This window comes from Terrabacter sp. NPDC080008, from assembly GCF_040702505.1.
GTDB lineage: Bacteria > Actinomycetota > Actinomycetes > Actinomycetales > Dermatophilaceae > Terrabacter.
The window spans coordinates 1-57,671 of record NZ_JBFBLC010000004.1; the positions used below are offsets into that span (position 1 = coordinate 1).

The 57,671-nt window shown below is 71.4% G+C and carries 50 protein-coding genes and 2 tRNA genes (1 of these 52 running past the window's edge); 31 read left to right on the forward strand and 21 right to left on the reverse strand.

Going from position 1 to position 57,671, the window contains the following annotated elements:
* Positions 1–127: 127 nt before the first annotated feature.
* Both AB0316_RS12505 and AB0316_RS12510 read right to left on the reverse strand, forming a co-directional pair.
* Entirely contained in the window at positions 128–661 is a 534-nt protein-coding gene (locus AB0316_RS12505) for a DUF6328 family protein (RefSeq protein ID WP_366273349.1), read from the reverse strand.
* Between the two features lie 180 nt (positions 662–841).
* Positions 842–2,686 carry a phosphoenolpyruvate carboxykinase (GTP) gene (locus tag AB0316_RS12510; protein ID WP_366273350.1) on the reverse strand — a complete coding sequence of 615 codons (1,845 nt, stop codon included), beginning with the start codon at positions 2,684–2,686 and terminating at the stop codon, positions 842–844.
* A 407-nt stretch (positions 2,687–3,093) separates the two neighbouring features.
* Here AB0316_RS12510 and AB0316_RS12515 point away from each other — a divergent pair.
* The 12 genes from AB0316_RS12515 to pntB all read left to right on the forward strand — a co-directional run bounded on the left by AB0316_RS12515 (position 3,094) and on the right by pntB (position 18,227).
* Positions 3,094–3,166: transfer RNA gene (locus tag AB0316_RS12515), tRNA-Arg, on the forward strand.
* Between the two features lie 205 nt (positions 3,167–3,371).
* The gene (locus tag AB0316_RS12520; protein WP_366273351.1) at positions 3,372–4,721 is read left to right on the forward strand and encodes a diacylglycerol kinase family protein; all 1,350 of its coding nucleotides are present in this window, start codon (positions 3,372–3,374) and stop codon (positions 4,719–4,721) included.
* Positions 4,721–5,317, forward strand: a complete 597-nt coding sequence (locus AB0316_RS12525; protein ID WP_366273752.1) for a phosphatase PAP2 family protein — start codon at positions 4,721–4,723, stop codon at positions 5,315–5,317. Before AB0316_RS12520 ends, AB0316_RS12525 begins: the two co-directional genes overlap by 1 nt.
* A 34-nt stretch (positions 5,318–5,351) precedes the next feature.
* Positions 5,352–7,154 (forward strand): MFS transporter, encoded by a 1,803-nt coding sequence (locus tag AB0316_RS12530; protein ID WP_366273352.1) that lies wholly within the window; start codon positions 5,352–5,354, stop codon positions 7,152–7,154.
* Positions 7,155–7,157: 3 nt separating this feature from the next.
* Positions 7,158–8,810, forward strand: coding sequence for an AMP-binding protein (locus tag AB0316_RS12535; protein WP_366273353.1), 1,653 nt, complete (start codon positions 7,158–7,160; stop codon positions 8,808–8,810).
* A gap of 136 nt (positions 8,811–8,946) precedes the next feature.
* On the forward strand, positions 8,947–10,431 hold the full coding sequence (locus AB0316_RS12540; protein ID WP_366273354.1) for a hypothetical protein: 1,485 nt from the start codon (positions 8,947–8,949) through the stop codon (positions 10,429–10,431).
* Between the two features lie 73 nt (positions 10,432–10,504).
* Positions 10,505–12,265, forward strand: coding sequence for an arginine--tRNA ligase (gene argS, locus AB0316_RS12545; RefSeq protein WP_366273355.1), 1,761 nt, complete (start codon positions 10,505–10,507; stop codon positions 12,263–12,265).
* Positions 12,266–12,361: 96 nt separating this feature from the next.
* Positions 12,362–12,751, forward strand: a complete 390-nt coding sequence (locus AB0316_RS12550; RefSeq protein ID WP_366273356.1) for an SHOCT domain-containing protein — start codon at positions 12,362–12,364, stop codon at positions 12,749–12,751.
* A gap of 21 nt (positions 12,752–12,772) precedes the next feature.
* Entirely contained in the window at positions 12,773–14,218 is a 1,446-nt protein-coding gene (locus AB0316_RS12555; protein ID WP_366273357.1) for a DUF2252 domain-containing protein, read from the forward strand.
* Between the two features lie 108 nt (positions 14,219–14,326).
* On the forward strand, positions 14,327–15,130 hold the full coding sequence (locus AB0316_RS12560) for a DUF4328 domain-containing protein (RefSeq protein WP_366273358.1): 804 nt from the start codon (positions 14,327–14,329) through the stop codon (positions 15,128–15,130).
* A gap of 142 nt (positions 15,131–15,272) precedes the next feature.
* Positions 15,273–16,838: a Re/Si-specific NAD(P)(+) transhydrogenase subunit alpha gene (locus tag AB0316_RS12565; protein ID WP_366273359.1), complete on the forward strand. Its 1,566-nt coding sequence runs from the start codon at positions 15,273–15,275 to the stop codon at positions 16,836–16,838.
* A gap of 3 nt (positions 16,839–16,841) precedes the next feature.
* Positions 16,842–18,227, forward strand: a complete 1,386-nt coding sequence (pntB, locus tag AB0316_RS12570; RefSeq protein WP_366273360.1) for a Re/Si-specific NAD(P)(+) transhydrogenase subunit beta — start codon at positions 16,842–16,844, stop codon at positions 18,225–18,227.
* A gap of 160 nt (positions 18,228–18,387) precedes the next feature.
* Here pntB and AB0316_RS12575 read toward each other — a convergent pair whose 3' ends face one another.
* The 4 genes from AB0316_RS12575 to AB0316_RS12590 form a co-directional block, all read right to left on the reverse strand.
* Positions 18,388–19,308, reverse strand: coding sequence for a hypothetical protein (locus tag AB0316_RS12575; RefSeq protein WP_366273361.1), 921 nt, complete (start codon positions 19,306–19,308; stop codon positions 18,388–18,390).
* Positions 19,309–19,461: 153 nt separating this feature from the next.
* Entirely contained in the window at positions 19,462–20,961 is a 1,500-nt protein-coding gene (locus AB0316_RS12580) for an amino acid permease (protein ID WP_366273362.1), read from the reverse strand.
* A 79-nt stretch (positions 20,962–21,040) separates the two neighbouring features.
* Positions 21,041–21,808, reverse strand: coding sequence for a PH domain-containing protein (locus AB0316_RS12585; protein ID WP_366273363.1), 768 nt, complete (start codon positions 21,806–21,808; stop codon positions 21,041–21,043).
* A 19-nt stretch (positions 21,809–21,827) separates the two neighbouring features.
* Positions 21,828–21,998, reverse strand: coding sequence for a hypothetical protein (locus AB0316_RS12590; protein ID WP_366273364.1), 171 nt, complete (start codon positions 21,996–21,998; stop codon positions 21,828–21,830).
* Positions 21,999–22,155: 157 nt separating this feature from the next.
* On the opposite strand from AB0316_RS12590, the gene AB0316_RS12595 reads away from it, so the two are divergent.
* Entirely contained in the window at positions 22,156–23,145 is a 990-nt protein-coding gene (locus tag AB0316_RS12595; protein ID WP_366273365.1) for a small ribosomal subunit Rsm22 family protein, read from the forward strand.
* 21 nt (positions 23,146–23,166) lie between these two features.
* On the opposite strand, the gene upp is transcribed toward AB0316_RS12595, so the two are convergent.
* Positions 23,167–23,805 carry a uracil phosphoribosyltransferase gene (upp, locus tag AB0316_RS12600; protein ID WP_366273367.1) on the reverse strand — a complete coding sequence of 213 codons (639 nt, stop codon included), beginning with the start codon at positions 23,803–23,805 and terminating at the stop codon, positions 23,167–23,169.
* 17 nt (positions 23,806–23,822) lie between these two features.
* On the opposite strand from upp, the gene AB0316_RS12605 reads away from it, so the two are divergent.
* Together AB0316_RS12605 and AB0316_RS12610 are read left to right on the forward strand one after the other, a co-directional pair.
* A complete protein-coding gene (locus AB0316_RS12605) occupies positions 23,823–24,326 on the forward strand; it encodes a nucleoside deaminase (protein ID WP_366273368.1) in 504 nt (167 codons plus the stop codon).
* Between the two features lie 10 nt (positions 24,327–24,336).
* Positions 24,337–24,426 (forward strand) — tRNA-Ser (locus AB0316_RS12610).
* A 95-nt stretch (positions 24,427–24,521) separates the two neighbouring features.
* On the opposite strand, the gene AB0316_RS12615 is transcribed toward AB0316_RS12610, so the two are convergent.
* Complete coding sequence (locus tag AB0316_RS12615) at positions 24,522–25,739, reverse strand: ROK family transcriptional regulator (RefSeq protein ID WP_366273369.1); 1,218 nt, start codon at positions 25,737–25,739, stop codon at positions 24,522–24,524.
* 153 nt (positions 25,740–25,892) lie between these two features.
* Here AB0316_RS12615 and AB0316_RS12620 point away from each other — a divergent pair, with 153 nt between their 5' ends.
* The 8 genes from AB0316_RS12620 to xylB all read left to right on the forward strand — a co-directional run bounded on the left by AB0316_RS12620 (position 25,893) and on the right by xylB (position 36,051).
* The gene (locus AB0316_RS12620) at positions 25,893–27,374 is read left to right on the forward strand and encodes a sugar ABC transporter ATP-binding protein (protein WP_366273370.1); all 1,482 of its coding nucleotides are present in this window, start codon (positions 25,893–25,895) and stop codon (positions 27,372–27,374) included.
* A complete protein-coding gene (locus AB0316_RS12625) occupies positions 27,371–28,453 on the forward strand; it encodes an ABC transporter permease (protein ID WP_366273371.1) in 1,083 nt (360 codons plus the stop codon). The genes AB0316_RS12620 and AB0316_RS12625 overlap by 4 nt, the downstream gene beginning before the upstream one ends.
* Before the next feature lie 140 nt (positions 28,454–28,593).
* Positions 28,594–29,655, forward strand: coding sequence for a substrate-binding domain-containing protein (locus tag AB0316_RS12630; RefSeq protein WP_366273372.1), 1,062 nt, complete (start codon positions 28,594–28,596; stop codon positions 29,653–29,655).
* Positions 29,656–29,730: 75 nt separating this feature from the next.
* Entirely contained in the window at positions 29,731–30,963 is a 1,233-nt protein-coding gene (locus AB0316_RS12635) for a Gfo/Idh/MocA family oxidoreductase (protein ID WP_366273373.1), read from the forward strand.
* Positions 30,964–31,049: 86 nt separating this feature from the next.
* Positions 31,050–32,171, forward strand: coding sequence for a TIM barrel protein (locus tag AB0316_RS12640; RefSeq protein WP_366273374.1), 1,122 nt, complete (start codon positions 31,050–31,052; stop codon positions 32,169–32,171).
* A 152-nt stretch (positions 32,172–32,323) separates the two neighbouring features.
* A complete protein-coding gene (locus AB0316_RS12645; RefSeq protein ID WP_366273375.1) occupies positions 32,324–33,334 on the forward strand; it encodes a sugar phosphate isomerase/epimerase in 1,011 nt (336 codons plus the stop codon).
* A gap of 73 nt (positions 33,335–33,407) precedes the next feature.
* Positions 33,408–34,586: a xylose isomerase gene (gene xylA / locus AB0316_RS12650; protein WP_366273376.1), complete on the forward strand. Its 1,179-nt coding sequence runs from the start codon at positions 33,408–33,410 to the stop codon at positions 34,584–34,586.
* Between the two features lie 10 nt (positions 34,587–34,596).
* Positions 34,597–36,051: a xylulokinase gene (gene xylB / locus AB0316_RS12655; protein WP_366273377.1), complete on the forward strand. Its 1,455-nt coding sequence runs from the start codon at positions 34,597–34,599 to the stop codon at positions 36,049–36,051.
* A 39-nt stretch (positions 36,052–36,090) separates the two neighbouring features.
* Here the strand turns inward: xylB and AB0316_RS12660 are convergent, their stop codons facing one another.
* On the reverse strand, positions 36,091–37,365 hold the full coding sequence (locus AB0316_RS12660) for a trypsin-like peptidase domain-containing protein (RefSeq protein WP_366273378.1): 1,275 nt from the start codon (positions 37,363–37,365) through the stop codon (positions 36,091–36,093).
* 181 nt (positions 37,366–37,546) lie between these two features.
* Between AB0316_RS12660 and AB0316_RS12665 the strand changes: the two genes are divergently transcribed.
* Together AB0316_RS12665 and AB0316_RS12670 are read left to right on the forward strand one after the other, a co-directional pair.
* Entirely contained in the window at positions 37,547–38,164 is a 618-nt protein-coding gene (locus tag AB0316_RS12665; protein WP_366273379.1) for a hypothetical protein, read from the forward strand.
* A complete protein-coding gene (locus AB0316_RS12670; protein WP_366273380.1) occupies positions 38,140–39,717 on the forward strand; it encodes an FAD-dependent monooxygenase in 1,578 nt (525 codons plus the stop codon). Before AB0316_RS12665 ends, AB0316_RS12670 begins: the two co-directional genes overlap by 25 nt.
* A 19-nt stretch (positions 39,718–39,736) precedes the next feature.
* Here AB0316_RS12670 and AB0316_RS12675 read toward each other — a convergent pair whose 3' ends face one another.
* Positions 39,737–41,155, reverse strand: coding sequence for a PP2C family protein-serine/threonine phosphatase (locus AB0316_RS12675; RefSeq protein ID WP_366273381.1), 1,419 nt, complete (start codon positions 41,153–41,155; stop codon positions 39,737–39,739).
* A 110-nt stretch (positions 41,156–41,265) separates the two neighbouring features.
* Here AB0316_RS12675 and AB0316_RS12680 point away from each other — a divergent pair, with 110 nt between their 5' ends.
* Positions 41,266–41,772, forward strand: coding sequence for a dual specificity protein phosphatase (locus AB0316_RS12680; protein WP_366273382.1), 507 nt, complete (start codon positions 41,266–41,268; stop codon positions 41,770–41,772).
* A gap of 18 nt (positions 41,773–41,790) precedes the next feature.
* Here AB0316_RS12680 and AB0316_RS12685 read toward each other — a convergent pair whose 3' ends face one another.
* A complete protein-coding gene (locus AB0316_RS12685; protein ID WP_366273383.1) occupies positions 41,791–42,687 on the reverse strand; it encodes a phosphotransferase in 897 nt (298 codons plus the stop codon).
* Between the two features lie 148 nt (positions 42,688–42,835).
* Between AB0316_RS12685 and AB0316_RS12690 the strand changes: the two genes are divergently transcribed.
* Complete coding sequence (locus tag AB0316_RS12690; protein ID WP_366273384.1) at positions 42,836–43,666, forward strand: helix-turn-helix transcriptional regulator; 831 nt, start codon at positions 42,836–42,838, stop codon at positions 43,664–43,666.
* A gap of 86 nt (positions 43,667–43,752) precedes the next feature.
* Here AB0316_RS12690 and AB0316_RS12695 read toward each other — a convergent pair whose 3' ends face one another.
* The 3 genes from AB0316_RS12695 to AB0316_RS12705 form a co-directional block, all read right to left on the reverse strand.
* Entirely contained in the window at positions 43,753–44,451 is a 699-nt protein-coding gene (locus tag AB0316_RS12695; RefSeq protein WP_366273385.1) for a class F sortase, read from the reverse strand.
* Between the two features lie 8 nt (positions 44,452–44,459).
* Positions 44,460–45,272, reverse strand: coding sequence for a DUF4397 domain-containing protein (locus AB0316_RS12700; RefSeq protein ID WP_366273386.1), 813 nt, complete (start codon positions 45,270–45,272; stop codon positions 44,460–44,462).
* Between the two features lie 372 nt (positions 45,273–45,644).
* Positions 45,645–47,249 (reverse strand): helicase HerA-like domain-containing protein, encoded by a 1,605-nt coding sequence (locus AB0316_RS12705; RefSeq protein ID WP_366273387.1) that lies wholly within the window; start codon positions 47,247–47,249, stop codon positions 45,645–45,647.
* A 51-nt stretch (positions 47,250–47,300) separates the two neighbouring features.
* Here AB0316_RS12705 and AB0316_RS12710 point away from each other — a divergent pair, with 51 nt between their 5' ends.
* Positions 47,301–47,594: a type II toxin-antitoxin system VapB family antitoxin gene (locus AB0316_RS12710; protein ID WP_142182057.1), complete on the forward strand. Its 294-nt coding sequence runs from the start codon at positions 47,301–47,303 to the stop codon at positions 47,592–47,594.
* A gap of 57 nt (positions 47,595–47,651) precedes the next feature.
* A complete protein-coding gene (locus tag AB0316_RS12715; protein ID WP_366273388.1) occupies positions 47,652–48,188 on the forward strand; it encodes a LytR C-terminal domain-containing protein in 537 nt (178 codons plus the stop codon).
* Positions 48,189–48,277: 89 nt separating this feature from the next.
* Here AB0316_RS12715 and AB0316_RS12720 read toward each other — a convergent pair whose 3' ends face one another.
* The 3 genes from AB0316_RS12720 to AB0316_RS12730 all read right to left on the reverse strand — a co-directional run bounded on the left by AB0316_RS12720 (position 48,278) and on the right by AB0316_RS12730 (position 51,132).
* On the reverse strand, positions 48,278–49,345 hold the full coding sequence (locus tag AB0316_RS12720; RefSeq protein WP_366273389.1) for an ABC transporter substrate-binding protein: 1,068 nt from the start codon (positions 49,343–49,345) through the stop codon (positions 48,278–48,280).
* Positions 49,346–49,426: 81 nt separating this feature from the next.
* Positions 49,427–50,326 carry an ABC transporter permease gene (locus AB0316_RS12725; protein WP_366273390.1) on the reverse strand — a complete coding sequence of 300 codons (900 nt, stop codon included), beginning with the start codon at positions 50,324–50,326 and terminating at the stop codon, positions 49,427–49,429.
* Positions 50,323–51,132: an ABC transporter ATP-binding protein gene (locus AB0316_RS12730; protein ID WP_366273391.1), complete on the reverse strand. Its 810-nt coding sequence runs from the start codon at positions 51,130–51,132 to the stop codon at positions 50,323–50,325. The genes AB0316_RS12725 and AB0316_RS12730 overlap by 4 nt, the downstream gene beginning before the upstream one ends.
* Before the next feature lie 212 nt (positions 51,133–51,344).
* Between AB0316_RS12730 and AB0316_RS12735 the strand changes: the two genes are divergently transcribed.
* Positions 51,345–52,952, forward strand: coding sequence for a sensor histidine kinase (locus tag AB0316_RS12735; RefSeq protein ID WP_366273392.1), 1,608 nt, complete (start codon positions 51,345–51,347; stop codon positions 52,950–52,952).
* Entirely contained in the window at positions 52,949–53,626 is a 678-nt protein-coding gene (locus AB0316_RS12740) for a response regulator (RefSeq protein WP_366273393.1), read from the forward strand. The genes AB0316_RS12735 and AB0316_RS12740 overlap by 4 nt, the downstream gene beginning before the upstream one ends.
* Positions 53,627–53,778: 152 nt before the next feature.
* On the opposite strand, the gene AB0316_RS12745 is transcribed toward AB0316_RS12740, so the two are convergent.
* The 4 genes from AB0316_RS12745 to AB0316_RS12760 form a co-directional block, all read right to left on the reverse strand.
* On the reverse strand, positions 53,779–54,813 hold the full coding sequence (locus AB0316_RS12745) for a metallophosphoesterase (RefSeq protein ID WP_366273394.1): 1,035 nt from the start codon (positions 54,811–54,813) through the stop codon (positions 53,779–53,781).
* A 104-nt stretch (positions 54,814–54,917) separates the two neighbouring features.
* Entirely contained in the window at positions 54,918–56,000 is a 1,083-nt protein-coding gene (locus tag AB0316_RS12750) for a GNAT family N-acetyltransferase (RefSeq protein ID WP_366273395.1), read from the reverse strand.
* An 8-nt stretch (positions 56,001–56,008) separates the two neighbouring features.
* The gene (argF, locus tag AB0316_RS12755; RefSeq protein WP_366273396.1) at positions 56,009–57,016 is read right to left on the reverse strand and encodes an ornithine carbamoyltransferase; all 1,008 of its coding nucleotides are present in this window, start codon (positions 57,014–57,016) and stop codon (positions 56,009–56,011) included.
* Positions 57,017–57,059: 43 nt separating this feature from the next.
* On the reverse strand, positions 57,060–57,671 hold the 3' portion of the coding sequence (locus tag AB0316_RS12760) for an MBL fold metallo-hydrolase (RefSeq protein WP_366273397.1). 336 nt of this gene lie beyond the right edge of the window; the window shows 612 of its 948 coding nt (coding positions 337–948); its start codon lies beyond the right edge, outside the window; it ends in the stop codon at positions 57,060–57,062.

The following is a 57,671-nucleotide window of genomic DNA, read 5'->3' on the forward strand; positions in this document are numbered from 1 at the left end:
CTCAACGGCCGCCCCCGCGAAACCCTGAACTGGCAGACTCCCGCACAAGCCCTCAACAACCACCTCGTTGCAACAGCTCTCTGAAACCGCCCGGTGTAGCACCCGCCAACTTTGGCCTCTCGACGGTTCAGGCGGGGGAGGCGCCGCCCTCCTTCTCGCCCGCGGCCTCGACGGCGTCCTCGCGTCTGCCGCGGCGGCGCTGCGACAGGGGCAGCAGCACCCACAGGCAGATCCCCAGCACGGCGAGCACGCCACCGATCCAGAACGCGACCGAGCTGCGCAGCAGGACGTCGAGGACGAGCACGACCCCGCCGACGATCCCGGTGCCGAGGAAGAACAGGCCCGTGCCGATCAGCGTGTCGGTGTGCCGCACCACCCAGTCCTTGAGCCCCTCGCGGAAGAGCATGCGGTGCATGGCGACCGGTGTCATGAACAGCAGCGTGCTCATCGCCATCGCCAGCAGCGTGACGACGTAGATGCCGCGCTGCAGGTGCGTCAGGCTCGTGAACCGCTGCTGGAAGGGGATGGTGAGCAGGAAGGCGAAGAGGATCTGCACACCGGTCTGGACGATGCGCAGCTCCTGCAGCTGCTCGTTGAAGTTCCGGTCGAGCCGCTGCGCCTCGCTCTCGTCCCGGGTGTATCCCTGCTCCCCGTCGCTCATGCCTGTCCCCTACCCGTCCGCGCCGCGGATGAGTGCACGTATGCCGCGTGGCCGGCGACGCGGCATACGTGCTCGGGTGACCGGCGGGTCACATGACGGAGGGCCCGGCACCGAGGAGGTGCCGGGCCCTGCATCACGTCGTCCGCCGCCCGCCGGCAAGCAGGCGACCGGACCGACCTCTCAGCCGGCGCTGACGCGGGCCTTGAGGGCGTCGAACTCGGCCCACAGCTCGGCGGGGAGCTGCTCGCCGAACTTGTCGAACCACTCCTGGATGAGGGGCAGCTCCTTCTCCCAGTCGGCGGCGTCGACCTTGAGGGCCTTGGCCACCTGCTCGGGCGTCATGTCGAGCCCGTCGACGTCGAGCGAGTCCTCGGTCGGCACGAACCCGATCGGGGTCTCGACGGCGTCGGCCACGCCCTCGAGGCGCTCGACGACCCACTTGAGGACCCGGCTGTTCTCGCCGAAGCCCGGCCAGAGGAAGGAGCCGTCCTCCTCGTCGCGACGGAACCAGTTGACCCCGAAGATGCGGGGGAGCTTGGACGCGTCCGCGCTCTTGCCGATCTCGAGCCAGTGGTTCATGTAGTCGCCGGCGTGGTAGCCGATGAAGGGCAGCATCGCCATCGGGTCGCGCCGCACGACGCCGACGGCGCCGGTCGCCGCGGCAGTCGTCTCGGACGAGAGCGTGGCGCCGATGAAGGTGCCGTGCGTCCAGTCGCGCGACTCGTAGACGAGCGGCACGGTCGTCTTGCGGCGGCCGCCGAACAGGATCGCCTCGATCGGCACGCCGTCGGGGTTGTCGTACTCCGGCGCGATCATCGGGCACTGCTTGGCCGGGGTGCAGAAGCGGCTGTTCGGGTGGGCCGCCTTGGTGCCCCTCTCGCCGTCGGCGGGCGTCCAGTCGTTGCCGAGCCAGTCGGTCAGGTGCGCCGGCGGCTCGTCGGTCATGCCCTCCCACCACACGTCGCCGTCGTCGGTCAGGGCGACGTTGGTGAAGACCGAGTTGCCCTTCTCGATGGTGGCCATCGCGTTGGGGTTGGTCGACTCACCCGTGCCGGGGGCGACGCCGAAGAGCCCGAACTCCGGGTTGACGGCATACAGCCGGCCGTCCTCACCGAAGCGCATCCAGGCGATGTCGTCGCCGACCATCTCGGCCTTCCAGCCCGGGATGGTCGGGGTGATCATCGCGAGGTTGGTCTTGCCGCAGGCCGACGGGAAGGCCGCCGCGACGTAGTGCACCGAGCCCTTCGGCGAGGTGAGCTTGAGGATGAGCATGTGCTCGGCCATCCAGCCCTCGTCGCGGGCCACCGCGGAGGCGATGCGCAGGGCGTAGCACTTCTTGCCGAGCAGCGCGTTGCCGCCGTAGCCCGAGCCGTAGCTCCAGATCATGCGCTCCTCGGGGAAGTGCACGATGTACTTGGTGTCGGAGCACGGCCACTTCACGTCCGCCTGGCCCTCGGCGAGCGGGGCGCCGACCGAGTGGAGAGCGGGGACGTATGCCGCGTCCGTCTCCTCGATCTTGTGCAGCACCGTGTCGCCGCAGCGCGCCATGACGAGCATCGAGACGGCGACGTAGGCGGAGTCGGTGATCTCGACACCGAACATCGGCGCCTTGGCGTCGAGGTGGCCCATGACGAACGGGATGACGTACATCGTGCGGCCCTGCATCGAGCCCCGGTAGAGCTCGGTCATCCGAGCCTTCATCTCGTCGGGCGCCATCCAGTTGTTGGTGGGGCCCGCGTCCTTCTCGTCGACGGAGCAGATGAAGGTCCGGTCCTCGACGCGCGCGACGTCGGTCGGGTCGCTCGCGCAGTAGAAGGAGTTCGGCTTCCTGCTCTCGTCGAGCCGCACGAACGTGCCGGCCTCGACGAGCTGGTCGGTCAGCTCGGTCCACTCCTCGGGGGAGCCGGTGATCCAGCGGATGTCGCGTGGCTGCGTCAGCTCGGCGACCTGCTCGACCCATGCGGCCAGGCCCGCATGCGTCGTGTGTGTCTGTTTCTCGTGGGTCGTGGTCAACTCGGGGCCCATCCCTTCGCGCGCGGTGCCGCCCGGCACCACGTCGTGCCGGTTCGAAGCTGCTCGGCAGGTGCACGCGGAGGAGCCCGAGTGGGGCTCGACGTGTCCACATGCTGAGCAGATGACGTGATGGCTTCAAGGTAGCCGCCACCCTCACTCCCTTTACCCGTCCGGCCGACGGAGCCCGGTGAGACGGCTCACACCAGCGCTCTGCCGCAAGCTTTTCGACAACGGACTGCCGGGTTCTTGCAGATCTTGCAGGCGCACTCAGTGCGGCACCGCCGGGGCGCTGGTGAGAGTGGGGCGGGTGCGGGCCGGAGTCGGTGGGGCGCGCCGCGTGGGCGCTGCGAGGAGCCGATTTCGTGGTTGCGCACCCGAGGCGCTAAGGTAACTTTTCGTTCCTCCCGGTGACGGAACGAGCACCCGTAGCTCAACGGATAGAGCATCTGACTACGGATCAGAAGGTTTGGGGTTCGAATCCCTACGGGTGCACTCTGTGTTGAGACAGAAGCAGCAGCCCCGACCGCCTCGTGCGGCCGGGGCTGTTCGCATCTGAGCCCCTCGTCAGGCGTCCGGATCTCGCCCGCAACAGGTGATGAGCGCCGCCCCGCCCCCGCCGCATCGTGGGTGGATCGGAGGTGCGGCACGTGCGGATCCGCCGCCGTGGCGAGCCCTCCCCGGCGGAAGGGTCGAGGCGATGGCCGACGTCGAGCTGGAGCGCAAGGAGGACCTCTCCGGTGGTGGACGCCGGTCGTGGTGGGCGCGGCTGGCCCTGCTCCTCGTGACCCTCGGGGTCGTCGGGCTGGCGGTCGCGGCCGCGACCCACGACGTGCGGCTGTTCCTGGCGGTGGCAGTCGTCGTGGTCGGCTTCTTCGCGGCCGGGTACTCGTTCCTGGCGTTCCGCGGCTGGCGGCGCACCCTGAGCCTGCTCGTTCTCCTGGTGCTCCCGGTGGGGCTGGTGCTGCTCGTCGCACTCAACGGCCTCGTGCTCCCCGTGCTGCTCTGCGTCGTGGTCTTCGCCCTCGCCGTCGGTGCCAGCCGGCTGGCGCTGATGCCCGAGGACGCGGGGGAGGGCATGCCCGAGCAGGCAGCGCCGCCGCCGCAGCACCCCTTCGTGATCATGAACCCGCGCTCGGGTGGCGGGAAGGTCGCCCGCTTCGACCTGCGCGCCAAGGCCGAGGCGCTGGGGGCGGAGGTGGCGATGCTCGAGGGGCCCGAGGTCATCGACGTCGCCGAGCTCGCTCGCCAGGCCGTTGCCCGTGGGGCCGACCTGCTCGGCGTGGCCGGGGGCGACGGTACCCAGGCCCTGGTCGCCGGAGTGGCCGCCGACCACGACGTGCCGCTGATGGTGATCAGCGCCGGCACGCGCAACCACTTCGCCCTCGACCTCGGGCTCGACCGCGAGGACCCCTCCACCTGCCTCGCAGCTTTGGGCGAGGACGCCGTCGAGCTGCGCGTCGACCTTGGCGTCATCGCCGGTCGGACGTTCGTCAACAACGCCTCGTTCGGCGCCTATGCCGCAGCGGTCCAGAGCCCCGGCTACCGCGAGGACAAGGCACGCACGACCCTGGAGGTGCTGCCCGACCTGCTCAGCGGCGCGTTGGGGCCGCACCTGCGCCTGGACGTCGACGGCATCGTCGTCGACCATCCGCAGGCGGTCCTCGTCAGCGACAACCCGTACGGCATGGGTGACCTGGCCGGGCTCGGGCGCCGCGCGCGACTGGACTCCGGGAGGCTGGGCGTCGTGTCGGTCCGGGCCGAGAGCCCCCGACAGGCGGTCGGGCTGATGCGCGGCGCCACGCAGCAGGGCCTCGTGGCCGTGACCGCTCCGGAAGCCGTCATCTCCGCGGAGGACCCGGAGATCCCGGTCGGCATCGACGGCGAGTCCGTCATGGTCCCCACACCCGTCCGGTGCAGCGTGCGCCCGAAGGCCCTGCGCGTCCGCGTCCCGAGGGACCGCCCGGGTGTGCCTCCCCGGCGCCCGACGTGGAACTGGGCCCAGCTGTGGCACCTCGCGTCCTTCTCACGTCGAGGAGCGCGGCGGTGATGGAGATCCCCCCGAGGCTCCGGCAGGCCGGCCGCGAGGTCATCGAGCTCGACCGCGCCGTCTACGCCGCCGTGCACGCCACGCCCACGCCGCAGATCGACCGTGCCCTGGCGCGCGTCTCGCGTGCCGCCGACCGGTCCGTGCTCTGGATGGGCGTCGCGGCGGCGATGGCCGCGACGGGCCCGCGGCGGCGCCGGGCGGCGATGCTCGGCATGGTGGCGGTCGGGGCCACCTCGGCCACCGTCAACCTCCTCGTGAAGCAGGGCCCGAAGCGCCGCCGCCCCTCGCTGGAGGGCTCGGTGCGCACTCACGGTGTCCGGATGCCCGCCTCGCACTCCTGGCCGTCGGGACACACGGCGTCGGCCTTCGCGTTCTCGACCGCGGCCGGGGCCGCGGCCCCCGAGCTGGACACGGCACTGCGACTCGCCGCGACGGTGGTCGCCTACTCCCGGGTGCACACCGGGGTGCACTACGCCGGCGACGTCATGGCCGGGGCCTTCATCGGCGCCAGCATGGGCTCGACGACCTTCCACCTGGCCCGGGCAGTGGCGCGTCGCCGCGCCGATGGCGGCTCCCGGTTCATCCACTCGGGGTGAGGCGTGCGGGCCGGCCCGCGCTCACGATGACAGCGTGCCACCCAACTCGTCTGCCCGGTCCGGAGCCGCGGTCGTGCTGACCCTGCTGGCCTCCGGCCAGTTCCTCATGACGCTCGACAGCTCCGTCATGAACGTCTCGATGGCCGTCGTCGCCAACGACCTCGGGACCACGATCAGCGGGATCCAGACGGCGATCACGCTCTACACCCTCGTCATGGCGACGCTGATGATCACCGGGGGCAAGGTGGGGACCATCCTGGGCCGCCGCAGGGCTTTCGGTGTGGGCCTGCTCGTCTACGGGGCGGGCTCGCTCACCACGGCCCTCTCTCCGAACCTCGGCGTCCTGCTCCTCGGCTGGTCCCTGCTCGAGGGCATCGGCGCAGCCCTGATCATGCCGGCGATCGTGGCGCTCGTGGCGGCCAACTTCCCCCGCGAACGGCGCTCCGCGGCATACGGCCTCGTCGCCGCGGCCGGCGCGATGGCCGTCGCCGCGGGACCTCTCATCGGCGGCGCCGTGACGACGTACTTCTCGTGGCGCTACGTCTTCGCGGGCGAGGTCGTCATCGTCCTCGTCATCCTCGCCTTCCTGCGCCGGATGGCCGACGTGCCGCCGGTGCCCGCCCGCGTCGACTATGTCGGCTCCCTGCTCTCGGTGCTCGGCCTCGGGTCGCTGGTCTTCGGCGTGCTTCGCACGGACGAGTGGGGCTGGGTGGTGCCCAAGCCGGGGGCTCCCTCGCTCTTCGGGGCCTCGCTGTCGATCTGGCTGATCCTGCTCGGCCTGCTCGTGGTCCTGCTCTTCCTGCGGTGGGAGAGCCGCCTGGTCGGCCGCGGTCGCGAGCCGCTGCTGCGGCCGGTCATGCTGCGCAACCGCGAGCTCACCGGTGGCCTGACGATGTTCTTCGCGCAGTACATGATCCAGGCCGGCACGTTCTTCGCGGTGCCGCTCTTCCTGTCGGTCGTGCTCCAGCTCGACGCCCTCCAGACCGGCGTGCGGATCCTTCCGCTGTCGTTCGCGCTGCTCGTGTCGGCGGCCGGCGTGCCGAAGGTCTGGCCCGCCGCCAACCCGCGACGGGTGGTCCGGGCCGGCCTCGTCCTCGTGCTGGCCGGTGAGCTGGTCCTCGTCGGCGGCATGGACCCCGGAGCCGACGCCGCGGTCGTCGCGATCCCGATGCTGCTCATCGGTCTCGGACTCGGCGCCCTCGCCTCCCAGCTCGGCAGCGTCACCGTCTCCGCCGTGCCCGACTCGGAGAGCGCCGAGGTCGGCGGCCTGCAGAACACCGGCACCAACCTCGGGGCCTCCCTGGGGACCGCGCTGGTCGGCTCGGTGCTGCTGGGCACGCTGACGGCGTCGGTCATCGCCGGCATCCAGGACAACCCCGCCGTCCCCGAGTCGGTCAAGACGCGGGCCTCGACCCAGCTCGTCAGCGGCGTGCCCTTCATCTCCGACGCACAGCTGAGCCAGGCCCTCGGAGAGGCGGGAGTCACGGGCACCACCGCCGACGCGATCATGCAGGTCAACGCCCAGGCCCGCCTCGACGCGCTCCGCAACGCCTTCGCCGTCACCGCCCTGCTGACGGCCGGCGCCCTCTTCTTCACCGGCCGCATCCCGCGCCTGGCGCCCGGCAGCGAGGAGGACGAGGACGGAACGGGGGACGAGAAGGCGGCCGCGGACCGCGACGAGGAGCCTGACCGGGGAGGGGACGCGGGGGTCACCGAGCCCGAGGCGAAGGGAGACGTCGTGCGGGAGCCGGCGACACGGCATACGCCCACATCGCTTGCGCAGGCGGGGGAGCGGCGGTTGGGTGAGGGAAGACCGTCCGACGCCGCCCGGGAGTAGCCCATGACCGCAGTGCAGACCCACCCGTCGACCGAGCTCGACCCGCGCCTCTCGCACACCCGGGGCGAGACCGAGCCGCCGCTGCTCGAGCAGACCATCGGTGACAACTTCGACGCCACCGCCGAGCGCTTCGGCGAGCGTGAGGCGCTCGTCGACGTCGCGCAGGGAAAGAGGTGGACGTATGCCGCACTGCGCGCCGACGTCGACCGGCTGGCCCGCGCGCTCCTGGCCTCGGGCGTGCGCAAGGGTGACCGGGTCGGCATCTGGGCGCCGAACTGCTCCGAGTGGACGCTCGTGCAGTACGCGACGGCCAAGATCGGCGCCATCCTCGTCAACATCAACCCGGCCTACCGGGCGCACGAGCTGCACTACGTCCTCGGGCAGGCGGGCATCTCGACGCTCGTGTCGGCAGAGTCGTTCAAGACGAGCGACTACCGGGGGATGGTCGAGGAGGTCCGCGACGAGATCGACTCGCTGGAGCGGGTCGTCTACATCGGCACGTCCGACTGGGACGAGCTGCTGGCCCGCGCCGACGAGGTCGGTGCCGAGGAGCTCGCGCGCGTGCAGTCGAGCCTGACCAACGACGAGCCGATCAACATCCAGTACACCTCGGGCACAACGGGATTCCCCAAGGGCGCGACGCTGAGCCACCGCAACATCCTCAACAACGGCTACATGGTCGGCGAGCTGTGCCGCTACACCGAGGCCGACCGCGTCTGCATCCCCGTGCCCTTCTACCACTGCTTCGGCATGGTGATGGGCAACCTCGCCTGCACCTCGCACGGGGCCTGCATGGTCATCCCGGCACCCGGCTTCGACCCTGCCGCGACGCTGCGTGCCACCCAGGACGAGAAGGTCACCTCGCTCTACGGGGTGCCGACGATGTTCATCGCCGAGTGGAACCTGCCCGACTTCGACTCGTACGACCTATCGACGGTGCGCACCGGCATCATGGCCGGATCCCCTTGTCCCGCAGAGCTGATGAAGAAGCTCATCGCCTCGGGCATCGAGGAGATGACGATCTGCTACGGCATGACCGAGACGTCCCCGGTGTCGACGCAGAACCGCACCGACGACACCTTCGAGCAGAAGGTCGGCACGGTCGGCCGGGTCGGGCCGCACCTCGAGATCAAGATCGTCGACCCGGCCACGGGCGAGACGCTCCCGCGCGGGCAGGCCGGCGAGTTCCTCACCAAGGGCTACTCGGTGATGCTCGGCTACTGGGAGCAGCCGGAGAAGACGGCCGAGGCCATCGAGGACGGCTGGATGCACACGGGCGACCTCGGCGTCATGCACGAGGACGGCTACGTCGAGATCACCGGACGCATCAAGGACATGGTGATCCGCGGCGGTGAGAACGTGTACCCGCGCGAGATCGAGGAGTTCCTCTACACCCACCCCGACATCCTCGACGCCCAGGTGATCGGCGTCCCGGACGAGAGGTACGGCGAGGAGCTGTGCGCGTGGATCCGGATGAAGGAGGGCGCGACCCCGCTCACGCCCGAGTCACTGCGCGAGTTCTGCTCGGGTCAGCTGGCGCACTACAAGATCCCGCGCTACGTCGAGATCGTCGAGGAGTTCCCGATGACGGTGACGGGCAAGATCCGCAAGGTCGAGATGCGCGAGACGACGGCGAAGAGGCTCGGACTGGCCTGAACCCGCGGAGTCCCCGCTCCTGCGGTGCTGCTCCACTCGCGACCGGGCACGGCGCGGGTGGCACCGGGGTGCCCCGGCGCACAGTAGGTTGCCGGGGACGTGGTCGCGAGGACTGCGTGGATCGTGAGGGGATGGCATGTCAGACGCAGGCAAGACGGCGCTGTGGATCGTGGTGGCGGTCGCGGTCGTCGCGGTGATCATCTGGTTGTTCGTCTCGACAGGACGACGCCGCGCCGCCGAGGCACGCCGCTTCGAGGCGAGTGAGCAGCGCGGCCGCGTCGCCCGTCGGGCCGACCTGCCTCCCGAGCCCCGCGTCCGCAACACCGCCCCGGCTGCGGCTGCGCCCGCGGCGCCGACTCCCGTGCGGCCGGCCACGCCGACGGCCCCGGACGCCCCTTCCGCTGCCGGTGCTCGGGAGGGCCGCGAGGCCCGCGATGCCCGGGACGTCCATGACTCCCGCGTGCTGTGGGACGTTCCCGAGGTGCGGGATGCCCCGACAGCGGTGCCGGTCGTCGAGGAGCAGACGCCGGAGCGGCCGCAGGAGCGGACGCCGGAGCAGGAGGCCGAGCAGCGGCGCCTTGCCGAGACGGTCGGCGCGGCCGGTGCGCTCGGCGGAGCCGGTGTGCTCGGCGCACCGGGGGTGGGCGCTGCCGCGGTCGTCGCCGCATCGTTCACGCACGAGGACGACGAGGACGAGGACGACCTGGCGGACGCCGAGAACCCCTTCGCCGCACCCGGGACGACGGCAGTGGGTACTGGGAATGCGACGACGCACCCCGAGGAGAGGTCCACGACCGTGACCGAGCACCCCGCACCCGAGACCGCCGACGCCGAGACCGCCGACACTGAGTCCGCCGACATCACGGCCGCCGACAACGCGACCACCGACGATGCGACCACCGACACCGAGGGCGCCGCGGGAGTCGACGCCGGCCGCACGACGGACAGCGCCCCCACGTCCGGCACCGCCACCCCCTCGGCAGAGGGCTCGGTGAAGCCCCCCGTGGCCACCATCGACGAGCCCCACCAGGTCGAGGTCCCGGCGCTCGCCGACCGCGACGACGTCATCGCCGAGGGCGGCACGCCGGCGGGTGACCCCGGCGACCACCGCGGACAGCCCTGGGCGACGACCCCCGGCCAGCACGGACCCGGCGACAGCGAGGAGCCGGCCGACGAGGGCCTCGACGTCGACATGGCGCCGCACTCGCACGCCAGCGATGACGTCGACGAGACCGCCGAGGCGGTCGAGCCTGGCGGCGACGCCCCGCGCCGGGAGGAGGCCGAGCCGGCGTCCGACGCCGCGGCCGCAGCGTTCCCGGACGAGGACGACACCACAAGCAGTCACGAGACGGCCGGCGAGAGCGACTCGGCAGGACGTCAGGAAGCCGGCAGCCGGCGTACGTCCAGCTTCGACGAGGTCGTCGACGGCGGCTTCGGGCTCGGCTCGGCCGCCCCGATCGCCGACGGCGCGCAGCCCATGGGCCATGCGGTCAAAGCCACTCGCGACAGCCGGACCTTCGTGGCACCCGGCGACGCCGGCTACGACGACGTCGAGCCCGACGTGTGGTTCTACAACGAGGACGCCGCCCGCCGCGCGGGCTTCAACCGTCAGGGGGAGTGACCCGGTCTGAGGTGCCCGCGCCACCGGGAAACCGGGGCGCGGGCACTCGAGCGGCGCAAATAGACTGGCCCGCATGGTCTCCCCGCTCGTCGCGCTCACGCCCAAGGTCCAGTCCGCGATCGCCGCCGCTCTCGGCGACGAGTTCCGCGACGCGGACCCGGTGCTGCGCCCGTCGCAGTTCGCCGACGTGCAGGTCAACGCCGCGCTCGCGCTCGCGAAGAAGGTTGGTATGCCGCCGCGGGAGGTCGCCGCGAGGATCGTCGACGCCCTCGACCTCGACGGCGTGTGCGACACGGTCGAGGTGAGCGGCCCCGGATTCATCAACCTGACCTTCGCCGACGCCTGGCTCGCCTCGCTCCTGCAGGACGTCGAGGCCGACGAGCGCAACGGCGTGCCGCTGCAGCAGTCGGAGAACATCCCGATCGACTACTCCGCGCCCAACGTCGCGAAGGAGATGCACGTCGGGCACCTGCGCACGACGATCGTCGGCGACTCGCTGGCTCGCACGCTGGAGCACCTGGGCCACAACGTGATCCGGCAGAACCACATCGGCGACTGGGGCACGCCCTTCGGCATGCTCATCGAGCACCTCCTCGAGGTGGGCGAGGACTCGCCCGAGGCCGAGCTGCTCGTCACCAACCCCAACGCCTTCTACCAGGCCGCCCGCACGAAGTTCGACACCGCCGAGAAGGCCGAGCCGCACGGCAGCGCCGGCGACTTCGACGTGCGCTCGCGGGCGCGGGTCGTCAAGCTGCAGGCCGGCGACCCCGAGACGCTCAAGCACTGGCACGACCTCGTCGGGATGTCCAAGGCGTACTTCAACAAGGTCTACTCGACGCTCGGGGTCACCTTGACCGACGACGACCTGGCCGGCGAGTCGACCTACAACGACCACCTCGCGGCCATCTGCGACGAGCTCGAGAGCAAGGGCCTCGCGACGATGTCCGACGGCGCGCTCTGCGTGTTCCTCGAGGGCTACACCGGCCGGGAGGGCAAGCCGGTGCCGCTCATCATCCGCAAGTCCGACGGCGGCTACAACTACGGCACCACCGACCTGGCGACGATCCGCTACCGGGTGTCCACGCTGGGCGCCCACCGGGTGCTCTACGTCGTCGGCGCGCCGCAGGCTCTGCACTTCAGCATGGTCTGGGAGACCGCCCGCCGGGCGGGGTGGCTCCCCGACGACGTCAAGCCGGTCCACGTGCAGATCGGCAACGTGCTCGGCGAGGACCGCAAGATCCTGCGCACCCGCTCCGGCGCGTCCCTGCGCCTCATGGCCCTGCTCGAGGAGGCCGTGGACAAGGCGCAGGCCCTCATCGACGCCAACCGGCCCGACCTCGACGACGCCACCCGCGCCACGATCGCCCGCCAGATCGGCATCGGCGCCGTGAAGTATGCCGACCTGTCCGTCGCGCACGACAGCGAGTACGTCTTCGACCTCGACCGCATGGTGGCGCTCACCGGCAACACCGGCCCCTACCTGCAGTACGTCGTGGCCCGGATCCGCTCGATCTTCCGCCAGGTGGGCCTCGACCCGACGGCGCAGCACGCGCCCCTGCTGCTCGGAGAGACGCACGAGCGGGCCCTCGGCCTGCACCTGCTCGGGTTCGGCGACGTGGTCGCCGAGGTCGGCGCCACCTATGAGCCGCACCGGCTCGCGGCATACCTCTTCGAGCTGGCGCAGGCGTTCTCCGCCTTCTACGAGAACTGCCCGGTGCTCAAGGCCGAGCGCGACGAGGTCAAGGAGTCGCGCCTGACGCTGTGCGCGCTCACCCTGCGGGTCATGACGAGTGGTCTCGACATGCTGGGGCTGGAGTCACCCGACCAGATGTGATTCACCCGTTGAGGATGATGCCGGGTCTGAGGCTCGCGGCGACGCTGAGGTGAGCACGCCCGAGCGGGCGCTGCCCTACGAGAAAGGCGCCCCGACATGTCGTTCTGGGACATCATCTGGTTCATCATCGTCTTCTTCGCCTTCACCGCCTACCTCATGGCGCTGTTCTGGATCCTGACCGACCTCTTCCGCGACAAGGGCCTCTCGGGCTGGTTCAAGGCGATCTGGGTCGTGTGCCTCGTCGTCTTCCCGCTCGTCACCGCGCTCGTCTACCTGATCGCCCGCGGCCGGGGCATGAGCGAGCGCTCTGCCGCGCAGTACGAGCAGGCTCGGCAGGCCCAGGACGAGTACATCCGGTCCGTCGCCACCAGCAACGGCTCGGGGTCCGGGGCGGAGCAGATCGCCAAGGCCAAGGAGCTGCTGGACTCGGGCGCCATCACCCCCGACGAGTTCACTGCCCTGAAGCAGAAGGCCCTGGCCGCCTGAGCCGCCGGAGAGGACACTTCGATGACGTCCGCACCCGCCGACAGCCTCGCCAGGAGCTCGCAGGCCCGCACCGAGCGCGTCGCCCACGCGACCGAACGTATGCCGTTGCCTGCGCACGCGCAGCTCGTGTCGTGGCCGGAGCGCGATGCCCTGGCGATACTCGAGGAGCAGGGCCGCAGCCGCGTCCCGGAGCTGCTGCCCGTGCGCTACGGCCGGATGGTGGCCTCGCCGTTCGCGTTCTACCGCGGGGCGGCCGCGGTGATGGCGGCCGACCTGGCGGCGAGCGGCAGCTCCGAGCTGACTGCCCAGCTGTGCGGTGACGCGCACGTCTCCAACTTCGGCTTCTTCGGCACGCCGGAGCGCAAGCAGGTCTTCGACCTCAACGACTTCGACGAGACCTGGCCGGGGCCGTTCGAGTGGGACGTGAAGCGGCTCGCGGCCAGCCTCGAGATCGCCGGCCGCGAGAACGGGCTGCGTCGCAAGGAGCGGCGCGCCCTGACGGTCGCGGCGGTCCGCTCCTACCGGCAGTCCATGGCCGAGTTCGCCGGGCAGTCGGCGCTCGAGGTCTGGTACGCCCGCGCCGAGCTGCAGCCGGGGCTGCCGCGCCTGATGAAGGCGTTGCCGAAGTCGGCGAGGGCGACCACTCGGAAGGTCGTCAGCAAGTCGCGGGGCAAGGACGCCGCCCACGCGGTGGCGAAGCTGACGACGCCGGAGTTCGGGCAGCGGCGGTTCGTCAGCGACCCGCCGATCCTCGTGCCCCTGCGTGAGCTGGCGCCGGAGCTGGCCGGCGACCTGAGGAAGCTGCTCGACGAGCTGCTCGGGCAGTACCGCGCGAGCCTCCAGCCGGATCGTCGGGTGCTGATCGACCGCTTCCAGGTGGTCGACATGGCCCGCAAGGCGGTGGGCGTCGGGTCGGTGGGAACCCGCGCCTGGCTCCTGCTGCTCGTGGACGAGCTGGCCAACCCGCTCCTGCTGCAGGCGAAGGAGGCGGCCGAGTCGGTGCTGGCCGCCCACCTGCCGTGGCCGGCGCTCGACAACCAGGGCCGGCGCGTCGTCGAGGGCCAGCGCCTGATGCAGGCGAGCAGCGACATCCTTCTCGGGTGGCAGCACGTGACCGGGCTCGACGGGGTGGGGCGCGACTTCTACGTGCGGCAGTTCCGCGACTGGAAGGGCGGCTACGAGATCGAGACCCTCGACGCCGTGACGCTGGGACTGCTCGGCCAGATGTGTGCGTGGACCCTGGCCCGGGCACATGCCCGCTCCGGTGATCCACGGGATATCGCCTCCTATCTGCGCACCCCGCCGGGGCCCGCCGCCCCGGACGGTGCGTCCGACGGGCCCGGGGCCGAGTTCGACGAGGCGGTGGCCGACTTCGCGGGCGCCTACGCCGACCAGAACGAACGGGACCATGCCGCGCTCGCGGCAGCGGTGGAGTCCGGGCGGTTGCCGGCGACGACGGACCTCTGAGGACGCGGGGCCCTCGGCGGCAGCGCGAGGTGCCCTGTGGATGGCGGCAGCGGGGCACCCGGGCGGCTGCCTAGGTTCGAGACGTCCGAACCCACAGGGGAGAAGAAGATGAGCCATCAGCCGCCCGAGCGACCCGCCGTCCCGACCGCACCCGCCCACGTGCCGTATGCCCTGATCAGCCGTCCGCCCACCGTCGCCACACCCGCGCCGGCACAGAGGCCGAGCGGCCTCACGGCCGACGGCAACGTCGTCAGGGTGCAGCCGTGGCGCGGCTCCACCCCGGTGCTCGCCCGCGCCGCTCAGGGCCTGCTGGTCCTCCTGGCGTTCGGCAGCCTCCCGCTCGCCCTGCTGGAGTCCAGAGTGGACCGGCTCCTCGCCGGGCGGGAACCCGCTCAGGTTGACCTCGTCGAGGCGGTCGGCCTCGTCCGCATCGCTGAGGACCTCACGTGGGTGCGCAGCAGGGTCGCCGTCGTCACCGCGGTCGTCCTGCTCGTCTGGCTGCACCAGGTGTGGACCTCCGACCGCTCCGCGCACAACGTCTACACCCGCGGCACCAGCCTCGCCGTGGGGGGCTGGCTCATCCCCGTCGCCAACCTCGTGCTCGCCCCCAACGCGCTGCGCGACCTGTGGCACGGCACCGAGCGGGCTCGTGACGGCATCTTCGACGGGCCCGTCGACCGCAGCACGCCGAGGCTCGTGTCCGCGTGGTGGGTGGCCTGGTGCCTGCTGTTCGTGGGTCTGGTCGGAGGCTGGCTGACGGGCGTCGGCGCAGACCTCACGACCCGGGGCGACCTGGTGACGGTCCTTCGCGCCGGCCTCCGGTTCGACATCTTCACGTGCGTCGCCTTTCTGGCCTCGGGCGTCCTCCTGGCCTGCATCGTCGGGAGGATCACGAGCTTCACGCGCCGCTGAGCCGTTGGGCCGACGTTCGGCACCGGAGACGGGCCGCACGTGGCGGCGTCATTTGTGTGACGTGCCGAGCGGTGGGCCACCGAACCGGCCGGTCGTGCCCTAGGTTCGGGGCACCAGCGCCCACCCAGCGAAGGAGCCCAGCGTGCAGATCGGTGTCCCTCGTGAGACTCGGCCCCGCGAGACGCGCGTCGCCGCGACCCCCAAGACCGTCGAGCAGCTCGTCGCCCTGGGCTACGACGTCGTGATCGAGAGCGGGGCCGGCGAGGCCGCGAGCTTCTCCGACGAGGCGTATGCCGTCGCGGGCGCCCGCGTGGTCACCGCCCCGGAGGCGTGGGGCTCGCCTGTCGTCCACAAGGTCAACGCTCCCTCGGACGAGGAGATCGGCCTGCTGCACCCGGGCGCCGTCCTCGTCTCGCTCCTGGCACCGGCACTCAACCCGCAGCTCGTCGAGAAGCTGCGGGCCGCCGGGGTCACCGCCATGGCGATGGACGCCGTACCTCGCATCAGCCGCGCCCAGTCCCTCGACGTGCTGTCCTCGATGGCCAACATCGCGGGCTACCGGGCCGTGGTCGAGGCCGCCCACCGGTTCGGGTCCTTCTTCACCGGGCAGGTCACGGCAGCAGGCAAGGTACCGCCGGCCAAGGTGCTCGTCGCCGGCGCGGGCGTGGCCGGGCTCGCCGCCATCGGGACCGCGCGTTCCCTCGGGGCCATCGTCCGCGCCACCGACGCCCGCGCCGAGGTCGCCGAGCAGGTCGAGTCGATGGGAGCCGAGTTCCTCGCGGTGCAGCTGCCCGAGGTCGACGCCGCTGACTCGTCGAGCGACGGCTACGCCAGGGAGATGGGCGAGGAGTACGACCGTCGCGCAGCCGAGCTCTACGCAGCGCAGACCCCGGACGTCGACATCATCGTCACGACGGCGCTGATCCCGGGCCGACCCGCCCCCCGACTCATCACCGCGGCGATGGTCGCCTCGATGAAGTCGGGCTCCGTCATCGTGGACATGGCGGCCGCCAACGGCGGCAACGTCGAGGGGTCCGTGGCCGACGAGGCCGTCGTCACCGACAACGGCGTGACGATCATCGGCTACACCGACCTCGCGGCGCGGCTCCCGACGCAGGCGTCGCAGCTCTACGCCACCAACCTCGTCAACCTCATGAAGCTGCTGACGCCCGGCAAGGACGGGCAGCTCGTCCTCGACTTCGACGACGTCGTCCAGCGCAACATGACCGTGGCCCGCGACGGCGAGCTGCTCTGGCCCCCGCCCGCCATCCAGGTGAGCGCGGCCCCGGTGGCCAAGCAGCCGGCATACGGCACGGAGGCGGCGAAGCAACCCGAGCGACAACGCGACCCGCGCCGCAGGTACGTCGGGATGGCGGTCGCCGCCGTCGTCTTCGCTGCCGTGGCAGCGGTCTCGCCCACCAGCTTCCTCGGACACTTCACCGTCTTCGCGCTCGCCGTCGTGATCGGCTACTACGTCATCGGCAACGTGCACCACGCGCTGCACACGCCGCTGATGTCGGTGACCAACGCGATCAGCGGGATCATCCTCGTGGGCGCGCTGCTCCAGCTCGGAGCGGCGAGCACGTCGGTGGGCAGCGACGTGGTGATCATCGTGCTGGCCTTCGTCGCGACGCTGATCGCGAGCATCAACATCTTCGGTGGCTTCACCGTGACCCGCCGCATGCTCACGATGTTCAGGAAGGGCTGAGCCGTGGTCGACGTCAGCACCTCGCTCATCCAGGCCGCCTACATCGTCGCGGCGCTGCTGTTCATCATGTCGCTCGCCGGCCTGTCCCGGCACGAGACGGCCAAGGACGGCAACGTCCTCGGGATGGTGGGCATGGCCGTCGCGCTCGTCGCGACCCTCTGGCTGGCACTGCGGCACGCGCCGTGGGGCAACGTCGTGGCCGTGTTCGTGGCCATGGCGATCGGCGCGGCCATCGGCATCTGGCGCGCGCGCCGCGTTGAGATGACCGGCATGCCCGAGCTGATCGCGATGCTGCACTCGTTCGTCGGCGCGGCCGCGGTGCTCGTCGGGGTCAACACGTTCCTCGCCTCACACGGCGCCGGCGACTCCGTGCACCTCGTGGAGATCTTCCTCGGCGTTTTCATCGGCGCGGTGACGTTCACCGGCTCGATCGTGGCCTTCCTCAAGCTGTCGGCCCGCATCTCGAGCCGGCCGCTGATGCTGCCGGCGCGGCACTGGCTCAACCTCGCTGCGCTCGTCGTCTCCGCCGGGCTGCTCGTGTGGTTCGTGGCGGCCCACTCGATGGTGCCGCTGCTCGTGATGACCGCCATCGCCCTCGCCTTCGGCTGGCACCTCGTGGCCTCCATCGGCGGTGGCGACATGCCGGTCGTCGTGTCGATGCTCAACAGCTACTCGGGCTGGGCGGCCGCTGCGGCCGGCTTCATGCTCGGCAACGACCTGCTGATCGTCACCGGTGCGCTCGTCGGGTCCTCCGGTGCCTACCTGTCCTACATCATGTGCAAGGCGATGAACCGCTCGTTCGTCTCGGTCATCGCCGGCGGGTTCGGCTCCGACGGTGCGGTGTCCGACTCCGACGTCGACTACGGCGAGCACCGGGAGACCACGGCCGCCGAGGTGGCCGAGCTGCTCGAGAACGCCTCGTCGGTCGTCATCACCCCCGGCTACGGGATGGCCGTGGCGCAGGCGCAGTATCCCGTCGCCGACCTCACCGCGAAGCTGCGGGAGCGCGGGGTCAACGTGCGCTTCGGCATCCACCCGGTAGCCGGACGACTGCCCGGTCACATGAACGTCCTGCTCGCCGAGGCGAAGGTGCCCTACGACATCGTGCTCGAGATGGACGAGATCAACGACGACTTCCCCGACACGGACGTCGTGCTCGTCATCGGCGCGAACGACACGGTCAACCCCGCGGCCGCCGAGGACCCGAGCTCGCCGATCGCCGGCATGCCCGTGCTGGAGGTGTGGAAGGCCCGGCAGGTGATCGTCTTCAAGCGGTCGATGGCCGCGGGCTACGCGGGGGTCCAGAACCCACTCTTCTTCCGCGACAACTCGGCCATGCTCTTCGGCGACGCCAAGGAGCGCGTCCAGGACATCATCAAGGCCCTCTGAGCCCAGCCCCGCCGCCCAGCGCAAGCCCCTCCCGCCGCCTTCGCTGCGACTCCCTCCCGCGTCTTCCACCGAACGCAGCGTTCGATCTCGAACGCGGTGTTAGAACACTGAGTTCGCGATCGAACGCTGCGTTCGGTCAGGGGATTGGGGGGCGGGGGGGTCAGGCTGCTGCAGCCCGCGAGTCGCGGATGCTCGCTTCGACGCGAGCACGCACCAACGCTGGCTTCGCCAGGTCGGCGCGGGTGAGGCGAACGACGAAGTACCCGAGGCGCCGAAGCTCGTCCTCACGAAGCTTCTCCTGGAAGTTGGCGCGGGCCGCATCCGGGTTCGAATCGGGGTCGTACTTCACCCTTCCGTCGAACTCTATGAGGACGCGGGTGCCGTCGATGCGGAAGTCGGCGTGGAAGACCCGGCCGGGTCGCTCCAGCCTGGCCACCTCGAACTGGGGGCTGAAGGAGTAGCCGAGCCCACGCAGCGCCTGTGCAGTCAGTGTCTCGCCCGGTGACTCGTGCCGACCGTCGCACCAGGGGATGGCGGCCTTCGCGCGGGTGACACCGCGCTGGCCGTGCAGGGCACGCGCCGCGGCGGCCAGGCCCGCGGGCGTGATGAGTGACAGGTGCAGACAGTGGTCGGCCGCGACCAGCATCCCGGTCTGGCTCCGCAGCCCCATCTGCACGACGGCGAGGGCGAGATCCACGGTCGTACTCGTGTGGACCAGGCCGGGGTCGTCGAGAAGTTCGTGGATGTGGACGCGGCTGAACGCGCGGAACTTCCTGTCTGGATCCCGCCACATGAGGTGCACCGTTCCCCAGTCGATGTCCTCGTCCGGCAGGTCGAGGAGAGCGACCACGGAGCAGTGCGAGGCCATGACCTGGTCGCCGTACTCCTCGAGCAGGGCCATGACCCGTAGCCGGTGCCGGTGCTTGTCGCTTGCAGGTCGCTCGACGGAGTACCAGCCCCGGTGCAGTGGGTGACATCTGCCTTGGGCAACGAGACTGCGCAGCAGCGCACCGCTGATGCCGCTGGCGCGCGCAGCGGCAGCCGAGAAGACTCCGGAAGGAGCGAGACGGCGCAGGTCCATCGGACCATCGTGACGGCATACGCCACCTCGGCGCTGGGCGCCTGTGGACAACGCTCGCCAGGTACGACCGAACGCGGCGTTCGGTCTCGAAAGCGGTGTTAGAACACTGAGTTCGAGACCGAACGCCGCGTTCGGTGAGAAAAGCGGGGGCGGTCAGCGTTCGGCGATGACCTCGGGGGCCTCTTCGGCCTCGGGCTCGCCGATGCCCCTGCCGACGTTGCTGTGGGTGCGGGAGTAGGTGAAGTAGATGAGGAAGCCCAGCGCCATCCAGACGACGAAGCGGATCCACGTCTCGACCGACAGGTTGAGCACCAGGTAGAAGCACGCGAGGGCCGAGAGCCATGGGACGACCGGGTTGCCCGGCACCCGGAACGAGCGCTTGAGGTCCGGTCGGCGCTTGCGGAGGATCGGCACGGCGAGCGAGACGAGCATGAATGCCGTCAGCGTGCCGATGTTGACCATCTCCTCGAGCTTGCCGATGGGCGTGAGCGAGGCGATGAGCGCGACGACCGTGCCGATGATCAGCGTGAGCTTGACCGGGGTGCCGGTGCGGGCGCTGGTGCGCCCCAGGCTTCGGGGGATGAGGTTGTCGCGGCTCATCGCGAAGGTCACGCGGGTGGCCCCGATCATCAGGGTCATCACGACGGTGGTCAGACCGGCGACGGCGCCGGCCGAGATGAGCGTCGCGAACCCGTCCTTGCCGACCTGGGTGAAGGCCGTCGCGAGGGCGGCCTTGGGATCGATGTCCTTGTAGTTCTGCATGCCGGTGATCACGAGGGTGACGGCGACGTAGAGGATCGTGCAGATCGCGAGCGAGCCGAGGATCCCGCGCGGCAGGTCGCGCTGCGGGTTGCGGGCCTCCTCCGCCGTGGTGGCGACGACGTCGAAGCCGATGTAGGCGAAGAAGACGATCGCGGCACCGGCCATGATGCCCATCACCCCGTACGTGGCGGGCGTCATCCCGCTGATGAGCTGGATCAGCGGCGTCGTGAGCCCCTCGGCGGCCTTGCCCGGCTCGCTCGGCGGGATGAACGGCGACCAGTTCGCGGTGTTGATGTAGGAGATGCCGGCGAAGATCACGAACAGGACGATGAAGAGCTTGACGCCGACCAGCACGAGGTTGACCCGCATCGACTCCTTGATGCCCTTGGCGATGAGCAGGGTGAGGACGGCGACGAGCAGGAAGGCGGGCAGGTCGAAGGACGAACCGGGCCCCACGGAATCGGGCCACTTGATCCCCAGTTGTCCGAGGAACGTCACGAGGTACTGCGACCACCCCTGGGCGACCACGCTCGCGCCGAGCATCAGCTCGAGGAGCAGGTCCCAGCCGATGATCCACGCGATGAGCTCACCGAGCGTCGCGTAGGAGAACGTGTACGCCGAGCCGGAGATCGGCACCGTGGAGGCGAATTCGGCGTAGCAGAGGGCGGCGAGGCCGCAGACGATGGCGCCGACCACGAACGACAGCGCGATCGACGGGCCCGCGTAGTCCTTGGCAGCCCTTCCGGTGAGCGTGAAGATACCGGCGCCGATGATGACGCCGATGCCGAAGACCGTGAGGTCCAGGGCGCTGAGTGTTCTCTTGAGCTTGTGGTCGGCCTCGTCGGCCGACGCCATCGATGCCTCGACGGACTTCGTGCGGAACACGCTCATGATGCCCTCCGTGCAGGTCGGGTGACTGGCGGATCATCACAAACTAGCGGGGAGCGTCACCGGCGGCGACCCCTGCCCGTCACTCGTCGGACATGTCCCTCTCATCGGTCGGCCAGATCGGACCGGTGTCGGCACCGCGACGTCGCCTCTTGAGCTCCCGGCTCTCGTAGACGGTCTCGGGCCTGCCGTCCTGCTGCCGCCCGCGTGACCCGCCGGGGCGCTGGACGGGCATCGCCCGGGAGTACGAGTCGAGCCGGTCGGTGACGGGGTTGCGGACGCTCACGTCGGGGAAGTCCGTCTCCAGCGCCGGGACCTCGAAGTCCTCGTCGCCGGGCGGCGGGACGATGTGGAAGATCTCGGCGCAGATGTCCCGGTAGGTCCGGTCCGGGTTGGGGACCCACTTCACCTCGCGCAGGGCCTGGTCCTGTCCGGCGCTCTCGAGCACGAACTTGCCGTAGCCGAGGAACTGGCCCGGGATGGACCGGACATAGCTCATGTCGGTCACCTTGAGCAGCGGCATCATCGCGACCTTGTGCGTGACGAGCCCGTAGCGCAGCAGCAGCCGCTTGTCGGTGGCGACGAACCAGTTGTGGCTCCAGTCGACGAGGCACCACACGAGCCGTGCCAGCAGGGCGAGAAAGAGCCACCAGAACGCGGTGCCGACCAGCTGGGTCGACTTCGTGACGTTGGAGTCGACCCAGATCGCGGCGATGAACCCGAGGGTGGTCGTCGCGACCGGCTCGGCGAGCTTGGCCCAGTGCGCACGGACCGCGGTGACGAGCCGTTCGCCCGGCAGCAGGATCGGGGCCAGCCCCGCCGGGACCTCCGTGCTCCTGAGCAGCGCCATGACCTTGAGTCTGCTCGCGTCAGCGGTTGAGCAGCGAGTTGAAGAACCTGAGGAGCGCGTCGAAGCCGTCGACGAGGAGGCCCCAGATCGTGTGCACGAGGTCTGCGGCCTTGGCCGGGTTGGTGAACACGGCATAGACGAAGAACGCGAGCACGAGGATCAGCACGATCTTCTTGAGCTTGGGGCCCATGGTGTGTCGCTCCTTGGAGGGAAGGTGCTGGCGCTGCCCTGACAGCCCCACGGCACAGGGGTGTGCCCAGTGTGCCGTATGAGGCGTTTGTGGCTCGGGACCCGGGGGGCGCGGCGCGTGTCCGGGTCGGGGCGAGGGGCGCGGCTATCCTCCTCGCGTGTCCCGAACGCCGACGTATGCCGCCGAGCTGCGTGCCGCCCTCAGCCGCGCCATGCGCGGGGTGGACGAGCGGGAGCTGGCTCGCGTCACCGAGGTGCTGGTCGCCCGCTACCGCTCCGTGAAGCCGGCCTCGTCGCCGATCCTCGCCTCGGGCGTCCACGTCGCAGCGTACGCGGCCTACCGGATGCCGGCGACGCACGCCGCCCTGTCGCGGGTGCTCGAGGCCGTGGCGGATCGTGGCGTCGCGCCCCGGTCGCTGCTCGACCTCGGCGGCGGCACCGGGGCGGCGGCCTGGGCGGCCGCCGGCGCCTTCCCCTCGCTGGAGTCGCTCACCGTGCTCGACCAGGTCGAGGCGGCCCTGGCGCTGGGTCGCGACCTGCTCGCCGACGCACCGTCACCGGCGCTCGCGAATGCCACCTTCCGGCGCGCTGTCGCCGGCGCCTGGCCCGACGACCAGGCCGACCTCGTCACCGTCTCCTACGTCCTCAGCGAGCTCGACGAGCATCAGCAGGATGCGTTGGTGCGTGACGCCATGCGACGCGGACGAGTCGTCGTGGTCGCCGAACCCGGCACCCCGGACGGCTACGGCCGCGTGATCCGGGTGCGGACGGCTCTCCTCGCCGCCGGCTGGACCCTGCTCGGGCCCTGCCCGCACGAGGCGGAATGCCCTCTGCTGCACAGCGACTGGTGTCACTTCGCCGCGCGCGTCAGTCGTTCGGCGGAGCACCGACGGATCAAGGGCGCGGAGCTGTCCTACGAGGACGAGAAGTTCTCGTGGGTGGCGGGCGCCGCGCCGGGCGTGCTGGATTCCCAAGTGACACAGGCGACTCCAGGCCGCATCATCCGGCATCCCTTGAAGCGCAAGGGACTCGTCGAGTTCCAGGTCTGCCGAACCGATGGCACGGCAGGCCGCGAGGTCGTCTCGAAGAAGGCGGGCGAGCGCTACCGGAAGGCGCGGGACGCCGAGTGGGGCGACACGCTGCCCTGACCCGGCGGCATACGCAAGCGGTCAGACGACGCCGTAGAGACGGTCACCGGCGTCGCCCAGCCCGGGCACGATGTAGCCCTTCTCGTTGAGCTTCTCGTCGATGGTGCCGAGCACGACCTTGACCGGGATGTCGCTCTCGGAGAGCTCGTCCTCCAGGTGCTTGATGCCCTCGGGTGCGGCAAGGAGGCAGACGGCGGTGATGTCGCGCGCGCCCTTGGCGGTGAGGTAGTCGATCGCCATGACGAGGGTGCCGCCGGTCGCGAGCATCGGGTCGAGGATGAAGACCTGGCGGCCGGTGAGGTCGTCGGGCAGGCGGTTCGCGTACGTCGAGACCTCGAGGGTCTCCTCGTTGCGGATCATGCCGAGGAAGCCCACCTCGGCGCTCGGCAGGAGCTTGACCATGCCGTCGAGCATGCCGAGGCCGGCGCGCAGGATGGGCACGATGATCGGCTTCGGGTTGGACAGCTTGATGCCCGTGGTGGGCGCGACCGGGGTCTCGATCTCGAACGCCTCGACGCGGACCTCGCGGGTGGCCTCGTAGGCGAGCAGCGTCACGAGCTCCTCGGCGAGACGGCGGAACGTGGGGCTGTCGGTCCGCTTGTCGCGCAGGTAGGTGAGCTTGTGGGCGATGAGCGGGTGGTCTGCGACATGGACGTCCATGGGTGGAAACTTAGCGCGTGGCCAGAGGATCCGAGACCCCCCGCAAGAGCTCCGTCACCTCCCCGGAGGCGTATGCCGCGTGGCTCGGCGACGCGCTCGAGCTTGCGGCGGCGACCGTGGGCTCGCAGGACGTCCCGGTCGGGGCGCTTCTCGTGGACCCGGACGGCGCTGTCCTCGGCCGCGGACGCAACGTGCGCGAGGAGAACGGCGACCCCACGGGGCACGCGGAGGTCATGGCGCTGAGGGAGGCCTCGCGCTCGGCCGGCTCCTGGCGACTGGAGGGGTGCACCCTCGTGGTGACGCTGGAGCCGTGCGTCATGTGCGCCGGCGCGGCCATGGCGGCGAGGCTGGAGCGGATCGTGTTCGGCGCCTGGGACCCGAAGGCGGGGGCCTGTGGCTCGGTGTGGGACCTGACCCGCGACCCGCTGGCGACGCACAACGTGGACGTGGTCGGAGGGGTGCGCGCGGAGGAGTCGGCGGCCCTGCTGGTCGATTTCTTCGAGGGCCGCCGCCTCCGGTAAGGTCTCTCCCGGTGGCGTGTCCGAGCGGCCAAAGGAGCACGCCTCGAAAGCGTGTGTGGGGGTAACTCCACCGTGGGTTCAAATCCCACCGCCACCGCCAAACGAAGAAGGACCCGACACGCTTTTCGTCGGGTCCTTCTTCGTTTGGCGGTGGCGGTGGGATGTGGGACGGCGTCCCACCGCCGAATAGGGCGGTCAGGACGCGGACTGCGCGACCGACCGAGCGATCGCCCGGTCCACGCGGTCGGCCGTCAACGCGTGCTGGATCACCATGGTGGCCGCTCCGATGACGCCGGCCTGCGTGCCCGTGGTCGCGGGGACGATCTGCAGCGCGCCGGTGGCCAGGGGCAGCGAACGGCCGTACACGATCTCGCGGACGCCGGCGATGAGGCTCTCGCCGGCTTCCGACAGCGTGCCGCCGATGACGATGACCGACGGGTTGAGCAGGCTCACACAGGTGGCCAGCACCTCCCCGATGGTGCGGCCGGCCTGCCGAACGGCCAGCGCCGCGGGGATGTTGCCGCTCCGCACGAGGTCGACGATGTCGGCGTTCGACTCCGCGGTCACATGGATCTCCGCGAGCGCCTTGGAGATCGCGGGGCCGCTGGCGACGGCCTCGAGGCAGCCGAGGTTGCCGCACGAGCAGAGCACATCGGCTGCGTGCGGTGCGGCGACATGGCCCAGGTCTCCCGCAGCGCCGACGGCGCCACGGTGGAGCCGGCCCCCGCTGATGATCCCGGCGCCGATGCCGGTGGCCACCTTGACGAAGAGAAGGTGCTCGATCTCGGGGTGTGCCATGGCGTGCTCGCCCAGAGCCATGATGTTGACGTCGTTGTCGACCAGAACCGGGACGTCGAGGTGGCGCCGGACATGGCCCGGCACGTCGTATCCGTCCCAGCCGGGCATGATCGGCGGCCGCATCGGGCGTCCGCTCGAGTGCTCGACGGGACCGGGCACCCCGATCCCGATGCCGATCAGCTCACGCGGCTCGCGGCCGGCCTGGTCGAGCAGCCGTCTCGTGGTGGCGACCACCCAGTCGAGAACGACTTCAGGGCCGTCGGTGATGTCGAGGCTCTCGGCGATCTCGCTGAGCGGCCGGCCGCTCAGGTCCGTCAGCGCCACTCGGCCGTGGGTGGCGCCGATGTCGGCGCCGATGACGACGCGAGCCTCGGGGTTGAACGCGAACCGCACCGGTGGGCGGCCGCCGGTGCTCGCAGCCTCACCGCTCGGCGCGAGCAGGCCGGAGGCAAGGAGTGCATCCACCCGGGCGCCGACGGTGGAGCGAGCCAGCCCGGTCAGCTTCGCCAGCTCGGCGCGGGTGCGGGGCCGCTCGTCCCGGAGCAGCTGGAGCAGCTCGCCGGCGCCGCTGACGGAGGTGGCGGCGTAGGGGGACGAGGCGGGCTGGGGACGCACCCTTCAAGTCAAGCACAAGCGGCTTATGTGTGCCATGCGAGACACTTGTGCAGGATGATTGTGAACTTTTGCTTGACGCGCCGACAGAAGTGGTCCACGGTGTGACGCATGGAATCTCGACGGCGAGATGGAGCGGACGCCCCGCTGCTGCGAATGACCGATGTGGTCAAGCGGTTCCCCGGCGTGGTCGCTCTCGGTGGGGTCGACCTCGACGTGCAGCCCGGTGAGGTGCACTGCCTCCTGGGCCAGAACGGAGCAGGCAAGAGCACACTGATCAAGGTCCTCGCCGGCGTCCACCAGGCCGACGAGGGCACGATCGAGTGGGATGGGGAGCCGGTCACGCTCGTCCACCCCCAGGCCGCCATGGACCTGGGCATCGCGACGATGTACCAGGAGCTCGACCTGGTCGAGGGCCTCACCGTCGCCGAGAACATCTACCTCGGGCACGAGCCCGCCCGCTTCGGCTTCTCTCAGCGCACCGACGCCCGTCGCGGCGCGACCGAGCTGCTCGCCCGCCTCGGCCATCGCGAGATCTCCCCATCGACCGAGGTCGGCACCTTGTCCGCCGCGTCGTGCCAGATCGTCAGCATGGCCCGCGCGCTCTCCCGTGACGCGCGGCTCATCATCATGGACGAGCCGTCGGCCGTCCTCGACGCGGGCGAGGTCGAGCAGCTGTTCGCCGTGATCCGCGAGGTCACCGCCCAGGGCGTCGCCGTGGTCTACATCTCCCACCGTCTCGAGGAGATCCGCGAGATCGGCGACCGGGTGACCGTCCTCAAGGACGGCCGCACCGTCGCCACCGGCCTCGACGCGAAACAGACCGGCACCCAGGAGCTGATCCGGCTCATGACCGGCCGCTCCATCGAGTACGTCTTCCCCGACCGGGCGGTCGTGGCAGCCGCCGAGCCGCTCCTGCGGGTCGAACACCTCTCCCGCGCGGGCGAGTTCGTCGACGTGAGCTTCGACGTGCGTCCCGGCGAGGTCGTCGGCCTCGCCGGCCTCGTCGGCTCCGGACGCAGTGAGATCGTCGAGACGATCTTCGGCGCGCGCCGCGCGACGGGCGGGCGCGTCCTCGTCGACGGCCAGCCCGTGCGCCCCGGCTCCGTGTCCGCGGCCGTCGCCGCCGGCCTCGGCCTGTGCCCCGAGGAACGCAAGAGCCAGGCCCTCGTCCTCGGCGCCTCCCTGGCGGCCAACATCAGCCTTGCCACGCTGGCCCGGTTCTCCCGCGCCGGTCTTCTCGACGGCGGCGCCGAGGTGGCCGCCGCCGAACAGCTCATGGAGTCGCTCGACGTGCGGCCCCGTGGGGTGCACCGCGAGTCGCGCCTGCTCTCCGGCGGCAACCAGCAGAAGGTCGTCCTCGCCCGGTGGCTGCTCCGCGGCTGCCGCGTCCTGCTCCTCGACGAGCCCACCCGGGGAGTCGACGTGGGCGCCCGCTCGGAGATCTACGCACTCGTCCGGCGCCTCACCGACGAGGGCGTCGCCGTCGTCGTCGTCTCGAGCGAGATCCCGGAGGTGCTCGGCCTGTCCAACCGGGTGCTGGTCCTCGCCGACCGCACCGTCCGCCACGAGGGTCCGGCCGACGAGCTCGACGAGCACGCCGTCCTCGACATCATCCTGAAGGGAGACGCGGCATGAGCGCCGACGTCACGAAGGCCGACCAGACGCTGCCCACGGCGGGGTCCGGCGCGGCCCCGGAGGAGCCGAAGGGCGGACCAGCCGTCGGCAGCGCCGCGCCACGGGCAGCGGGCGGCATCACCGGCTTCCTGTCCGGTCCAGCAGGCCGAAGCGCTGGGCTGGTCCTTGCGCTGTTGCTGCTCGTCGTCGTCGGCATCATGACCGGCGGGGAGCGGTTCGCCAGCCCAGAGAACGCGCTGACGATCCTGCGCCTCGGCTCTGTCATCGGCGTCGTCAGCGTCGGCATGACCTTCGTCATCTCCGGCGGCGGCATCGACCTGTCGGTCGGGGCGATCGTCGCCCTGTCCTCGGTGTGGGCCACCACGGTCGCCACCCAGACGATGGCCGCTGACAGCCACTGGATCGTCATGGTGTTCGCGGCAGTCGCGGTCGGCGCCGGGTGCGGGCTCGTCAACGGCCTCCTCGTGGCCTACGGGCGGATCGCGCCGTTCATCGTCACCCTGGCCATGCTCGCCGCGGCCCGCGGCCTCGCCGAGATCATCGCCAAGCGGCGCACCCAGATCGTCCGGGAGCGCGGTTTCATCGAGTTCTTCGGCGGCAGCGTCCTGGGCGTTCCCGTGCTCGTCATCATGTTCGCGGTGGTAGCCGTGATCGGCTGGGTCCTGCTCAACCGCACGACCTTCGGGCGCCGCACCCTCGCCATCGGCGGCAACCCCGAGGCCGCGCGGCTCGCCGGCATCCGCGTGCAGCGGCACACGACCTACCTCTACGTGCTGCTCGGCGTCGCCTGCGGCATCGCGGCCGTCATGCTCATGGCCCGCACGACCACCGGCACCTCGACCCACGGCCAGCTCTACGAGCTCGACGCCATCGCGGCCGTCGTCATCGGCGGCACCCTGCTGTCCGGTGGACGCGGCACCGTGGTCGGCACCGTGCTCGGTGTCCTCATCTTCACCACACTCACCAACGTCTTCACCCTGAACAACCTCGACACGTCCACGCAGGCGGTGGCCAAGGGCGCCATCATCGTCGCCGCCGTCCTGCTCCAGCAACGGGTCTCGCGCACGCGCTCGGCGTAAGGGCACCCACCTCGACCACCACCCGGTCTCGGCGGCCGGACTGGATCGCACCACCCACGGGGGAAACACGGCAACACCAGCCCGGACCACCGGGTCGCACGGCAACTCACATTTTCAGCACCGCTCACATAGGAGTCAGCGTGTCCGCATCCCTTCCTCGCTCCACCAAGCGCGTCGCCGTCCTGGCGATCACCCTGAGCACGGCACTGGTGGCCGCGGGGTGCACGAGCAACGACCCGGCCACGACTCCCGCGGCCTCGACCCAGACGGCGGGGGGCAATGCCGCCAGCGACAACGACGCCCCGGGCAAGAAGGTGGTCATCGGCTTCTCGGGCCCCGCCGCCGACCACGGTTGGCTCGGAGCCATCAACAGCGCAGCCCAGGCCGAGGCGAAGAAGCACGCCGACGTCGAGCTCAAGGTGGCGGAGGGCACGAACGACGCCTCGCTGCAGATCAGCCAGATCGAGACCTTCATCAACGACAAGGTCGACGCGATCGTGCTGCTCCCGACGGACGGCGCCGCCCTCACCGAGGTCGCCACCAAGGCCATGAACGCCGGCATCCCGGTCATCAACGTCGACCGCGAGTTCTCGAGCCCGTTCGCGGCCCGCGCCACGGTCCTCGGCGACAACTACGGGATGGGCGTCTCGGCCGGCACCTACGCGTGCAAGCTGGTCAAGGACAAGAACCTGTCCAACCCGGTCATCGCGGAGATCGCCGGCATCGACTCGCTGCCCCTGACGCAGGACCGCAGCAAGGGCTTCGCCGACGCCCTCAAGTCGTGCGGCCAGACGGTCGACAACCGGGTGGCCGCCGAGTTCACCGTGGAGTCCGGCGAGAAGCAGATGTCCAACCTGCTGCAGGCCGCGCCGAAGATCGACATCCTCTGGAACCACGACGACGACCAGGGGGTCGGCGTCATGGCCGCGCTCGACCAGGCGAACCGCCACGAGATGGCCTTCATCGGTGGCGCCGGCTCGGCGAACGCCATGCGCTGGATCAAGGACGGCAAGATGGAGGCGACCGTGCTCTACCCGCCGACGCAGGCCGCGGACGGCATCAAGCTCGCGCGCCTGATCGCGCAGGGCAAGGGCATCAGCGATCTCGTCCAGGTCGAGGTCCCGCGACGCATCGTCCTCAACGCGCCGGTCGTCACCAAGGCCAACGTCGACCAGTACCTCCCGCTCGGCTTCGAGTCCTGAGCATCGCGCTCCCCGCGCCGTGCCGCCGGGGGCGGCGCGGGCACGGACCCAACCAACGCCGAAGATGAGGACGTCATGACGACTGCACCACAGCCTGCCCTCGGGGTGGGGATGATCGGGTACGCCTTCATGGGCCGCGCACACTCGCAGGCCTGGCGCAACGCGCGCTCGTACTTCGACGTCCCGGTCGAGCCGCGACTCGTCGCCGTGGCCGGACGCGACGCGACCGCCGCACGCCGCACCGCTGACCGCTTCGGCTGGGGCGACGTCGAGACCGACTGGCGGCGGCTGCTCGAGCGCGACGACATCGACGTCATCGACATCTGCACGCCTGGTGACACGCACGCCGAGATCGCCCTGGCTGCGCTCGAGGCCGGCAAGCACGTCCTGTGCGAGAAGCCGCTGGCCAACAGTGTCGAGGAGGCCGAGGCCATGGCGGCGTCCGCCGAGGCAGCCCGCGCGCGGGGCGTGCGGTCGATGGTCGGGTTCACGTACCGGCGCGTCCCGGCTGTCGCGTACGCCCGGCAGCTCGTCGCCGAGGGACGGATCGGGCAGGTGCGACACGTGCGCGGCGCCTACCTGCAGGACTGGCTCACCGACCCGGAGGCACCCCTGACCTGGCGCCTGCAGAAGGAGCGCGCCGGGTCAGGAGCGCTGGGCGACATCGGGGCGCACATCGTCGACCTCGCCCAGCACGTCACGGGACAGACGTTGACCGGGGTCTCGGCCCTGACCGAGACGTTCGTGCGGGAGCGGCCCGTGTCCGACCCGTCGCTGCTCGGCACGAGCGGGATCACCGGGACGGCCGCCTCCAACGGCAGCGCCGCCCGCGGCCCCGTCACGGTGGACGACGCGGCCGTCTTCGTGTCGCGACTGAGCGGGGGAGCGCTCGCGACGTTCGAGGCGACGCGGTTCGCGACGGGCCGCAAGAACGCGATCCGTCTGGAGGTCAACGGCACCCGTGGGTCCCTGGCCTTCGACTTCGAGGACATGAACGTGCTCCACGTCTTCGACAACGACGCCCCGTCGCGCGACGCGGGCTTCACGCGGGTCCTCGTCACCGAGGCCGACCACCCATGGGTGGCGGCGTGGTGGCCGCCGGGCCATGTGCTCGGCTACGAGCACGGCTTCACCCACCAGGCGGTCGACTTCCTCACCGCCGTGGCCACGGGCGCCGACCCGCGGCCCTCCTTCACCGACGGGCTCCAGGTGCAGCGGATCCTGTCGGCGGTCGAGACCAGTGCGGAGCGGGAGGGGTCCTGGACCCCGATCGACGGGGCCCGCGCGACGTCTCCCGTCCCCTCCTGACGCGGGCCCTGCCCGCCTCGTTCGCCGAAAGGAGATCCGGTTCCCCCGCACCACCCTCCCTGTCACACCCGAAGGAGCAACCTCACATGCAGGACAACGACGTCAAGCCGCTGAAGCTCGCCAAGGGCCTCGGCCTCAACCGCCGCCAGTTCATGGCGGCCTCGACGGGGATGGCTGCCGCCGCGGCCATCGCCGGGATGGGCGCGACGAGCGCCTCGGCCGCCCCGGGCACCGGCAACGGAGTGCTCGTGCCACCCGGCAAGAGGGGCATCATCCTCTACACCGTCCGTGACGCCATCTCGCGCGACCCCGGCACGTCGCCGTACGCGTCCGGCTTCAAGGCCGTCTTCGAGGAGCTCGGCCGGATCGGCTACAAGCAGATCGAGTTCGCCGGTTTCAGCCAGCACGCCAACGCCCCGGGCGGCAACGTCAACAACGCCGCGGGCGCCCAGCTGCTCCGCACCTGGCTCGACGACAACGGGCTCGAGGCCGAGGGCAACCACGGGACCATCCCGTCGACGATCACCGAGGCGACGCTCGCGGCGTTCGACGCCGCCTGCGAGGTCGCCAACATCCTCGGCATGCAGCACATCGGCACCGGCAGCGACCCGACGAGCTCGGCCTACAAGGCCGACTGGGACGCCGCCGCCGCGCGCTGGGACGTCCTCGGCGAGCGGGCCCGGGTCAAGCACGGCCTCAAGCTCTACACGCACAACCACGACGTCGCCTACAGCTTCCTGCTCGACAGCGGACCGCTGGACGCCCAGGGCCGGCCGACCCGCTCGTCGGGCGTGCGGCGACTGGAGTACTTCCTCGCCAACACCAACCCCGACAACGTCTACCTCGAGATGGACATCTACTGGGCGCACGTCGCGCAGTACAAGCACACGTCGTACACGGCCCCCGACGGCTCGACCGTGACGTCCGTCTTCAACCCGCTCGGCGTCGTGCAGGCGCAGCCGATCCGGTTCCCGCTGTTCCACGCCAAGGACGGCGCCTCGCGCCCGGACCTGCCCAACGGCTACGACTTCGTGCCGTTCGGCACCGGCGTCATCGACTACAAGGCGTTCCTCAGCCGGACCGGGGCCAAGGGCTACCACAACCCGATGTACGAGCAGGACAACGCTCCCGGCGGCACGGCCAACCCGAACCAGTCGCTGGAGTACGCCGCCATCAGCTACGCCAACCTCGCCAAGCTGCGCGGCTGACGCCACGCCGCTCCCAGTCGCCGACGCGTCGCCGCGCCACCGGATGCGGCGGCGCGCCGGCGCTGACCACGAAGGCGGAAAGTCGACCTACGACTGCACCGTCAGACACCCGACCAGATCAGGCAGACCCTCACCGCGCCAAGGAGACTCACATGGCTCGACCGATCACCCTCTTCACCGGCCAGTGGGCCGACCTGCCCTTCGAGGAGGTGTGCCGCCTCGCCGGGGAGTGGGGCTACGACGGCCTCGAGATCGCCTGCTGGGGCGACCACTTCGAGGTCGACCGGGCCCTCACCGAGGACGGTTACGTCGAGTCGCGCCACGAGATCCTCGCTCGCCACGGCCTGAAGGTGTGGGCGATCTCCAACCACCTCGTCGGGCAGGCCGTGTGCGACGACCCGATCGACCAGCGCCACCAGGACATCCTGCCCGCGGCCGTGTGGGGCGACGGCGATCCGGAGGGCGTGCGCAAGCGCGCGGCAGAGCGGATGGCCGACACGGCGCGTGCTGCTGCGAAGCTCGGGGTCGACACCGTCATCGGCTTCACCGGCTCGGCGGTGTGGAAGTACGTCGCGATGTTCCCGCCCGTGGGTGACGACGTCATCCAGGCGGGCTACGCCGACTTCGCCGACCGCTGGAACCCGATCCTCGACGTCTTCGACGAGGTCGGCGTCAAGTTCGCGCACGAGGTGCACCCCAGCGAGATCGCGTACGACTACTGGAGCACCGTCGCGACACTCGAGGCGATCGGCCACCGCGAGGCGTTCGGCCTCAACTGGGACCCGAGCCACATGGTGTGGCAGGACCTCGACCCGGCCGGCTTCATCTGGGACTTCAAGGACCGGATCTACCACGTGGACTGCAAGGACGCCCGCAAGCGGATCGGCAACGGCCGCAACGGCCGTCTGTCGTCGCACCTGCCGTGGGGCGACCCGCGCCGCGGCTGGGACTTCGTCTCCACCGGACACGGCGACGTGCCGTGGGAGGACTGCTTCCGCACCCTCAACGCGATCGGCTACGACGGACCCATCTCGATCGAGTGGGAGGACGCCGGCATGGATCGCCTCGTCGGCGCTCCGGGGGCGCTCGAGTTCGTCCGGTCCCTCAACTTCGACAAGCCCGAGGCGGCGTTCGACGCCGCCTTCAGCACCAGCAGGGACTGAGGCGGCCGCCCAGCGCGCGAGCGCCGGGCAGGACCGGCAGCATCCCGACGAACAATCACCAGAAGGAGCAGAAGTGGTGCGTCAGCCGACCCCTGAGGACAAGTTCTCGTTCGGCCTGTGGACCGTAGGCTGGACCGGCATCGACCCCTTCGGGTCGGCCAGCCGTCCGGCACTCGACCCGTGGGAGTACGCGGAAAGGCTCGCGGAGCTCGGCGCCTGGGGCGTCACCTTCCACGACAACGACGTGTTCCCGTTCGACGCGGACGACGCGACGAAGGACAAGATCCTCCGGCGGTTCAAGGAGGCGACCGACCGGGCGGGCCTGGTCATCGAGATGGTGACGACCAACACGTTCACGCACCCCGTCTTCAAGGACGGCGGCCTGACCTCCAACGACCGCAACGTGCGACGCTTCGGCCTCCGCAAGGTGCTGCGCGCGGTCGACCTCGCCGCCGACCTCGGTGCCACGACGTTCGTGATGTGGGGCGGACGTGAGGGCGCCGAGTACGACGGGTCCAAGGACGTCCACGCCGCGATGGAGCGCTACAAGGAGGGCCTCGACACCGTCGCCGGCCACATCAAGTCGCAGGGCTACGACCTGCGAATCGGCTTGGAGCCCAAGCCGAACGAGCCCCGCGGTGACATCTTCCTCCCCACCGTCGGGCATGCCCTGGCCCTGATCGCCGAGCTCGAGCACCGTGACATCGTGGGACTCAACCCGGAGACCGGGCACGAGCAGATGGCGGGCCTCAACTACACCCACGCGCTGGGGCAGGCGCTGTGGAGCGGCAAGCTCTTCCACATCGACCTCAACGGCCAGCGGGGCCTGAAGTACGACCAGGACCTCGTCTTCGGCCACGGCGACCTGATGTCCGCCTTCTTCACCGTCGACCTCCTCGAGAACGGGTTCCCGGGCTACCCGGACGGGCCGCGCTACACCGGGCCCCGACACTTCGACTACAAGCCGTCCCGCACCGAGCACATGGAGGGCGTGTGGGCGTCTGCGAAGGCGTGCATGTCGACGTACCTCATGCTCGCGGAGAAGGCCAGGGCCTACCGGGCCGACGAGCGCGTGCACGAGGCGATGGCGTATGCCGGGGTGCTCGACCTCGCCCAGCCGACCCTGGGCGCCGGCGAGACCGTCGAGGACCTGCTGGCGACGGACGACGGCTTCGACCCCGAGGCGGCGGCCGAGCGCGACTTCGGCTTCGTCCGGCTGCAGCAGCTCGCGCTCGAGCACCTGATCGGCTGAGACTGCACGCATGAGCCTCGTCGCCGGGATCGACTCCTCCACCCAGGCCTGCAAGGTCGTCATCCGTGACGCCGAGACGGGGCGACTTGTGCGCCACGGCTCGGCTCCGCACCCTGCCGGCACGGAGATCGACCCCGAGAGCTGGTGGCACGCCATGGAGCACGCACTCGAGGCGGCGGGTGGTCTCGACGACGTCGAGGCGGTGTCCGTGGCCGGACAGCAGCACGGTCTGGTCGCCCTCGACGAGCGCGGGGCCGTGGTCCGGCCCGCGCTGCTCTGGAACGACACGAGGTCCGCCGATGCGGCCGCCGACCTCGTCGCAGAGCTCGGGAGCGGCGACGTCCAGGAGGGCTCACTCCTCTGGGCCCGGGCCGTCGGCACCGTACCCGTTGCAGCCCTCACGGTCGCCAAGCTGCGGTGGCTCGCCGACCACGAGCCCGAGAACGCGGCCCGGGTCGCGGCCGTGGCGCTGCCGCACGACTGGCTGACGTGGCGGCTGTCGGGGGCGACCTCCCTCGACACGCTCGTGACGGACCGGTCGGACGCCTCGGGCACGGGCTACTTCTCGCCCACCGCCGGCGGGTACCGCCGCGACCTGCTGGCGCTCGCACTGCGCCGGGAGGAGGCGTCGGCCTCCTCGATCGTCCTGCCGCGAGTGCTCAGCCCCGGCGAGCGGGCCGGGACCGGTGACCCGGCTGCGGGCCGAGGGCACGTGGTGCTCGGCCCCGGCTGCGGCGACAACGCCGGCGCCGCCCTCGGCCTGGCCCTCCGGCCGGGCGAGACCTCGGTCTCCCTCGGCACCTCGGGCGTCGTGGCTGCCGTGTCGGCGACGCCGACGGCCGACCCGAGTGGTCTGGTGGCGGGCTTCGCGGACGCCGCCGGGCAGTTCCTCCCACTGGCGTGCACGCTCAACGCCGCCCGGGTGCTCGAGGCAGCCGCACGCATACTCGATGTCGGTCACGAGGAGCTGAGCGACCTGGCCCTCTCGGCCGACCCCGGTGCCGGCGGGCTCGTCCACGTGCCCTACCTCGAGGGCGAGCGCACTCCCAACCTCCCTACGGCCACCGGCTCGCTCTTCGGGATGACGCTCGGCTCCATGACGCGCGAGAACCTCGCGCGCGCCGCGGTGGAGGGCCTGCTGGGGCTGATGGCAGACGGAATGGAGGCCGTACGCCGTCAGGGAGTCACGGTCGACCGCGTCACTCTTGTCGGGGGCGGCGCCCGCTCCCGCGCCGTCCGCGCGATCGCGCCGAGCCTCCTCGGCGTACCGGTCGACGTGCCACCGCCGGGGGAGTACGTCGCCGCCGGCGCTGCGCGACAGGCGGCCTGGGTCCTCTCCGGGGCGGCCGAGCCACCTGCCTGGGAGTCGGGAGGCGTCGAGACACTCGAGGCGGAGGCCACGCCCGCGGTACTCGAGCGCTACCGAGAGGCAGCCCGGCTGGTCGCCGAGGCGCAGCCGCGCTGACCACCCGAAGGTGGCCGGCGCAGCAGGCAACCGGATTTGTCAGGCGACCGGGCTGGCGCCCAGCGTGACGGTGGAGGTGTGCTGCGTCCCGTCCTGGCTGGTCCACGCGATGTCCACGTGGTCGCCGGGGTTGGCGCCCACCAGCGCCGCCGACACGTCGTCGGCCGAGGTGATCGGGTGCCCGTTCAGGCTGGTGATGACATCGCCCGCCTGCAGTCCGGCGTCGGCGGCTGCAGCGCCGCTGAGGACGCCGCTGACCTGCGCACCGGGAGTCGTCGCACCGTAGCCCCCGTAGGCGCCGTAGCCGTCGCCGCCGTCCGAGCCGTACCCGTAGTCGCCGGAGGAGGGGGAGTTTCCGACCTCGACGCCGAGGAACGCGGCCGGGCCGATGCGCACCGTGCTCGTCCCGTGACCGGACCGGATCTGGTCGGCGATGGACAGCGCACGGGTGATGGGGATGGCGTACGCGTCGGGCGTGCCTCCGGAGGAGCCTGCGGTGTCGATGCCGACCACCTCACCCTGGGCGTCGAAGAGCGGCCCGCCGGAGTCGCCGGCCTGGACGTCGGCGTTGGTCTCGAGCATGCCGTCGAGGGTCTCGGGCGACGTGCCGTCCTCGGAGCGGGCCGTGACCGACGCCCCGGTCGAGGTGATCTGGCCCGCGGCAGCGGTCAGCGTTCCGGTGCCGCCGGCGTTTCCGACCGCCGTCACCTGCGACCCGACGGAGACGCCGTCGGTGTCGGGCTTGATCGTCGTGAGGCCGGAGGCACCGGTGAGCTGGATGAGTGCGACGTCGTGCGCCTCGTCGCTGCCGATCACCGTCGCGCGGTAGGTCTGGCCGGTCGCGGCCACCGTGACGCGGATGCTCCCCGCGCCGTGGACCACGTGGTAGTTCGTGAGCACTTGGCCGCCCGAGGTCAGCACCATGCCGGTCCCTGCTGCCTGCCCGTTCTGGTAGGGCAGGGTCGTGTCGATGAGCACCACGCCCGCCGACTCGGCCGCGGTTGCCGCCTGCGCCGTGGGGCCGGAGCCCTGGGCCGAGCCATAGCCGGAGCCGTCGCCCCACCCGTAGCCCGACCCGTCATCCGACCCGTAACCCGAACCGGCCTGCGCGGTCGACCAGCCCTGCCAGTCCCGCACCGTGGCGCTGTGGGGCCCGGTGCCGGTGGCGAGAGCGGGCCCGGCGGCCGCGAGCCCCAACGCCAGTGCCGCGGCCAGGGCGAGCGTGCCCCGACGGAGCCGCGACCTGCGCGGTGGGGCAACCGGGGAGGTTCCGGAGGTTTCGCTGGCGCGTACCGGCTTGCCTGCTGTGCTCATCTGCGTGTCCTTCGCAACGGTCTGCATCTCTTGAGACCAGTGCACCGCTCGGTCCCATGCGCCCTCCCTGAGCCGGCCATGAGCCGGTTGTGAACCGGGCGGGGATAGGGACCTTCGGCCCCTTGGCCGGCCTCGGGCGCCCGGGAGAGGCTGGTCACCGGACCGACAGGGAGGGCGCGTCATGTCCGAGGCAGCCGTCAGCACGCAGAGGTCGCGCGGGAGCGAGCAGGCCACCGCACCGGCGCGCGCGCCGTTGCCGCCCCGTGCGGCCTGGGCAGGAGTGGGCCGGTGCGTCGGCACGAGCGCGAGGATGCTCGTGCGGGGGCAGGTCCGCTTCCCCCGGTCGCAGGTCGGCCGCCGCATCAGCTTCGCCGACCACTCGACCAGCCGGGTCTACCGGGACACGACGGTGGGCAGGCCGGCCCTCGACCCGTGCTTCCTCGCTGTCTCCTTCCGGCTCCGGGCCGTCCGGGGGCGCGGCCACGCGTGGTTCCGGGCGGAGAGCTGGCTCAACACCCCCCTCTTCGTGGGCTTCCCCGGCTTCGTCTCGAAGCTGTGGCTGACGCACGACGAGCACGGTCGCTACCGGGGGCTCTACGAGTGGGACGGCGCCGACCTGGCCGAGCGGTATGCCGGCTCGCTGTGGCACGTGCTGGCCCTGGTGAGCGAGCCGGGCTCCATCGACTACCGGGTGGTCCCCGGCCTGCGCCGCGCCGACCTGCTCGCCGACCCGGGCGTGCTCGCCCCGTGGTTCCCGGACGAGGAGGGAGCCTGGTGGCGCGTGCTGGCAGTCACGTAGGCGAGGACCCGGACGTCCTCGTCGTGGGCGCCGGCCCCACGGGGCTGGCGGCGGCCCTGCAGGCGCACGCCCACGGCGCGCGGGTGCGGGTCGTAGAGCGCCGGCCCGAGGCGTTCCGCCCGTCACGGGCGATGATCGTCCACTCGCGCACGTTGGAGGTGCTGCGCCCGCTGGGCGTCGTCGACGACGTGCTGGCCCGCGCGGACCGCGCCCCACGGGCGCACCTGCACTTCGGTAGGCGAGTGGTCGAGGCCGAGCTCGGTCACGTCGCGCTCGCCGACACGGCATACCCCCACCTGACGCTCGTGCGGCAGGCCGACGTCGAGGACGGGCTCGCGCGCGCCCTGGCCGCCCGTGGCGTCCCGGTGGAGCGGGGCGTCGAGCTCGTGGGCGCCACGTGGGGTCCGGATCGGGTGTCGGCCCTGGTGCGCACCGACGGCGAGGTCACCGAGGTCGTATGCCGTCACCTGGTGGGGTGTGACGGCCCGGACAGTCTGGTGCGCAGGCTCGCGGGCATCGGCTGGCGGGGTGGGCGCTACGCCGAGGAGGTGGTCCTGGCGGACCTCGAGCTGGACGGGGGAGACGGGAAGCTCGCGCCCGGGGTGCTGCACGTGGTCGCGGGGCGGGAGGGTCTGGTCTTCCTCTTCGCCCTGGGGGAGGGGGCGAGCTGGCGGCTGCTCGGCACCCGGGCCGCGGGAGGTGACCGGGACGGGGCCTTCGGTCAGCCCGCCGGCGAGCTGGCACTGACGGAAGTGCAGGGACTGCTCGACGCCGCGGGCTTCGGGGTGCGGGTCGGTGAGATGGCCTGGTCGGCCAAGGTTCCGCTGCAGCACCGGCTCGCAACCACGTTCCGGCAGGGGCCGGTCTTCCTCGCCGGTGACGCCGCGCACGCCGGCTCGCCCGCCGGTGGCCAGGGCCTCAACACCGGCATCCTCGACGCGACGAACCTCGGCTGGAAGCTCGGGCTGGCGGCTCGGGCTCGGGACGACGGCGACGAGCCCGAGGAGCTGCTGGCCTCCTACGACCTGGAGCGCCGGCCGGCCGCCGGGCAGGTGCTGGCCCTGACGCACCTCATCTTCTTCGGCGAGGCCTCCACACACCGCGTCCCGGCGTTCCTGCGGGGCTCCCTGCTCCCGCTCGCGGCTCCGGTCCTGCCGGTGCTCCTGCGGCAGCCTCCGCTTCTGGCAGCGGTCGTGGCGCTGCTGTCGCAGCGCTGGGTGCGTTACCGCGGCAGCCCCCTGTCCGCGGCGGGCAGCCCGACGGGCCGGGGCGCCCACCCCGGCGACCGGCTGCCTGACCGGGCGATCGTCTCGCAGGGACGGTCACGGCGCCTGCACGAGCTGACGGCACGGCCGGGCCTGCACCTGCTGCTGGAGCGGGACGCGGACGCTCCGGCCCTGCGTCCGGCCGACCCCCTCGTCACCCTCCACCGGATCGACAGCTGGCCCGGAAGGGGCCTTGTCGCGGTGCGGCCTGACGGCCACGTCGGCTACCGCACGGGGCGTCTGGACGGTGCTGGCCTGGCGAGCTGGCTCCGACTCGTCCGCCCCTGAGCTCGTGGTTGGTGCGCGGTCAGTTCGAGGTCCCGCCGTCAGAACTCCCGTCGGCAGAGGTGGGGTCGGTGGTGAACCGCGGGCGTACGCGTGTGTCGACGCTGCTCCGGCGGGCGCTCGCGCGCCACTGCTCGGCCCCGGAGCTCGTCCGCCGGGCTCGCCCGTGGTCGCCGTACCAGTCCAGGACGAGGACCGTGGCGTCGTCGGCCAGGTTCTGGCCGCAGCTTTCGAGCACCAGAGCGGTGAGGCGACGGGTTGCCTCCCGAGGGTGCAGGTCTCGGGTGTGGGTGATCGCGTCTCGTAGGTCGAGGGCCGCGGCGTTGCGCTCCATCATGCCGTCGGTGACCAGCACCAGCCTGTCCCCGGGCTCGAGCACGAGCTCGCTCGGCTGGTACTCGCTGTCGGCGAAGAGCCCCAGCGGCAGGTCGGGGGCCAGGGCCACGACGGCCGTGTCCGCCCCCCGGCAGAGGTAGGGCGGGACGTGCCCGGCGTTGACCACGGTCAGGGCGCCGGTCTGCAGGTCCAGGCGGGCGACCAGGCCGGTGGCGAAGTGGTCGGTACGGCCCTTGGTGGCGTGCTCGTAGAGCGTGGTGTTCGCGGCATCGGCCTGCTGCAGCAGCGACCCGCCCATCCGCCGGGTGTTGCGCAAGCTGTTGACGCACAGGGTGGCAGTCAGGGCGCTGGCCACCCCGTGCCCCATGGCGTCCGTCAGGGACAGGTGCAGCGCGTCTCGGGCCAGGGAGTAGTCGAAGGTGTCGCCGCCCACCGACGCCGCCGGCTCCAGCCAGGCGGCCAGGGTGAAGGGGCCGCCCTCGCAGGTGAACGCCGAGGGCAGCAGCCGGCGCTGGATCTCGGCCGGCAGGGAGAAGAGGGTGCTGCGCTCCGCGCGCTCGAAGAGGTCGGTGTGCCGCCGGTTGGCGATGATGACGAAGGCGAGCAGATGCGCAATCCGCGCGATCTCGGCGAGGGCCTCGGCGTCGGGCGACTCGGGGACGGAGAGCTGGAGCAGGCCGAGCACCTCGCCCCGCTCGGTGACCGGGGCCAGCACCACCGCGCCGGTCGATGCGCCCTGGGTGTCGGCGTGGCTGTCGGCGGGGGCGGCGGGGAGCACCTGGAGGGTCTGCGTGCGCAGCGCCGCCTCGACCGGTCCGCCCCTGACGACGGGCACCGCCACCGACTGCTCGCCGCCCTCGTCGACCCGGGCCACGCCCTCCGACCCGCCGAGCCCCTGCCGGGCAAGGGCGGCGTCGGTGGAGCCGTACGACATGCGCACCAGGGCGCCGCCGGCGAGGTCCGCGGCGAGGAAGAACGCCGCCGAGGCGCCCAGCCGGTCGGCCAAGGTCTCTGTCACCGCCTCGACGGCCTGCAGCGGCGAGGCGTCCTCCACGGCGTCGAGCACACCGAGGAGCAGGTCATCGAACACCTGAGCTCGCCCCACCCCACCACGGTATGACCGCACAGCCGACATCGCGTGAAGTTTCGGTGCGGCCTGTGTCCTGGGCTGGCGCTCCCGGTTGGCCCGAAGGGATGCTCGGGTACGTGCCGACCGTGAGCGAGACCCTCAACTGGACCACCGACCCCGTCGACCTCGAGGGCGTCGAGCCGGCCGACCCGCCGACCGAGATGCTGCCCGGGCTCTGGCACGGCGGCTGCCCCGTCGACTTCCAGTGGGTGCGCGAGACGGGCATCGACACGGTCGTCGACCTCGCCGACCCGGACGCCTACCCGCCGCCGGAGGACATCGAAGGGCTCGCCTACCTCAAGTGCCCCCTCGTCGACGGTGAAGACGTGCCCGACCCCGCGCTGACGCTCCGCCTCGCCCACCTCGTCGCGGGACTGGTGGGGGAGGGCCGCACGGTGCTCGTGCACTGCACGTTCGGACGCAACCGTTCCGGTCTGGTCATGAGCCTCATCGTCCGGGAGCTGCTCGGCGTCTCCGGGGCCGAGGCGCTCGCGCACGTCCAGGAGCGCCGGGACCGCACGGTCAACAACAAGGACTTCGCCGAGTGGCTGCGCTCCCTCCCGGCGCCGTCCGCCTCGGAGCCGGCTGCCTGACGAGCGGACCGGCGGGCCTCAGAGCGGAGAGTGCCAGAGCCCGAGCTCGGCCGGGAGCCAGTCGAGGTCGCGCCCGTGGTGCCGGCAGTCCCAGATGCGGAAGACGACGCCCGCCAGGTCGGCGATGCGGTCGAGCAGCGGCAGGCCCTCCCAGCCCAGCACGTCGTGGCCGTAGGCCGCGCAGAAGTCGCGATAGGTCTGCCGGTCGAGCTCGCCGGCCCGGAACCGGCGGGAGGCGCTCGCCAGGTCGTACTCGCGTGGCGCGACCGCGACCCAGTCCAGGTCGATGAGCGCCGCCCGGATGCCGTCGTGCATGACGTTCGACGGTGAGACGTCCCCGTGGATGACGCCGTGGCCGAGCTCCGACCGCACCCCGGCGAGCGCCGAGAGCAGCCCGTCGCGGGCCGCGCGCAGCACCTCCGCGTCCTCTTCGGGCAGGACCTCCGCCTGCGACTCGAGCCGCGAGAGCGGTGACCAGGGCGCGACGTCGGCGCCCGCGTGCTCGGCGTGGAAGTCGCGCAGCAGCCGGCCGGCCTCCGGCCAGGTCACCGGGCAGCCGCCGGACAGGCGGGCGGCCACGGTGACCACCCCGTGCGGGGTCACGGCCGCCGGCACCAGCGGCGTCGTCGCCGTCCGCGACCCGGCCAGCGCGGCGTGGATCCGGTCGAGGTGCGCCGCGTCGGTGCCCGGCGGGTAGACCTTGACGACGTGCTGCCCGGCGCCCAGCACGACGGTGGTGAGCAGGCCCAGCACCTCGTCGGCCGGGCCCACCTGCAGCGGGAGCTGCCCGCGGGCCAGCTCCAGGGCGGCATGGGCGTCCGCCGCACCCCACCCCGGCGCGGGCAGCGGCAGGGGCAGCGGGTCGACGTCGCGGGCGACGACGGTGGGCCTCGGCTGGGAGGTGGCGGACGGCATACGAGGGCTCCTGGGACGCGGTCCGTCACGGGTCGCGCGCTGCTGACGCGCCGGCGGACGCGGAACGTTAACACGCGGGAAACCACCGTCGTACGCGTGCTGTCGTACGCGTGCCGCCGGGCCGCGGCCCACTGGCAGGATGAGCGCCATGACCACCGACGTGCCGCTCAGCGTGCGCACCCCCTCACCGCTGGGCGAGTTCCTCCGGGCGCGCCGGCGCGAGCTCGCCCCCGAGGAGGTCGGGATCAAGCGGGCCAAGGGTCGGCGCCGGGTGGGCCTCAGCCGAACGGAGGTGGCCGAGCTCGCGAACATCTCGGTGGCGTACTACGCCCTCATCGAGCGCGGCCGCGACCTGCGCCCCAGCGCGAGCGTCGTCGACGGGCTCGCCCGCGCGCTCAAGCTCGGCGCCGACGAGCGGGCGCACCTCAGCGCCCTCGCGTCCGGCACCCCGTCGCGGCGGCCGCAGGCGCCCGAGGAGCTCACCGAGGAGCTCGAGGAGCTGCTCGACTCGCTCGACCCCAACCCGGCCTACGTCGTCGGCGCCCGCTGGGACGTCCTCGGCGCCAACCACACCGCCTGCCAGCTCTTCACCGACTGGGAGGGCAAGCGCAGCAAGCGCGAGCGCAACCTGCTCTGGTTCTACTGCTGCGACCCGGCGGCGCGCACCCTCTTCGTGGACTGGGAGCAGGAGGCGGCCGACCAGCTGGCCCTCTTCCGCGAGGCGTATGCGCGTCACCCCGACGAGCCGTCGTTCAAGCGCGTCCTCGACGAGGTCTTCAAGGGCAACCCGGCGACGGTGCAGTGGTGGGAGCAGCACGACAGCGACCCGACCCGCGGGCGCACCAAGCGGATCCGGCTCGACAACGGCCAGGTCATCCGCCTGCACCAGCTCGTGCTGCAGGTCGTCGACGAGCCCGACATCCGGGTGATCAGCTACTTCGCGGACGCCGACGTCGACCTCGACGACCTCGGCCACTGAGTTCGAGGACCCCCGCCCCGTCGATCGGGGCGATCGGGGCGATCGGGGCGATCGGGGCGCTCGGGGCACCCGCTGCGGCCGGCCGGTCAGGCCGGCCGGGCGACGACGACGACGTTCTCGTCGTAGCTGCGGCGCACCGGGTCGAACCGGCCCCCGCACGTGACGAGGTGCAGGCTCGGCGGACCGTCGGTGCGGAACAGCGCCGCCAGGTCGAGCCGGGTCTTGCGCACCGCCTGCACCTCGGTGACGACGTAGCGGTGTGAGGTCGAGCCGGTCGTCACGACCACGCTGTCGCCTGCGCTGACGTCGGCGAGGCGCCCCAGGGGGCCGGTGCCGTACCAGGGCTCGTCGAGGTGGCCCGCGATGACGGTCGCACCCTGCGGGTCTCCGGGTAGGGCGCCGAAGCGGTACCAGCCGGCCTGGGCGGGGCTGTGCGGCAGGGCCATGTCGCCGTCGGTCGCGACTCCGACCGGGACGACCGGCATGCGCAGCCCGACAGCGGAGATGGTCAAACCTGTCGGCGGGGCGGCGGCCGGATCCGGGCTCGGCAGTCCCGCCTCCGTGGCCCCGACCGTCGGTGCGGTCACGGCGGGAGCAGTGGCGGTGGCGGCCGGCGTCGTGGGCTGCGCGGCAGTGGTCGCCGTCGCGGCCGAGCCACGCATGGCCGCGCTGAGGGCGGCGGCGTCACCCTGTTGCGGACGCGTCACCCACAGCACGAGGAGCCCGGCCACGAGGGCGGCGGCCACGGCGGCCGCCACCCTCGCAGGCGTGGTTCGTGCACGCACCGGACTCGTCAGCGGGTCGGGACCGCGCGACGCCTGGTGACGAGCACGGCAGCGGCGGCGAGTGCCCCGGCACCGCCGACGGCCGCGTAGCGGCCGAGGTCGGACGAGCCCTGAGCCTGGCCACCGCCGGCGGGGATGCCACCTGGGGCCGAGTGCATGCCGCCGATGGTCTGGACGGCGAGCTTCAGGTTGTTGTCCTTGGCGCTGCCCCAGGCGTACACGATGGTGTTCGTGCCCTCCTTGAGCGTGAGGTCGGCCGGTCCGATCGCGACCTTCGAGGTGCCGGCCAGCACGACGTCCGCCTTGACGGTGCCCGCACCGACGAGGCCCATCGCCTGGTTGGGGTTGGTGAGGTTCTTGAACACCGGCGTGCCGCCGGCGCGCACGTCGACGGCCGGGGCGGCCGCGTCGTGGCGGACGGTGAGCCGGGCCTTGCCGGCCGGCACCATGGAGGTGTCGTTGACGTAGGGGGTCAGCTCCGGCTTGCCCGAGGCGTCGAGGTGGGCGACGACCGTGACGTTGGCGCCGCCGGGCACCTGGACGCCGTTGGCCTGGATGATCGCCTTGCCGGAGGCGCCGGCACCGGCCGCAGTGACCTTGAGGTCGTAGGTGCCCGCGGGGAGCATGAGCGGGTCGGTGAGGGTGCCGGGCTTGAAGTTGGTCAGCAGCGCCTTGCCGTTGGCGTAGACGTCGACGGTGGCTCCGGGGACGGCGTGCAGGATCGAGACGGTGGCGTCCGATGCGGCGTGGGCCGGCAGGGCGGCGGCAGCCAGCGGGGCCAGGGAGAGCGCGACGACGGCCGCGATACGAGGGGTCTTCACGAGGGGTTCTCCTTGCTCTGTCTTCCGAATCGGGGAGGAGACGCGAGGCCGTGGGTGGCCGTCGCTGACCGTGCTTCGGCGCCAGGCGTGGTTCGGATGGGCCCGTCCGGGAAGTCTTTTGGGGGTCTCAGGAGAGGGATCGTGCAGGCGTGGCTTGAGAGCGCGCTCCGCCTCACGCGTTCCACATGCGCGCGTGACGGACGGGACGGGGGCGCTCTCGAGTGGGGAGGGGTGCGCTCTCGAGTGGGACGGGGTGCGCTCTCGAGTGGGACGGGGTGCGCTCTCGAGTGGGACTGAGCGCGCACTCGAGGAGGAGGGCGGGCGGCATACTCAGTCGAGAGCGCGCTGCGCCTCACGCGTCACACGGCGCGCTCAGCGGCGGCGCGTGCCGAAGATGCTGCGGGTGATCTCGCGGCCGATGACGGTGCCGGCCGAGCGCAGCATCGAGCGGAAGGCCGTCGACTGCACGACCTGCTCGACGACGCTGGGCTCCTCCTTGGGCGCGCGTCCCTGCCGCGGAGCCGGGGTGGGCGAGCCTGTGGGCTCCGGCGCGGCGGTTGCGGGAGCAGGCGCGGCGGGCTGCTGCGGAGTCGTCTGGAGCCGGGCCGTCAGCAGCTCGTACGCCGACTCGCGGTCGACGACGTCGGCGTACTTCGTCCGCAGGGCCGACGCGGCGACGACGGCGTCCATCGTGGCCTGCGGCGAGGGGTCCATGAGCGAGTTCGGCGCCTTCATCCGCGTCCACGCCACGGGGGTCGGCACGCCCTTGTCGGACAGCACCGTCACGACGGCCTCGCCGATGCCGAGGCTCGTCAGCAGCTTCTCCATGTCGTACGCCGTGTGCGGGTAGGTGGCGATCGCCTGCTTGAGCGCCTTGGCGTCGTCGGGCGTGAAGGCGCGCAGCGCGTGCTGGACGCGGTTGCCGAGCTGGGCGAGCACGCCGGACGGGACGTCCTTGGGCGACTGCGTCACGAAGAAGACGCCGACGCCCTTGGAGCGGATGAGACGGACGGTCTGCTCGATGGCCTGCAGGAACGCCTTGCTCGCGTCGTCGAAGAGCAGGTGCGCCTCGTCGAAGAAGAAGACGAGCTTCGGCTTGTCGACGTCGCCCTCCTCGGGCAGGTCGTGGAAGAGGTCGGCGAGCAGCCACATGAGGAAGGTCGAGAAGAGCTGCGGCCGGTCCTGCACCTGGGGCAGCTCGAGGCAGGAGATGATGCCGCGCCCGTCCGAGGCCGTGCGCAGCAGGTCGCTCGTCTCGAACTCCGGCTCGCCGAAGAAGTCGCCGGCGCCCTGGTCCTCGAAGGCGATGAGGTTGCGCAGGATGACCCCGGCCGTCGCGCTGGACAGGCCGCCGAGGTCCTTGAGGTCGGCCTTGCCCTCGTCGGAGGTCAGGTGGGTGATGACGGCACGCAGGTCCTTGAGGTCGAGCAGGGCGAGGCCGTTCTTGTCGGCGTAGTGGAAGATCAGCCCGAGGCTGCTCTCCTGCGTGTCGTTGAGGCCGAGCACCTTGGACAGCAGGGTCGGGCCGAAGGCGGTGATGGTGGCCCGGATCGCGATGCCGGTGCCCTTCCCGCCGAGCGTGTAGAACTCCGTCGGGTATGCCGTCGCCGTCCACGGCATGCCGACGTCGGCCGCGCGGGCGGTGATCTTCTCGTTCCCCTCACCGGGGGTGGCGAGGCCCGACAGGTCGCCCTTGAGGTCGGCGAGAAACACCGGGACGCCGGCGTCCGAGAGCTGCTCGGCCATCAGCTGCAGCGTCTTCGTCTTGCCGGTGCCGGTGGCGCCGGCGACGAGGCCGTGCCGGTTGAGCACGCTGAGCGGGATCTGCACCGGGGCGTCGGCGTGGGCCTGCCCGTCGACGACGGCGGCCCCGAGCTTGAGCACCCCGTCCCCGAACGCGTACCCCGAGCGGATCTCGTCGAGCTGGGCGTTCGACGACGCGTCGTCGCCGGTGGTCTTGACTCCGGTGTCGGTCACCCCTCGAACTGTAGTGGGCGGCCCACCCCCGGCGATGTCTATGCTGACCCGGTGATTTTCAAGGCCGTCGGCGACTCGCGCCCGTACCCCGACCATGGACTCGAGACGACCAAGGACTGGTCCAACGTGCCCCCGCGGGTGGTCCAGCTCGGCGAGCTCATCACCACCAAGAGCACCCTCGACCTGCGCGGGCTGCTCGCCGACGACTCCACCTTCTACGGCGACCTCTTCCCGCACTGCGTGGAGTGGGAGGGCGAGCTCTACCTCGAGGACGGCCTGCACCGGGCCCTGCGCGCCGCGCTGCAGCAGCGTCCTGTCCTTCACGCCCGAGTCCTCGTACTCTGACCCCGGACCGCCCGAACCGAGGCGGCTCCGGACTGGTCCAGTGAGCGAGGAGCGTGCATGTCGCAGGCCGTCGACGACGACGACCGCCCCTATCGCCGGCGCCGTCAGCGCCGGGCGGCGATCGTCATCGCTGTGGTGCTGCTGGGGCTGGCGGGGGCGTTCTACTACGCCTCGACCTACTTCCGTGACACGGCGCCCAAGCCACAGCCGTGCACGACCGAGCTGGTGCCCGCCCCGCTGACGCCCCAGGACGTCAGCCTCAACGTCTACAACTCGACCAGGCGCAGCGGCCTTGCCGCCGCGGTGGCCAAGCAGGCCGGGACGCGCGGGTTCAAGGTCAAGGCGGTCGGCAACGACCCCAGGGGCGAGTCGGTCAAGCAGGTGGCGCAGATCCGCTTCGGCCCCGAGGGTGAGGCCTCGGCCAAGCTGCTGAAGACGCACGTGCCGCAGGCCGTGCTCGTGAACGACAAGCGCAAGGGCGACACCGTCGACCTCGTCGTGGGGGCGGCGTGGAAGAGCTTCGGCAAGGTCCCCGTGGTCGCGACGCCCACGCAGACGCTGCGTCCGTGCCCGACCGTCACCGTCACGCAGTGACTGCCTCCCTCTCCCCGGCCTGAGTATGCCGTCCGGCGGGGGTTGCGCCGGACGGCATACGTGCTCGGGGCCGAGCGGAAGGCGGCCGCTCAGCTGACGGGGGTGGCGGCCTTGACGAACTCGTTCGTGTAGGTCTTGCCGAGGTCGATGCTCTTGCCCTTGACCTTCGGGTTGAACTCGCCGAGGACCGCGAGGCAGGTCTTGGGCCCGTCCTCGGGCATGAGGCCGGTGGGGTTGAAGATCCCCTTCTCGCTGTCGAGCGCGTGGACGTAGGCGGCCTTGCCGACGCCCTTGTAGTAGTCGGCCGGCATCTTGTCGGCGATCGCGGCGCCGTCGTGCTGCGAGATCCACGCGAGCGTCGAGACGTAGGCGTTGACGAGCTTCTGCACCGTCGGCTTGTTGCTGTTGACCCAGTCGGTCTGCATGTAGAGCGAGGTGGCCGGGTAGGTGCCGCCGAGCGCCGCCTTGGAGCCTTCGGCGGTGCGCATGTCGAGCAGGATGAAGGCGGTGCCGTCCGAGAGCGCCTGCGAGACAGTGGGCTCCGTGGTCATGCCGCAGTCGATCGCCTTCTGCTTCATGGCGGCGATGAAGGTCTGCCCGGCGCCGACGCCACGGCGTGTCTCCGAGGCGGGGTCCACGCCGTTCTTCTTGCTGAGGTACTGCGTGAGGAAGTCGGTCGACGAGCCGGTGTCGGTGATACCGAGCGAGCGGCCCTTGAAGTCCGCCGGGCTCTTGACGACACCCTTGAGGTCGCTGCGGCACAACTCGACCTCGCCGGGGATCTGGAGCATCGACACGACGGCCTCGGACGACTTGCCCTGTGCCTGCAGGGCGATGTTGTGGTCGTAGAAGCCGCCGACGCCCTGGACCTGGCCGGCCAGCATGTTGTTCGTCGCGTCACCGCCGGCGGGCTCGTCGACGAGCTTGACTTTGACGCCGATCTTGTCGTAGTAGCCGAGCTGCTTGGCGAGCATGAACGGCAGGTAGATCTGCTTGCTCATGCCGCCGACCATGATCGTCACGGTCGGGGCGTTCGCGTCGACCGGGGCACCGGTGCCGGCGCTGGTCGAGGAGCCGGAGGCGTTGTTGGCACAGGCGGCCATGGTGGTCGCCGCGAGGAAGGCGGCGCCTGCGGCACCGATCCGCTTGATGTTCATGGGAACTCTCCTTTGAGTCGTGTGGTGGGTTCTGTGTAGGAGCTGCTGGGTGGAGGCCGGAAGGCGCTCGGGCGACGCGGGCTACTCGACGGCTGCACCTCCGTGGGACTGGGGCGGGCGCCAGCGCAGCAGGCGGCGCTCGAGCACGGTGATGAGGCCCTCTGCGGTGAGGGCGATGACGGCGACGAGGACCATTCCGGCGAGCACGCCGTTCATGTCGAAGTTGTTCTGCGACGAGCGGATGAGCAGGCCCAAGCCCTGGTTGGCGCCGAGGATCTCGCCGACGAGGGCGCCGATGAGCGCGAAGCCGAAGCTGATGTGCAGGCTCGCCAGGATCCACGTGAACGCCGACGGGAGCACGACGTCGCGGGTCACCTGCCAGCGGGTGGCGCCGAGCAGCCGGGCGTTGGCCACGAGGTTGCGGTCGACCTCGCGGGCGCCTTGGAAGGCGTTGAAGAAGACGCCGAAGAAGACGAGGACGACCGCGAGGATCACCTTGGACTGGATGCCGAAGCCGAACGCGACGGTGAAGATCGAGCCGAGGATGATGCGCGGGATTGAGTTGGCGGCCTTGAGGAACGGCGCGAACAGCTCGGAGAGCAGTCGCACGCGACCCAGGGCGATCCCGCACACGACGCCGAGGATCGAGCCGATGACGAAGCCGAGCACCGCCTCCTCGAGGGTGACGACGATCTGCTCCCCGAGGGAGCCCTGGCTCGTGCCGACGGTGACCCAGTCGTGGAGGTCGCTCCAGACGCCCTTCGGCTCGCCCCAGAAGAAGGGGTCGACGACCTTGGCGTCGACGAGCAGCTGCCAGGCGACGAGCAGGACGACGACGATGCCGAGACGGGCTGCGCCCAGCACGGCCCGGCGCCGTCTGGCCCGGGTGCGGGGGGAGGTCGTCACCGGGGTCGCCGCCGGCGGGAACTGCGCGGCCAGGGCGGTCAGGGAGCCGCCGTCCTGGGTCGGGGTGTCGATCACGACGCCACCTCCGCGAGCTGCGTCGTGCGGGCGTACGCCTCGGCCACCTCGGCGCGCAGCGCCTCCCAGATCTGCTCGTAGAGGCGCGTGAACCTCGGGTCGAACCGGATCTCCTGGACGACGCGCGGGCGGGGCAGGTCGATCTCGAACTCGGCCTTGACGGTGCCCGGGCCGGCGGTGATCACCACGACCTTGTCGGCGAGGGCGATCGCCTCTTCCAGGTCGTGCGTGACGAAGACGACCGCGGGCTTGGTCTGGTCCCACAGGTGCAGCAGCTCGGTGGACATGATGGCCCGGGTCTGCACGTCGAGGGCGCTGAACGGCTCGTCCATCAGCAGCACGCGGGGCTGGTTGATCAGCGACTGGGCCAGGGCCACTCGCTTGCGCATGCCACCCGAGAGCTGGTGCGGGTAGCGGTCCTCGAAGCCGCTGAGCCCGACACGCCGCAGCCAGTCGCGGGCCAGCTTCAGCGCCTCGGACCGGCTCTGGCCGCGGTAGAGCGGGCCGGCCGCGACGTTGTCGAGGACCGACCTCCACGGGAAGACGGCATCCTGCTGGAACACGAACCCGGTGCTGGTGTCGATGCCCCGGACCTGCTCGCCATGGACGAATGCCTCACCGCGAGAGGGGTTCTCGAGCCCCGAGATGAGGGTCAGGGTCGTGGACTTGCCGCACCCCGTGGGCCCGACGACCGCGCAGAACTGGCCCTCCTCGACCGTGAGCGACAGGTCCTGGATCGCGGTGTAGGTGCCGCCGTCCGCCGTGGCGAACCTCTTGGTGACGTTGCGTAGCTCGATGGCCGCCATCGGTCACCCCTTTCTCCTCGTTGAGTTGCGTCACCGTAGGACCGGGGTGGGCGGCCCAGGAATGCTTCTGGACGTTGACGCCGATAGCCGCGATAGAGATGGTTTTGTGCAATCTGCTCAGTCATGCTGGGAGCGACGCCGACGCAGGCGTCACCGGGGCCACGCCGCCGGAGCCGTGGCGGACGCTGGGCAGGCAGGAGCGGAGGAGAGGTATGCCGCGACTGGGTAGGACGCTCGCCGCCCGGATCCTCGTTGCCGTGCTCGGGATCGTCGTGGTGACGCTCGCCGTGGGCTTCGCACTCTTCGCGCGTCTGACGTCGCAGACCGCCGACACGCGCGCGGTCGAGCAGGCCAGCGGCATCGCGGTGACCCTTGGCCGCGTGCCGCAGGTGGCCCAGGCCGTGGCGGCGGGCGACCCCGGGCACGTGCTGCCCGCCCTCGGCGCGCAGGTGCGTGCCTCGACCGGGGCCTCCTACGTCGTTCTCATCGACCGCTCGGGGAGGCGCTACTCCCACCCCAACCCGGCCCTCGTCGGCCGGCGCATCGAGGAGCCGGTCGTCGCCCTGGACGGACGGGTGCACACCGGCATCGACGAGGGCAGCCTCGGCCGCTCCGCCAACGCGCGGGCGCCCATCGTCGACGCGGCCGGTCGGCCCGTGGGTGAGGTGTCGGTCGGCATCCTCGAGTCCGAGGTCGGGGTGCGCCTCACCGCCGAGGTCCTCGACATCGCGCTGTACGCCGGGATCGCCCTCGCGCTCGGCGTGGCAGCCTCGCTGCTGCTCGCGAGGGCGATCAAACGGGTGACCTTCGGGGTCGAGCCGGCCGAGATCGTGGCCCTCGTCCAGGAGCGCGAGGCCATGCTGCACGGCATCCGCGAGGGGGTGCTGGCCGTCGATGCGAAGGGCGCGATCAACGTGCTCAACGACGAGGCCCGCCGCCTGCTCGCGATCGAGGCGGGGGGCATCGGGCAGCGGGTCGAGGAGGTCATTCCCGACGGGCGGCTGCGTGGGATCGTCACCGGCCAGGTCGAGGGGGTCGACCTGGTCGCGGTCACCGACGAGCACCTGCTCGTGCTCAACCGGATGCCGGTGCTGGTGGCCGGTCGCAACGTCGGCTGGGTCGTGACGATCCGGGACCGCACCGAGCTCGAGGCCCTCGTCCGCCAGCTCGACTCGGTGGAGGGGCTGTCGACGGCCCTGCGAGCGCAGGAGCACGAGTTCTCCAACCGGCTGCACGTGCTGTCGGTGCTCCTCGAGCTCGGAGAGGTCGAGGAGGCGATGGGCTACAGCCGCGAGCTGCAGGCTGAGACGGCCCTGGTCAGCGAGGAGATCCGGGCGCGGGTCGGCTCCCCGGTCGTCGCGGCCCTGCTGCTCGCGAAGACCACGGTGGCCGCGGAGCGCGACGTCGTCGTGCGCCTCGATCCGACGAGCCGGTTGGAGGCGGGCCGCGACGATGACCTGCCCCTCGTGACCGTGCTCGGGAACCTCATCGACAACGCCGTCGACGCGGTCGCCGACGACCCTCGGACCGCGGGGACCCACCCGCGCGGCGAGGTCGTCGTGCGCGTCTGGTGCACCGCGGACACGCTCGAGCTCACCGTGACGGACTCGGGCCCCGGCATCCCCGAGGACCGGCTGGCCGACGTCTTCCTCGACGGCTACTCCACCAAGCCACCGCGTGGCTCCATGCGTCGGGGTGTCGGTCTGGCACTCGTCCACCGCCTCGTCACCCGCGCCGGCGGGACGATCCGGGCCAGCTCGGCCGCGGGCGCGACGTTCGAGGTGCACCTGCCGCTGCACGTCCGCCAAGGAGCCCCATGATCCGCGTCCTCGTCGTCGACGACGACTACCACGTCGCCCACGCCCACGCCCTGAGCGTTGCCCGGATTCCCGGCTTCGAGGTCGTCGGCGAGGCACACACCGGCACCGAGGCGCTCGAGCTCGTCGCCTCGAACGAGCCCGACCTGCTGCTTCTCGACATGTACCTGCCCGACTTCAGCGGCCTCGACCTCGTGCGGCAGGTGGCGGCTTCGGGCGATCGGGTGCCGGACTTCCTGCTCGTCACCGCTGCCCGTGACATCGACTCGGTGCGCTCGGCGATGCAGCTCGGCGCGTTCTACTACCTGGTGAAGCCGTTCAGCTTCGCCGCGCTGCGTGAGCAGCTCGAGGGCTACCGCGCGTGGTCCGAGCGGATGGACCGGGCCCCGGAGGCCGACCAGCACGTGGTCGACGCGCTCTACAGCCTGCGGGGAGCTCCTCCGCGGCGGGCCGCTGCCGCACGCACCCTGCAGCCGACGATGGCGCGGGTGCTCGAGATCGTCGCCTCGGCACCCGCGCCCATCGGGGCCGCCGAGGTCGCGGAGATCCTCGGCGCGAGCCGCCCGACCGCGCAGCGCTATCTGGCGGGGCTGGTCAAGAAGCAGCTGCTCGATCTCGACCTGACGTATGGCTCGACGGGCCGCCCGGAGCACCGCTACCTTCCCCGCCGCGCGTGACCAAACCGTCGAGAGGCCAATTGTTGTGGGTCCTCACCAGTCGAGAGGCCAGGGTTCACGACGAACTCTGGCCTCTCGACGTGGGCCGACCCGCAAACTCTGGCCACTCGACGGTCGGGGGAGGGGACGGCATACGCCCTCGGGTGAGGGGGTCAGGAGGTGTACGGCACGCGCTGCCAGCTGAGCACGTGCTCGGCACCCGGGCGGTTGACCGTGACCTCGAGGAAGTCCTTGTTGTTGCTCGAGCCGTCGACGGTGACGCGGGTGAGGTTCTCGGCCGAGCCCTGCACGCCGTAGAACGAGAGCCACTTCGAGCCGGCGGCGAGAGGCTTGTCGGAGTTGAAGACGTGGCTGTCGCCGTTGAAGAGGTAGACCTCGCCGTCGAAGGCGTTCGACTGTGCGACGAGCTCGCGCACGAGCGGCTGGAAGGCCGAGTCGTCGGCCCACGTCACGTCGTAGGTCGGGTCGAACATGTCGGCCTGCATGAAGAGCGCGACCGCGCGGTCGTGGCGCTGCCGTGCGTCGGCGAAGGCCGAACGCACTTGCGCCACGGCGTTGTCCATGCGGGCGCGCTCCTCGGCGACCTGCTGCGGCGTCGGCGTCGTGAAGCCGAGCTCCGGCCAGGGGAGCAGGCCGTCGTTGCTGCCGACGACGTGCAGCGTCGCGAGGTCGACGCCCTGGCGGCGGAACGAGACGTTCTCGGGGAAGCCGGCCGCGGCCTGCGAGGCGACCGTCATGTCGGCGCCGAGGGTGTGGCCCGGCCGGTCGAAGAAGGTCGAGCGGATCGTCGAGAGGCGCTCGAGGGGGTTGTACGTGCCGTTGTTGGTGCGGTGGCAGTCCGTCCACTCGTTGTCGCCGGGGGTGTAGACGAGCGGCATCGTGAAGCGGTCGAACTGCGTGCGGATCATGTCGAAGTACTCGTTGGTGCACTTCGACGAGCCGTTCTTGATGTCGCCGACGTGAATCGTGAAGGACAGCCCGGGCGTCGCGTTGATCTGGTCGATCCACTTCGGCAGCGCCGCGATCTGGGCGTCGCCGTAGGGCAGGTCGCCGATGACGGCGAAGCGGTAGTGGCCGTCCTTGCCCTGGCCGGGTGCGTCGGCGGGCGACGCCGTCGCGGCTGCGGCGGAGAGGACGACGAACGAGGCGGCGGCGGCCGCGAGGACTGGGGTGCGAGACAGGTGCATGGAGCCATTTGTCCCGTGCTGCCGGGAAACGGCACCACCGCCGCTGCGTGAACGTCAGGCGTCCGCAGCCTCGGAGATCGCTGGGAGCCGGCTGTGCTCGCGCCTCAGAGGTCGAGACGCCAGCAGCCCGACACGACGGACGGGCGGTAGCCGAGCGCGTCGTTGATGCGACGCATAGGGGCGTTCTCGTCGGCGTTGTACGTCTTGAGCCGCGTGGTGCCGGGACTGGCCTTTGCGAGGTGGCGGGCGTTGGCGATCTTGACGAGCAGGCCCAGCCCGTGGCCCCGGTGCTCGCGGAGGACGAGGGTGAACTCCTGGCTGGCCGGTGCGCTGTCGACCAGGGGAGGGTCGATCTCGGTGAAGGCGACCAGTCGTCCCGTCGCGCGGTGCCGGGCCGCGGCGTAGAGCCGTCGCCGGCCCATCGAGGTCAGGCCACGCTCCGCCTCGACGAGGCGCGCCGGGTCCCACGGGTCGGGCCCGGCTGCCGTGCCACCCGCGGGGGCGTCGGTCGCCATCCGCGTCTTGAGGGCGGCCACGTCGGCGACGAGCTCGGACGGCGTCGGCATCTCCCACGTCACCACGTCGTAGTCGCGCGAGGAGGCCGGCAGGGCGCGCTGCAACGCTTCGAGCCGGTCGGCCGGCAGGGGCACCTCGACGGTGGAGCCGACCAGCGCCTGGACCAGCCGGGAGCCGCGAGCCAGCGCGAAACCCGTCGACGGCGCGCGCGCCGGGACGCCGCCGTTGCCTCCCTCCACGGGGACGAGCTCCCCGCCGCCGACCAGTGGTGACATGACGAACGACTGGAGCGTCGTCGAGTCGGCGCGACGCGCCTCGTCGACGACGCGGTCGAGCAGGGCCGAGCCGACCCGCTGCCGCCTGGCGTCGGGGCGCACTCCCAGGAACAGCCACGACTCCCGCGCCCCGTCGTGCAGCGGCCGCCGATGGAAGGCGTAGCCGCCCACCTCGCCCCGGAGGCGGGCCATCCACACCGTGATCTCGTGGATGTCCCTCTTGCGCCACGCGATCCGCCGCTGCTCCGGGGTGCGGGTCATGCCGCGGTCACCCTCGAGCTCGGCGTACACGTCGTCGATGAGCGCGCTCGTCGCGACGAAGTCGGCCCAGCCGGGGGAGCCGGGCTCCATTGCGGTGTCGAGGCGCTCGAGGTCGACCTCGCCTCGGCTCGACATCGCGGTCGTCAGAGCTGGACCATCGTGGCGACCATGAGGGCCTTGATGGTGTGCATCCGGTTCTCGGCCTGGTCGAAGACGACCGAGGCGTCCGACTCGAACACGTCGTCGGTGACCTCGAGCTCCTTGAGGCCGAACTGCTCGTGCACGTCGAGCCCGACCTGGGTCTCGAGGTCGTGGAAGGCCGGCAGGCAGTGCATGAACTTGACCTGCGGATTCCCTGTCAGCGCAAGGAGATCCGCGTTGACCTGGTAGGGCGTCAGCAGCGCGATGCGCTCGGCCCAGACCTCCTTCGGCTCGCCCATCGACACCCACACGTCGGTGTGGACGAAGTCGACGCCGCGCACTCCCTCGGCCACGTCCTCGGTGAGGGTGACGCGCGCGCCGGTCTCGGCGGCATACCTCCTCGCGATGGCGACGACGGCGTCGGAGGGCCACAGCGAGCGGGGCGCGACGATGCGCACGTCCATGCCGAGGATCGCGCCGGTGACGAGCAGCGAGTTGCCCATGTTGAAGCGGGCGTCGCCGACGAAGGCGTACGCGATCTGCTCGTCGGGCTTGCCGGCGTGCTCGCGCATCGTCAGGGCGTCACAGAGGGACTGCGTTGGGTGCCAGTCGTCGGTGAGGCCGTTCCAGACCGGCACGCCGGCATAGGCGCCGAGGGTCTCGACGACGTCGTGGGCGGCCCCGCGGTACTCGATGCCGTCGTAGAAGCGCCCGAGCACCCGCGCGGTGTCCTTGGCCGACTCCTTGTGGCCCATCTGCGAGCCCACGGGGTCGAGGTAGGTCGTGCTCGCGCCCTGGTCCGCCGCGGCGACCTCGAAGGCGCACCGGGTGCGGGTCGAGGTCTTCGCGAAGAGCAGCGCGATGTTCTTGCCGGTGAGGCGTCGCTCCTCGCGGCCCTCGCGCTTGGCGGCCTTGAGCTCGGCGGCGAGGTCGAGCAGGGCCCGGAACTCCTCGGGGCTGAGGTCGGTCTCCTTGAGCAGGTTGCGGCGGTGGAGTGCGGCGAGCGACATGGGGGGATGGTGTCAGGCGGGTGCGGCAGGCGGCAATCGGGTCTCAGGTGCTCGGGCGTCGCAGTAGGCCGAGGTGCCAGCGCACCCGCTCGACGAGCGCGCGAGCCTGCAGCGGCACGACCACGCGGGGACCGGTGCCCACGCAGAAGACGACGTCGTCGAACCGGTGGGTGCCCGGACGGTTCGCGACGGTGCGGAACGCGTCGCGGACGGCGCGCAGCTGGGCGACCGTCATGAACGGGGAGGGCTCCTCGGGCTGGTAGCGCGCACCGAGCGGGTAGTCCCGACCCGGCGTCCGTGTCATCTCGACGTGGCAGCCGAGCACGTGCCGGACGCCGCGATCCTCGGCGAAGGCCACGAGCCGGTCGAGACTGGCGAGGAGTGCGGGCGGGTCGTCGACGTAGAGGCGCCCGGGATAGACGGTGTCGCCGGTGTGGAGCACGCCGGTCAATGGGTCGTGCACCGCGATCGAGGTGGCATGGTGCCCGGGGATGCCGAAGACCTCGAGCGTGCGCCCGCCCAGCTCGACGCGTACGACCTCGTCCGGTCCACCGGTGATGGCGAAGAAGTGCCGCACCGCGTCGAGGTCGTGGCCCACGACGGTCGTGCCCGGCCGGTCGACGAAGGCCGCGTCGCCGGCGACGTGGTCGCCGTG

Coding starts and splice junctions, on each gene's coding strand:
- upp (WP_366273367.1), bottom strand. CDS start 23,805: ATGGACGTCCATGTCGCAGACCACCCGCTCATCGCCCACAAGCTCACC.
- AB0316_RS12690 (WP_366273384.1), top strand. CDS start 42,836: ATGACCACCGACGTGCCGCTCAGCGTGCGCACCCCCTCACCGCTGGGC.
- AB0316_RS12625 (WP_366273371.1), top strand. CDS start 27,371: ATGAGCGCCGACGTCACGAAGGCCGACCAGACGCTGCCCACGGCGGGG.
- AB0316_RS12555 (WP_366273357.1), top strand. CDS start 12,773: ATGACGTCCGCACCCGCCGACAGCCTCGCCAGGAGCTCGCAGGCCCGC.
- AB0316_RS12550 (WP_366273356.1), top strand. CDS start 12,362: ATGTCGTTCTGGGACATCATCTGGTTCATCATCGTCTTCTTCGCCTTC.
- AB0316_RS12665 (WP_366273379.1), top strand. CDS start 37,547: ATGTCCGAGGCAGCCGTCAGCACGCAGAGGTCGCGCGGGAGCGAGCAG.
- AB0316_RS12720 (WP_366273389.1), bottom strand. CDS start 49,345: ATGAACATCAAGCGGATCGGTGCCGCAGGCGCCGCCTTCCTCGCGGCG.
- AB0316_RS12510 (WP_366273350.1), bottom strand. CDS start 2,686: ATGGGCCCCGAGTTGACCACGACCCACGAGAAACAGACACACACGACG.
- AB0316_RS12730 (WP_366273391.1), bottom strand. CDS start 51,132: ATGGCGGCCATCGAGCTACGCAACGTCACCAAGAGGTTCGCCACGGCG.
- AB0316_RS12520 (WP_366273351.1), top strand. CDS start 3,372: ATGGCCGACGTCGAGCTGGAGCGCAAGGAGGACCTCTCCGGTGGTGGA.
- AB0316_RS12585 (WP_366273363.1), bottom strand. CDS start 21,808: ATGGCGCTGCTCAGGAGCACGGAGGTCCCGGCGGGGCTGGCCCCGATC.
- AB0316_RS12575 (WP_366273361.1), bottom strand. CDS start 19,308: ATGGACCTGCGCCGTCTCGCTCCTTCCGGAGTCTTCTCGGCTGCCGCT.
- AB0316_RS12540 (WP_366273354.1), top strand. CDS start 8,947: ATGTCAGACGCAGGCAAGACGGCGCTGTGGATCGTGGTGGCGGTCGCG.
- AB0316_RS12750 (WP_366273395.1), bottom strand. CDS start 56,000: ATGTCGAGCCGAGGCGAGGTCGACCTCGAGCGCCTCGACACCGCAATG.
- AB0316_RS12620 (WP_366273370.1), top strand. CDS start 25,893: ATGACCGATGTGGTCAAGCGGTTCCCCGGCGTGGTCGCTCTCGGTGGG.
- AB0316_RS12745 (WP_366273394.1), bottom strand. CDS start 54,813: ATGCACCTGTCTCGCACCCCAGTCCTCGCGGCCGCCGCCGCCTCGTTC.
- AB0316_RS12560 (WP_366273358.1), top strand. CDS start 14,327: ATGAGCCATCAGCCGCCCGAGCGACCCGCCGTCCCGACCGCACCCGCC.
- AB0316_RS12660 (WP_366273378.1), bottom strand. CDS start 37,365: ATGAGCACAGCAGGCAAGCCGGTACGCGCCAGCGAAACCTCCGGAACC.
- xylB (WP_366273377.1), top strand. CDS start 34,597: ATGAGCCTCGTCGCCGGGATCGACTCCTCCACCCAGGCCTGCAAGGTC.
- AB0316_RS12715 (WP_366273388.1), top strand. CDS start 47,652: ATGTCGCAGGCCGTCGACGACGACGACCGCCCCTATCGCCGGCGCCGT.
- AB0316_RS12685 (WP_366273383.1), bottom strand. CDS start 42,687: ATGCCGTCCGCCACCTCCCAGCCGAGGCCCACCGTCGTCGCCCGCGAC.
- AB0316_RS12635 (WP_366273373.1), top strand. CDS start 29,731: ATGACGACTGCACCACAGCCTGCCCTCGGGGTGGGGATGATCGGGTAC.
- argS (WP_366273355.1), top strand. CDS start 10,505: ATGGTCTCCCCGCTCGTCGCGCTCACGCCCAAGGTCCAGTCCGCGATC.
- AB0316_RS12645 (WP_366273375.1), top strand. CDS start 32,324: ATGGCTCGACCGATCACCCTCTTCACCGGCCAGTGGGCCGACCTGCCC.
- AB0316_RS12590 (WP_366273364.1), bottom strand. CDS start 21,998: ATGGGCCCCAAGCTCAAGAAGATCGTGCTGATCCTCGTGCTCGCGTTC.
- AB0316_RS12640 (WP_366273374.1), top strand. CDS start 31,050: ATGCAGGACAACGACGTCAAGCCGCTGAAGCTCGCCAAGGGCCTCGGC.
- AB0316_RS12535 (WP_366273353.1), top strand. CDS start 7,158: ATGACCGCAGTGCAGACCCACCCGTCGACCGAGCTCGACCCGCGCCTC.
- AB0316_RS12525 (WP_366273752.1), top strand. CDS start 4,721: ATGGAGATCCCCCCGAGGCTCCGGCAGGCCGGCCGCGAGGTCATCGAG.
- AB0316_RS12505 (WP_366273349.1), bottom strand. CDS start 661: ATGAGCGACGGGGAGCAGGGATACACCCGGGACGAGAGCGAGGCGCAG.
- AB0316_RS12740 (WP_366273393.1), top strand. CDS start 52,949: ATGATCCGCGTCCTCGTCGTCGACGACGACTACCACGTCGCCCACGCC.
- AB0316_RS12735 (WP_366273392.1), top strand. CDS start 51,345: ATGCCGCGACTGGGTAGGACGCTCGCCGCCCGGATCCTCGTTGCCGTG.
- AB0316_RS12580 (WP_366273362.1), bottom strand. CDS start 20,961: ATGAGCGTGTTCCGCACGAAGTCCGTCGAGGCATCGATGGCGTCGGCC.
- argF (WP_366273396.1), bottom strand. CDS start 57,016: ATGTCGCTCGCCGCACTCCACCGCCGCAACCTGCTCAAGGAGACCGAC.